Here is a 52,139-nt window from a genome sequence, read left to right as displayed (position 1 = left end):
ATCAAGCTGAAGCTAAACGGCTTGAGCCCCGTAAAATACAGGGCTCAGGCGGCGAGCTAAAACTGTCCAACTTTCGGGGGGCAGTCCACCAGCCGAAGTAAATAGGTAGCTGTCCATTGCCAATACCCCATAGGTCACGCCGCCTTCCACGACGCGTATTTCATAGTATTCACCTGCCGCACCGAGCGCGATGAACAGTGGCAGGTAATGCTCATCCGTAGGATGGGCGCGCTCAGCCGACGGCGCGTATTGCTTGTAGTCCAGCAGTTGGTCCAGGTCGCCCGAAGCCAGAGTCTTAGCAGTCTAGGCAGCGAAATCCTTGACGTACTGCGCACCATGAGGCATGGCACCGCGGAATTCGTACAGATTGTGAGTCAGGCTGCCCGAGGCCACGATCAGTACGTTCATGTCCCGCAGAGGTTTAAGCGCCTGGCCCAACTTACAGGCTTCGCGGGCATCAAGCGAAGCAGGCATTGAGACTTGCACCACTGGAATGTCTGCGTCAGGCGCCAGGTACAGCAATGGCACCCAAGCGCCGTGATCCAGTCCTCGACTGGCGTTCAGGCTGGACTTCCACCCTGAGGCATGGAGCATGTCCACGATCTTTTCCGCCAACGCCGGTGCACCTGGCGCTGGATATCGAATCTGGTACAGAGCGTCGGGAAAACCACCGAAATCATGAATGGTAGAAGGTGCGATGCTCCCGGTAACGCCAATCTCGCCGTGGGTCATCCAGTGTGGAGACAGGATGACGATGGCGTCGGGGCGCGGCAGTTCGCTACCGACCTCGGCAAGATGTTTACCAGCCAGACCGGGCTCGATTGCAAACATGGGAGCACCATGAGACACAAACAGCAGCGGGAAGGACGTGTTCAAGGGGCGTACTCCGTATTGAATTACTTCTTGAGCCAGGCGGGAGCAACCGAAGTCCCCAGGCCGGCACCGTAACCGAGATAGATATTGAAGCCTACCAGTGGCTCCAGATAACGCGCGTTGACTAACCCGCCCGCATCAATGGTGTTCCAGCCCATGCTGCGTGCGAGTGCTACCGCAGTCTGTTTGGCACGTTCACTATCGCTGGCGACGGATACGCTGCCTCGCTGGTTGTCGGCAAAAAGAGGGCCGTCGTCCAGCACCTGAGCGAACAGAGTGTTGAAGGCTTTGACAACCTGTGCGCCAGGCACTGCTTTGGCTATTTCTTCGGCGGCACTTGTCACATGACCAATGGTGAGCGACATGTAGTCAGCGCTCAGTGGGTTAGTGATGTCGATGACCACTTTGCCGCTTAAATCGCCCAGACTTTGGAGCGCAGAAGCTGCATCCGCAAATGCGGTTGCTACGATGACGGCGTCGCTGTCGCCCAATGCGTCGTTGGCGTCATAGGCGTTGACGTTGGTCAACGATGCGGCCACAGCCTTTGCCTTGTTCAGATCGCGACCAGTGATGCGGATAGCGTGACCAGCAGCACTGAGTTGTTTTGCGAATGCCGAGCCCATGTTGCCGGTACCGATTAATGTAATTTTCATAGCTACCTTAGGAGAGGTGGTTTGCCTTTTCGATGAGGTCAGTTTATAGCGTTGAATAATGAGATAACTATGGTTAATAGTTCCACTGAGCGAGACAATCATGGATCGCGCACTTGAGATGCTGGTGTTCTGCACCGTGGTCGACAAAGGGACCTTCGTTGGCGCGACGCACCCGCTGAACATGTCCAAGGCCGCCATTTCACACTATGTCAGCGGGCTCGAAGAAAGACTGGGTGCCCGATTGTTGCATCGCACCACGCGCCGACTTTCGCTGACGGATGAAGGACGGCAGTTCTACCATCAAGCAAAAGATGTATTGGCCATGATGGATGCGGCGGAAGAAGCCGTATCGTCTGCAGCGCCCGAGCCCGTCGGGGTGTTGCGAGTCAACGCACCGGTCAGCTTCGGCGTTTTGCACCTGGGCCCGATCTGGGCGGAATTCATGAAGGCCTATCCAAGGGGCGAACTGGATATCAGCCTCAATGACAGGCTGGTTGATCTGGTAGAAGGAGGGGTTTGATGCAGCAGTACGCATTGCTCGCATGGAAAGCTCCTCGTTGGTCGGGCGCCGTCTGGCTACGACGCGCATGTGCTTGTGTGCCTCGCCAGAGTATCTTCAACGACATCCTCCTTTAATGACCCTGACGGACCTCGGTACGCATCGTGTCGTCGCTGACACGAACTTCGCCAGTGGCAATGATTGGGAGTTTGACGGCCCGGCTGGACCTGAGAGCGTGCGCACGCGATCGGTCGTCCGGTGCAACAATGGCGACACATGTCATAGCATCATGTTGGCGGGGGGAGGTATTTCCTTGCAACCGAGCTTTATGGTGGCTAGGGATCTACGTGCTGGGCGGTTAGTGGAAGTTCTTCCCGAATATCGCTCTATCGAGCTTGGCGTCTACGTGGCTATCCATCGCGCAAGCATTTGCCTCCAAAGTTGCGAGCTCTGGTCAATTTTCCTCGCTGAGCGATTTGCGCATCCGGCATTGGATGTGTGACGTGGAGGCGTGAAAAAGCCCCGCCGATGAGGGAGAGAACCATCGGCGGGGCAGGAAGTCGTAGACGTTTCTGTCCAGGCAAATGCCCTCAAGCGTTGTTGAGAAAACGTCTGAGGTCGTTGGCGAACTTCTCGGGGTTCTTGAAAGCCAGAAAATGATCTCCGTGCTCGTCTTTCTTGTAGACGTGCAATACCGAGCCTGCGATCACCGAATTCATCCAGCGCTGGCTGTGCAGCCAGTCGCTGTATTCGCCAGTAAAGATCGCGGTGGGCACATCGACCTTGGTCCGGATCACATCGCGCCAGTCGTTGGTGGTGTGATCGAACAGCACCTGTGCGGTATAAGTCATGTCGTCCTTGATCACCGCCTGCGCGAGACTTAGGACGTTATGAAAATACGGCGATGACAGATCGACCGCTCTTTCAAGCACCCGAGTTGCGGAAATCAGCATGTTACTGGTGCCGCCGGTATATGAGGCGATCATGCGTTCCGGGGAAGTCGTGAAAGCTCCCGCCTCAAGGCGTTCCTCCTCGGTCCAGTCGGCGTGGCAGTAAATGGATGGCGCCTGGTCAATAATACTGAGGGTGCGAATGCGCTCGGTCCCGAACAAATCGATGTAGGCCCACATGACTGACGCCCCCATCGACCAACCGCAGTAGTCGGCCTGGTCCAGCCACAGATGCTCGGAAAACTCTTTCACGTCCATTGCATAGCGAGCAATACGGTTGCCAAAGCTTACCTTTTGCGACAAGCCCTGATTGCGTACGTCTAGCACGTAAACGTGGTAGTGCTTGCTTAACAACTGCATCAGGTGGAAGTACATCGCACCGTTGGCTGACCAGCCGGGAATAAATACTAACGGTCTGCCGCTCCCGGCCTCCCAGTAGCAGAGATCAACTGCGTCGCTTGTGGTAAAGCTGCCGATCTTGATGTCTGCGAAGTCTGATGCCCTGGAGGGCTGACCCGGAATGTCGTGGGGGAATTTAAAATCTTCGCTCAGTAAATCGCGAAGCGAAAGATGTTGTATTGGGTAATCCACAGAGTGCTCCTGGAGAAGGCTGAGATTGCGACATATGCCTTCCGGCATGTCAGACGATGTCGTCGACCACGCCGCCGTCGACCCGAAGCGAGGCGCCAGTGGTAGCGCTGGCTTGAGGAGAGCAGACGTAGACGACCATATTGGCGACTTCTTCGGTAGACGCAGCACGCTGGATAATTGAGCTGGGACGGTGCTCCATCACGAACTCTGCGGCCACTGATTCCAGTGACTTGCTACCACGCTGCACTTCGGCCTGCAGCATATCGGCCAGGCCGTCGGACAAAGTCGGCCCGGGCAGCACGCTGTTCACCGTGACGCCGCTGCCGGCGACCCGCTTTGCCAATCCTCGGGCCAGGCCCAGCTGCGCTGTTTTGGATACACCATAGTGGATCATGTCGGCAGGGATGTTGCGGGCCGATTCGGATGCAATGAACACCATCCGGCCCCACCCGTTATCTACCATGGCTGGCAATAACGCACGACTCAGGCGTACCCCGGACATCACGTTGGTTTGCCAGTATTGGTCCCACACCTCATCGTCGGTTTCAAAGAAGTCCTGAACGCCGTAGATGCCAGCGTTGTTGACCAGTACGTCGATCTTTCCCGCAGCGTCAGCCAAGGCAGCTGCGCCTTGTGCGGTGCCCAGATCGGCAGTGGCACCCATGACCAACGCCTCTGGTAATTCTGCTTTCAGACGTGCCACTGCGGCATCCACAGATTTGTCGCTGCGGCCGTTGATGATGACAGTGGCGCCGGATTCAGCCAGGCCTCTGGCTATGGCATAGCCAATACCGCCGGTGGAAGCGGTGACCAGTGCGCGTTTACCGTTTAGATCAATTTTCATGCTGATTCCTCAAGAGCAAGGATGAGAGGTTCGAGCCCTCTACCAAACTAGCCGACTCCTCCCAGCGTGGTCGCAGTCAAACGAACTCCAGCACGTATTGAACTGCCTTGCGTGGTTTCTGTGGCCAATTGGCCTCGCCGGCATAGCCGACGGTCACCATCATCACCGGAATTTCATCAGCTGACAGGCCGAAGGCGTCGGCGACCGCGCCTTGGTCAAAGCCAATCATGGGCGCCGACACCATACCGAGGTCAGTTGCAGCGAGCATCAGGGTCATAGCTGCTAGCGAACCGGAGCGAATGGCCTCGTCGCGTTGCAATGCGGGGTTTTTGCTGTACATGCCTTGGGCGGCACCTATCCACATGTCGAATACAGCCTCATCAAGGATACCGGCATCAACGGCGGGCTTGAGCGCGGCAGGCAGGGTGGCATGCGGCTTCAGGGTGCCGCACACGATAAAGGTGACCGCTGCGTCCACAACCTTCCGCTGACTGTAAGCCAGCGGCAACAGGCGCTCCTTGGCTTGCGCGCTACGCACAGCTACGAAGCGCCAGTTCTGCAGGTTGAAAGCCGACGGCGCGCGAGTCGCCAGATCGATAAGCTCGGCAATCTGCTGATCGGAAAGCTGGCGCGTGGGATCGTAGCTGTTGGCAGAAATCCGGTGTTTGATGGTTTCGACAATGGCAGACATCGTTATCTCTTTGAAAGCAGGTAAAGGGCTGACGGCGGCGCAGACCAGGATTGCATTCGGATCTGCGCAGGTCGCTGCTATCAGCGGCTGAAGCCGTCGAACGGCGTCATGTACACAGCACCGAACGGATCGAGACGCTTGCGAACTTCTGCGTCGGGCGTGCCGTATACCGTCAGGCTGGTGATGGTGCACAGCTGCAGGAAGCGCTCGCCGAAAGGTGCGAAGGTGGTATCGACGTGGCTGACTACAGCGTCGGCCCTGTAGCGCTCCAGAATATGCGCGGTGCTGTTGTCTTCATTGACGCTGTATTCGTAGATCAGGGTGCCGGGCTCCTTCTGGGTCTCAGGAACGATTTTGGCAATCAGGGCTTTGAATTCAGCGAATTCCTCAGGCTTTACCGAGAGGGTGAACAGGCAGGAAATATACGGATGCATAACAAGGTCTCTTACAAAGATGCTGATGCTGGATGTAGACGGGCAAGGCAATGCACCGCTCAAACGGCCGGTGCATTTATGTCATACAGACACGTCAGGACTTGTCAGGAGCACCGCCGAACAGCTTGCCGGCACCCGCCCAATCCGAGGGCGCGACATCTTCGAAAATGACGTAGATGTAATTGGCATCGGTACCCGTATTCTTGACGATGCTCTCGGTGATCTCTTCGGCAACCGCTTCCTTGGCGGCGTGCTCTTTACCTTCGAACCAGCTGACACGTACTACAGGCATGGGATTTTCCTCTTGAGTAAAATCAATGATGAAGTCGGCGGCCTTCCAGCCTTCGTTCTGACTTCACGCTCGCAGGCAAAAGGCAGATGTTCCAGCGAACAGACGTGGAGGCCAGGTCACTTTTAAGATAAATCCATGCTAATGTAGAAAGCGTTAGCGATAAACAGCCCATGACTCTCATCTGGGTAGATATATTGTCTGCAATGGTCGGTTCGTATGCTTCCTACAGACTCCCTCCAGGGTGTGCTCACCTTCGTCGCAGCTGCCAATGCACACAGTTTCACCGAGGCCGCCGAACGCCTTGGCATTTCCAAGTCAGCGGTTGGCAAATCCATTGCGCGTCTGGAGGAGCGTCTGGGCACTCAGCTTTTTCATCGCTCCACTCGACGTATCAGTCTGACCGCTGACGGCGAAGCGTATTTCTCTGCATGTTCTGCCGGCCTGGAAGAAATAATTACTGCTGAGCGGGGTTTGGGGCCGGGAGATCGCGAACCTTCAGGCCGGTTACGGGTTGATATGCCAGTGGCCTTCGGACGGCGAGTTGGGGCACCGTTGTTGTTTGAGATCGCAAAGAAATACCCAGCGCTGCAACTCAATATCACCTTTTCGGACCACTTGGTTGATCCCATCGAAGAAGGTATTGACCTACTGGTGCGCTTTGGCGAACCCAAGGATACCCATGGGCTGATTGCGCGCTTGCTTACACGTCAGCGCTGGGTCATCTGCGCGTCGCCAGGCTATCTGGCTCGGGCAGGAGAGCCACGAAGCCTCACAGAGTTGGCGACTCATCATTGCATCGTGGGCCATCGACGCGGTCAGCCCTTGAGCTGGCGCGTGAATCTAAACGGAGAAACTGTCCGCTACGCGCCACCCTCGACTCATCAGATCGGCGACGGTGAGGTCATGATCACCGGCGCTGTTGCCGGGATAGGGCTGTGCCAGATGCCGCGTAGCCTGCTGGAGGACGACATTGTTGCCGGCAGGCTGGTGGAAGTATTGCAGGACTTTGAGCCAGAGGCGGTGGATGTCCATGCCGTGTGGCCGAAGGTTTCACATTTGCGGCCCAAGGTCCGCTATGTGGTCGACGAACTGGTAAAGGTTTGCGAGGACTGGTCCTGACGACATGAATGCTTTCAACTATTCACGTTTCACGTTGACTTCCCGATGCCCGGAAGCAGTCCTGCCGCACGCGGCCCTTCTGTGCAGGTGGAGCATTTGCTGAATCATCAATGACACGCCATGGGAAATCACTGGCGAAGAGTAATCCATCGTAACTGTTACCTGCGCGTCGGTGGCAAGGGTACCAGTGAGCGAGGTGGTGGTTGATAAGGCCCTGGATGTACGTGTCAGGTTGCGCGAAAGCGCGCTATCAGGTGCGGGCCTAGTCGCTGAACAGTTCGAACATCAAATTGCGAAACCAGACGTTGGCCGGATCGCGGTTGAATCGCATGTGCCAGAACAGGTTGATAGCTATTTCGGGCAAGGGGAGCGGCAATGCCACCGTAGTCAGCCCGAACGGACCGGCGCAGCTAGTGGCAAAACGTTCGGGTACAGTGGCGATCAAATCGGTGTTTTGCAGTATATGGCCCACCGCAACAAAATGCGGCACTTCAAGGCGAATGTCGCGCACCAGCCCCGCACGCTGCATAAACGTGTCTATCTCTCCGTGCCCCGTATTCGCGGCCACAATGCGCACATGGCCGAATTTGCAGAAAAGCTCCTGAGTCATGGCGCTGCGCGTAATCGGGTGATCCTTTCGGCAAAGGCACACGTAGCGATGATGGAAAAGTCGGCGCTGATAAAATCCTGCCTGAAGGTCTGGCAACAAGCCTACTGCAAGGTCGACATCGCCATTGGCCATTCCCTCGGACAGCCCCGCATGGCTGCGTACGGTGCTGACCGAAACCCCGGGAGCGGCGGCCAATAACCGCCCGATCAGCCGCGGCATGAAGTAGATTTCCCCAATGTCAGTCATTGCCACCGTAATGCGTTTATGCGCGGTGGCAGGATCGAAGTGGTCATGCCGATTGAGGGCGCCATGCAGTGTCGCAATAGCATGGGATACCGGCTCTGCCAGTTGCACGGCATAGGGCGTCGGGTCCATCCCCAGGGAAGTCCTGACGAAGAGATCATCAGCGAGCACGCCGCGTAGACGCTTTAACGCATTACTCACTGCAGGCTGGGTCATGCCTAGATTTTCGGCGGCCTTGGACACGCTGCGATCGATGAGCAACTGATGAAAGACCACTAATAGATTGAGATCCAGTTCGCGTAGCCGCATGAGAGTTGCCTCGAAATTAATGGGAAAACGCGTCGGGGTCCTATTCACAGTGGTGATAGTGTGTATGGAGTTCGCGGCATTTATCAATGGGTTGTGAATAGTCATGATCGGGCTATTCCAGAAACAACACATAAGGTTTTGCCATGAGTAGTCCCGATCCGAAACTCCAGGTCAGTATCGTTGGCGGAGGTATCGCTGGCGTCGCGCTGGCACTGGAGTTGTGCTGCCATTCCCATCTTGATGTTCAACTCTTTGAAGCCGCACCGGCGTTTGGAGAAGTAGGCGCAGGTGTTTCCTTCGGTGCCAATGCCGTAAGAGCTATCGAAGGGCTTGGACTAGGTAAGCCATACAAGCTCATCGCAGATCGCACTGCGGCGCCATGGCAAGACATATGGTTCGAATGGCGTCGCGGAGAAGATGCAGGGTATCTGGGCGCCAGTGTAGCCGAAGGTGTGGGCCAATCATCTGTTCACCGCGCCGACTTCCTGGACGCGTTAGCTACGCGTCTGCCAACGGGCGTCGCGAACTTTGACAAGCGTGCTACGCGGGTTGAGGAGCAGGACGAGCGTGTCCGTGTCCACTTCGCAGATGGTACCGCCCATGAATGCGACTTGCTGATCGCGGCTGACGGTATCAAATCCAGTATTCGTGACTACGTGCTTGAGGGGCTTGCCCAGCCCTTGGCCGCCCCCCGGTTCAGTGGTACCTGCGCCTACCGCGGGATGATCGACAGTGAGCAACTTCGGGCTGCCTACCAGGCCGCTGACATCGACGAACACTTGATCAACGTCCCGCAAATGTACCTCGGCCTGGATGCACATATCCTGACCTTCCCGGTCAAACAGGGCAGATTGATCAACGTGGTCGCGTTCATCTCGGATCGTAGCGTTGCCAACCCTGTCTGGCCACAAGACATGCCCTGGGTGAAAAATACCTCTCAACAAGAGATGCTCGAATCCTTTGCCCATTGGGGCGATGCCGTGCGCGTGCTGCTCGAATGTATTCCGCAACCCACTCTTTGGGCGCTTCACGAACTCGATGAACTGCCCTGCTATGTGCATGGCCGCGTTGGGCTGATAGGTGATGCCGCGCACGCAATGCTTCCTCATCAGGGTGCCGGAGCGGGCCAGGGTCTGGAAGACGCCTGGCTTTTGGCGCAACTGCTGGCGGATCCCCGTGTGACACAGGCGAGTCCGACTGAGGTTCTGAAAGTGTACGACGAGATCCGCCGCCCACGGGCCTGTCGCGTGCAACGCACTTCCCGCGAAGCCGGCGAACTCTACGAATATCGGGACCAGGAGGCGAAAGACAACGAAGCGCTGCTCTCAACAACGCTGGCAAGCCGTTTCGATTGGCTTTGGAGCCACGATATGGCCGTCGACCTGGCCGACGCTCACGTCCGGCTGGGATGGACCGTAGCAGCGTGACCTGATGGAGCAGCAGCGCCGCGCTGCTGCGTGCAATCAATAATAAAAAGGTGAAATCATGCCCCTGACAATTGCCAACTCACCAGAAGTCCAAGACCTGCTGCGGGACGCCGCGGGCTACAACAATCAGCAGGGCAGTCCACGAACCAAACTAATCGTGCTACGCCTGTTGCAGGAGACTACAAAGCTTATCGAAGAACTGGACATCAGTGACGACGAGTTCTGGGCCTGCGTCGAGTACGTCAATCGGCTAGGCAAAAACAACGAAGCGGGGTTACTGGTTGCGGGGCTTGGCGTCGAGCATTTTCTGGATCTGCTTCACGATGCCAGGCAGGCTGCAGTCAGCAAGGCGGGCGGCACGCCGCGCACGATTGAGGGCCCTCTGGACGTAGCGGGCGCGCCCCTGCGAGAGGGCTATGACCGTATGGACGACGGGAGCGAAGACGGCATTGCCACTCCGATGTTTCTGGATGGCCGAATCCTTGACCTTGAAGGCCGACCGATTGCGGGGGCATTGGTGGATCTATGGCAAGCCGACAGCAAGGGCAACTACTCCCATTTCGACCCTAGTCAATCCGAGTTCAATCTTCGCCGCAGGATCATAACCGACTCTCATGGCCGTTACCGTGTTCGCAGCATCGTATCCTCAGGCTATGGCTGCAACCCCGCCGGTCCTACGCAGGAATGTTTGAACCCGCTGGGTCGCCATGGCCAGCGTCCCGCGCACATGCACTTTTTCGTATCTGCTGCTGGATACGAGCACCTGACCACCCAGATCAACCTCTCCAACGATCCTATCTGTGGGACGACTTCGCCTATGCAACCCGTGACGGTTTGATTGGCGAAGTGCGCTTTGTCGAAGATCCGACGTTGGCCCCAGAGGACGACGTAGTCGGCCGTTTTGCACTGATGACCTTCGACTTCCATCTTCGTCCAGCTGCTACGGGAAAGGCACAGCACCGCAGTAACCGCCCGCGCGCCTTGCAGGAAGTTTGACGAATCCCTCCCACGCCACGAAAACAATAAAAGAGGATCAATACATGTCCATCAATGAACTCGAGCCTGTTGAAGTCACTGTCGCTGTACTGCGGGAAGCAGGGGCAGCATTGAAGTTGGAGCGCGCAAATCTAGGTGTACCTCGCGCTGACGAAGTTCGGGTACGTATCGTAGCCACTGGGGTCTGCCATACCGATATGGTGGTACGCGATCAGCTATTTCCTACACCGTTACCTATCGTCCTTGGGCATGAAGGCGCGGGTGTGGTGAAAGCCGTTGGCGCGTCAGTCACCACCGTTGCTCCGGGTGACCATGTGGTGATGACGTACATGTCCTGCGGCCTGTGCCCGCCATGCGAAACCGGGCATCCGGCGCACTGTTCGCACATGCATCCCCTGAACTTCGGTGGCGGTCGCCTTGATGGCAGCACCTCGACCTGTAGCTGTGAGGACAATGCGCCGCTCCATGATCACTTTTTTGGCCAGTCCTCGTTTTCGACCTATGTTGTGGCCAACGAGCGCAACGTTGTCAAAGTTTCGAAGAATGCTCCGCTGGAATTGTTAGGTCCATTGGGGTGCGGTATCCAGACAGGTGCAGGTTCGGTGCTCAAGGCGATGAAGGTCGAAGCAGGAGCCAGCTTCGTGGCCTTCGGTGCTGGTGCAGTTGGCCTCGCGGCCGTGATGGCGGCCAAGGTTGCCGGAGCAACCACCATCATCGCCGTCGACGTTACCCCCAGTCGCCTGACACTGGCGCTCGAAGTCGGCGCAACTCATGTCATCAACAGCCGCGAAGAAGACCCTGTACAGCGTATTCGCGAGATCACTAATGGCGGGGCGAACTATAGCCTCGAGTGCTCGGGCCGCGCGGACGTCCTGCGCCAAGCTATCGATGCAGTCACCACGCTGGGTACCTGCGGCATAGTCGGCGCCACGAAGATGGGCACAGAAGTCGCCTTCAACATCAATGACGTCATGATCCCTGGCAAACGCATCATGGGTATCGTGCAAGGAGACGTCGTCGCCAATGCATTCATTCCTACCCTGGTCGACCTGCATCTGCAAGGGCGTTTTCCGTTCGACAAACTCTGCCGCTTCTACTCGTTCGAGCAGATTAACGACGCGATGGCGGACAGCGAGAGCGGTATGACTATCAAGCCTATCCTGCGCATGCCTGTCTAGGCCCGCCAGCTCTGATTTTCACGACTAACAAAAAGGTATCAAGCATGAATGTTCAACTGCTGATCGATAACGTCAAACAACCCGCATCGGAAGGCAAAACTTATCAGCGCCATGATTCGCTGAGTGGCAAAACCGTAACAACTGGCGCTGCCGCCTCAGTAGCGGACGCGCTCACAATTGCCCGTTCCTCGCAGCAGGCTTTCGAACAGTGGTCGAAGGTTGGCCCTACCGAACGCCGCCGTCTTTTACTCGCAGCCGCGGACATGCTCATAAGCAAAATGCCTGAATTTTGTAGCGTAATGGCTGAGGAAATTGGTGCCTCGCAACTTTGGGCACAGTTCAATGTAGGGGCTTCGGCCAACCTTTTGCGCGAGGCCGCAGCGCTGACGACTCAGATCAAGGGCGAAACAATCCCGACCGACAAGCCTGGCACGCTGTCGATGACGCTGCGTCAGCCTGTAGGAACGGTGCTTAGCATTGTCCCATGGAACGGTCCGGTCATCCTCGGCGCTCGCGCCATCGCGTATCCGCTTGCGTGCGGCAATACGGTGATTTTCAAAGGATCAGAGAACAGCCCGAGAACTCACGAACTGCTCGCTGAGTCGTTCATTGAGGCCGGTTTGCCGGCTGGCGTGCTGAACTTCCTGGTCACGGCCCCTGAAGACGCGGCTGCGGTCACCGAAGCGTTGATCGCCCATGATACGGTCCGACGGGTGAACTTTACCGGTTCGACCCACGTCGGCCGCATGATTGCTCAGACCAGCGCCAAACACCTCAAGCGTTGCCTGCTGGAGCTTGGCGGCAAAGCGCCTTTTGTGGTGCTTGACGACGCGGATCTGGAAGGGGCGGTCAATGCGGCGATATTCGGCGCGTTCCTTTACCAGGGTCAGATCTGCATGTCGACCGAGCGCTTTGTAGTGGATGAAAGCATCGCAGATACCTTTGTCGAGAAATTCGCAGACCGCGTGCGCAAGCTGGAACAAGGTAATCCCGTCGATACTCCTTCATGCGTCATCGGCCCTGTGATCGCGCAGGGATCTGTTCAGCGGATCAACCAACTGCTCGATGATGCCATCGGTAAGGGTGCCAAAATCGTTGCAGGTGGCTTGGGTGATCAAGCTTTGATGAGGCCGACACTGGTCGACCGGGTCACGTCCGCAATGTCAATCTACGACGAAGAAACCTTCGGCCCCGTGACCACTATCGTACGCGTCAGAGGTGCAGAGCACGCCCTCCAGATCGCTAACGATAATGCGTATGGACTTTCCTCTGCCATTTTCAGCCGTAACGTGAGTCGCGCTTTGGATCTCGCCAGCCGCCTGGACGCAGGGTGCGTGCACATCAACGGCGCTACTGTACAGAACGAGCCACAAGCGCCCTACGGCGGTATGAAAAACAGCGGCTACGGCCGTTTCGACGGTAGTGCTGTGATCGACGAATTCACCGAAGTGAAATGGGTGACGGTCGAACCTGCCGATCAGCAGTATCCCTTCTGATTGCGCGTTGGATCCGCAGACCTTCAACTTCTTATGGTTGCGACAATGAATAATAAAAACGTCCGTAAGCTGATCAGCTATCTCGTTAGAACATCGCTCACCCTGGTTGGGGTCGCCTCGGCGGCCTTCCTGCCAAGTGCGCACGCTACAGAAGGAGGGGGGGTCCTCCTACCCCATGTGCGCTGAAAACTACCTGACGGGCGCCATGCCGCCCGCGGGCCTCTATGGGCAAGTGTTTGCCGAAAGTTATCGCGCCGACCGGTTGCTCGATAACAGTGGTGACAAGGCAGTTGACGATTTTCGTCTAAGCGCAGATGTTATTGCTCCCCGCCTGATCTGGGTCACGGGCCAAAAGCTGTTTGACGGTGATCTTGCTTTTCACCTGAATGTGCCGTTGGTGGACCTCAAGGTCGAGATCAATGGGCAGCATCAACGCAAGTCCGGTATGGGGGATATCATTTTTGGACCGGCCCTGGGGTATCACTACAGCCAAAACTTTCATGCGATATATGCGATAGACATTTTTGCTCCAACCGGTGAGTACGATCGTGGTGACCTGGCTAACATCGGCCGCAACTACTGGGCAATCGAGCCGATCGCGGGGTTCTCGTATGTTGACCCTGCCGGATTGAATGCTGACTTGAAGATGATGTATGACTTCAACCAGCGAAACCGGGACACCGATTATCGTTCTGGCCAGGAAGCACACGCCGACTATTCACTAGGATGGGGGCTGGGGAACGGTTGGATAGTCGGTGTCGGGGGGTACGTGTATCGGCAGACCACCGACGACCGTCAAGATGGAGACTCGGTCAGTAACGCCCGAGGACGCGCTTTTGCTATCGGCCCATCGATCAAGTACACCGGCACTTCGGGTTGGTTTTTGAAGGCTAAATGGCAGAAAGAGAGCGACGTCCGCAACCGTCCGGAAGGGGAGGCGTATTGGCTCAAGTTGACTATTCCGCTCTAAGTTACGGGCCCTGACCGAGGAGCTCGAGCGCGGCTCAGGACTTTACTGCGCCGTTATCATAAATGCCGCCACGTGCCCCAAGGCTTTGCGATGAGAGCGCAATTTGATACCCTCCGTCCCAGACATGGCGTTTGCGGACGCTCTGCGTAAGCGTTAACGTCTACCAACGCACACATGGGATGCCTTCATCCCTCTGTCGTGCGTGGGTAAAATGTCAAATTCCTCCCCGACCGTTCGGGTCGAAACCACTGTATTCGGATCTTCCTTGCTGCTGGGTATCTTACTCATTGCAGCCAATCTGCGCGCCCCCATCACCTCTTTGGGGCCTGTCCTGTCTCAGGTGCAAGAATATTTCGGGGTGAGCTCGACTGCATCCGGGTTGCTCAATGCGCTTCCTCTTCTGATATTCGCAGGTGTGTCTCCTTTGACCCCCTGGCTGACTCGCCGGCTTGGGCTTGAGCGTGCGCTGCTGGGCGCTCTTGTCCTTATTGCCTTGGGTTGCCTGGTTCCTTCCGCAGGCTGGTACGCTGGTCTATGGCTGGGGACGTTGAGCATCGGGGCTGGCATCGCCGTAGCCAACGTGCTCGTTGTGCCGCTGGTCAAATGTGACTTCCCTGGTCACGCAGCGCTGTGTGTCGGCCTTTATGCAGCGACGATGGCATTGATGGCCGCTTTGGCAAGCGGGATCGCAGCGCCACTGTCGGGCTTTTCGAATTATGGGTGGATGGTATCACTGGGCGTTTGGACCTTAATGGCTCTCATCGCGGTTGTCTGCTGGTGGCCTCATGCCAAAGCCGCGCATCCGCAGACTGCTGCCGTGGCCTCTGTCCGGCGTAACAGCGTCTGGTCCAGCGGCATCGCCTGGCAGGTGTCCATTTTCATGGCACTACAGACCATGACCTTCTACACCCTCATTGACTGGTTTCCAGCCATGGCGGCGTCGGGGGGCGTAAACGCTTCCCAGGCAGGTGCCTACTTGTTTGTCTACCAAGCTATCGCCGTGCTAGCAAACCTGGGAACCTCGGCAGCCATCAAACGCTTGGACGATCAGCGCGTGCCGGGAGGTATCTGTTCATTAACCATCGTCGTTGGTATCTCCGGCTTACTTCTGGCGCCATCATTTTCATTGGTCTGGCTAGCGTTCGCTGGAGTGGGGCGGGTATGTCGATGGTGACTTGCCTCAGCCTGTTCGGTTTGCGTACGCGCGACCACCATCAGGCAAGCGCCCTGTCTGCCATGGCGCAGTGCGTGGGATACGGCCTCGGCGCCTGTGGACCTTTTCTGACAGGTTGGCTGCATGCACTAAGCGGCGGCTGGGAGCTCCCTTTAGTGACATTGGTTGCGGCTGCCTGCCTACAAGTCATTTTTGCTGTGTTGGCCGGACGTAACCGGTATGTAGGGGAATAGACGCGATCGGGGGCCACAGCGTGACGTCCGCCCTGAACCCCGCGACCCTGGTATCAGAAGAGCGACAGCTGACCCCCTCTGGTTATGAACTGCTCGTAAAATCGCCGCTTATGCGAGGGGAGCATTGACTGCATGCGAGGATTGGAATCAAGTCTCATCATCAAGGGGTTGTCGATATCGAATTCCGCCCATAGGGGCAACCCGGATTTATTGGGGTTGCCTGTTTTCACGAAGTTTTCCCAGTAACCTAACATCAGGTCTGAAACTCTCTTGTCTTTGTCGGAAAACACGCGAGCGGTTGGAACACTCAAATTGCCGAGTGCATAGGGCACTTCTGACGTATGAAATGCCCCCCACTGCTCGGTGCCTGGTTCGACGTGCGCGAACAGATACAGGTAGATCGGCTGACGACTCGATTGCGCTCGACCAGCGACCCAAAGCCAGGTGGACGCCAAGCCACGGTCACGGCGAATTTCCTTCGCGGTCGACCTCGGGTCGCTCGTTGCCTGAGTGCTGTATAAGGCATCGAGCTGATCCGTCATGCCGGCATACATCGCCCTTAATTCAGCGCGTAAGGCTGGCAGATCTTCAGGCGGAAGACTGAACGATGCGTCGGCGTTCATTCCAGCCAGAATCGGCGTGTCAGCGTACGAACCCACCGCATTGTTGTATGGGTCATGCGGGATCAGATCGCCGTCAATGACTGGCGCAAAACGAAGGAGGCCTGGGCCAAGGCTTTTTTCTGCCTTTCTTACCTGATCGGCCGGTAGCTCGCGCAACTCAGCGAGGGACGAAACCTTGGCGGCCTTGAGGAGTTGTTGCCCTATCGTTTCGGCTTCGGCCAATGACATCGGCGGTCGGCCCATACCCGGACCACTTTGTGGTATTACCTGGCAAACAGGTTTTTCGCTGCTGGGCTGGCGATCATATCGTGGATCGCCATGGAGCCCGCCGACTGGCCCGCAAGGGTAATCCTGTTCCCGTCTCCGCCAAGTGCAGCGGCGTTTTCTTTTACCCATTCCAGAGCAGCGATAACGTCGGCAAACCCGAAGTTACCGGAGCCTTGGCCTTGCTTGGTCAATTCCGGATGTGCAAGGAAACCGAAGACGCCAAGTCGGTAATTGATGTTAACGACGACGTCCCTAGATGCCATCGGCGCTCCATTGTAGATGGGCACAGAACCCGAGCCTGACGTAAATCCTCCACCAGGAATCCACACCATGATCGGCAGCGGCGTGCTGGAACGCTTGGAGGGGCGCCAAATATTGAGATAAAGACAGTCTTCGCTGACACCCTCAGGCACCATGTACTCGCTAGCATAGGGACCGAACCCACCGCTGATGTCTTGCCCGCAGCTTCTCGCGAATTGGGTGGCCGAACGCACGCCCTGCCAAGCTGGTACTGGCGACGGCATTCTCCATCTTTTCGATCCGACAGGAGCAGCCGCATAGGGAACACCCAGATAGCTGTCGACGCCGTCGGCGCTGGATCCGCTTAAGGTCCCTTAAGCGACGTGAATCGTAGTCCCATAGCTCGCGGCTCCGAACGACAGCATCCCTGCGGCCGCAATAAAGCAAGACAACTTTTTCCGGAGCATACATTTCCTTGAATAATGGTTGAAGGGCGACCCGCCCCTTCGTTGGCGATCCACCTCAAGCTACTGAAAGGACATTACTTGAACGCTGAACCAAGTGCTTCCAGGGGCGAACGTTGCCACCGCTGTCGGATCAGTGTGAACAGTCGTGTCGTAAGCTTGCTGACCTTATTGTGGTTAGCACGTCGCTAACATCGCTACATCGCAATGTGATCATGAAGATCGACCCCGCTAAGCTCGGCCATCCGCATCCGATAAGCCTCGACTGCAGGCGGATAGACTATGCCCCGCACGATTGACATGCTCCGCAACGTCGCAAAAAGATGAATATCGTCCTTCGAAAGCTCGCCGTTCACCGCATCCGGGGATTGAATCAAAGGCTCAAGCGCCAGCAGATGGCGGTTAAGGTTGGCGATATAGTCGGCGCTGGCATCCAGATGCTCTTCGAACCGTCCGATAATTCGCTCTTTGTTTCTGGTGAAGTACGCCCGCGCAGCCGGGGTAGAGAACTCTCCAAAGTCTGCGGCCGCCCAACGGGGGAGCGCCAGCGGAAAGAGTGAATCGGCGGCAGCATTGTTCCAGTGAGCCACTGACTGGTTACCAGGGCCGGACAACAACCTGGTGCCAGACATGCCATCAACATGCGCCACGATATCCATGCTCTCGGCCAGGTAGCCGTCAGCATCCTGAAGGATGGGCGCCATTTTTTTGCCAATCATACGAATAGGCGTAGCCTCGTCGTCGTTCAGGAGAATGACTAGATCGAACGCTATCTGCCTCAACCCGAAAATCATCCGGGCTTTGACGCAAAACGGGCAGTGATCGTACACATAGAGCTTAATCATGTTTGAGTTCCAGGTTGTAAACGAGATCGACAGCGGCTTACCGTGCACCAGTCTGAGTGCGGGCCGAAGCGTGTAAACCCGGGCCGCTACTATGCCATGTGCAGCATCACGCACCAGACTTGAATCCGCGTATTGCATGAAGAAAGATTGGCTGCATGCGACTCCCGTGCCATTGGAAGGCGCGCTGAGGGCGGGCGCCTATGGACAGCACGGTGTTGCCGTTTACTAGGACAGCCGTCCGCACAGGGGATTATCCGTAAGACGAAACAACACTCTAACGGCCGCATGATTGAAAGGGAATGTATACTCATGAGACATTGCCTTTCAGAATGAGAGGAGCTTTCCATGGATCTCAATGCGTTGCAGATGCTGGTTACGATCGTCCAGGCTGGGAGTATGACCGCAGGCGCTGAACGTTTGGGGGGGCCGCTACCTACTGTAAGTAGGAGAATCCGCGCGCTTGAGCAGACACTCGCAGTTGAATTGCTCGAGCGCTCGGCCAAGGGTGTAAAGCTCACCGAAGCTGGGACACGTCTTTTCGAGCATGCGAGCCGAGGCCTGGAGCTGTTGCAGGAAGGGCGCGACGCCTTGGAAAGCGATTAGGCCCATATCAAAGGGAAGTTGCGGCTTTCAGTTCCTCCATCGTTTTCGCCCTGGTGGCAGCTGATGTCGGATTTTCAAAAAGATCATCTCGATATCCGTGTTCACCTTCTCTCGACAGAGCGCCGGGTTCACCCTGTGGAGGATGGCGTAGACGTGGCGCTTCGTGTGGGCAGAGTGGAACACGAATCGTTGGTTGCAAGACACCTGCTTGACTATCGCCATATCTTGGTCGCAAGTCCGCGCCTGCTCGCGTCGCACGGGACGCCGAAGAACCCGTATCACCTAAACCGGTTCCCCTGTGCGACATGGACTTTGGGAACAAACATGACCGGGACGTGGCGATTTCCAGGCGTAATCTTGGAGCCCAACGTAGTGCTGTCAACGAATGACAGCATGCATCTGTTGCACAGTGCAGTGGCAGGGAATGTAGTCACCGAGTTGCCCCCTTTTATAGTCAAGGACGCCATCAAACAAGGGCTACTTGTGCCTCTGCTTCCGGACCATGTGCTGCCTGAGTTTTCCTTGAACCTTCTATATCCGGCGCATTGCCATCCTTCTGCCGTAGTGCGCACTTATGTTGAGTATTGTCGCCGGCGTCTGCCATGTCTGCTGGACGCATGTAGTATTTCCCCAGGCACGAGTCGGTGATGCTATTTGCTGAAACCGGAATATGCGTATGTCGAGAAACGGATTGAAGTAAATCGGCAACACGTCGGTAGAGATGAGGCTGTGCGCATAGCCAAACGGAGGGGGTTGAACTGGTCTGATGCATTGAACATTTCAATCGGGCGCTATGATGGAGTGCTGAATGGAGTCAGCCGCAGCAGCTTCAACGCGTGACGCGAGCGGGCTGCCAGTGCTTGCCATAAGCTCCGCTCTTCATTGCTTGCACGTGGTCTGGGCCAGAATGTGAGCGGTGGAAGAGAGTGCTGCGGCAACGCAGCGATACGGTGTCCTTGGGGTCCGTTTCTGCGCCTTGATGAACCCTGCTGATCGCAGCTCGCAGCCGATTCGTGTAATACCTAGTTCATCTGCTGGAAAGCAGTCGAAGACATTGCTGCAGGACAGGGGATACGTCTCCGGCCCGGTAGCTCACAACGATTGGCGAAGTGGCGCTGCTGTCCGATAGAGGCGTGTAGCCGATGTCGTCGCGATGGAGCCTTTGAACCGAGGCGGGCACCAGCGTGATGCCGATGCCTGCAGCGACCAGGCCTATGGCGGTCTGCATTTCGTTCACCGTCTGAGCCACGCGAATCCGCAGCCCCTGTGCAGCGAAGATTCCGAGCACGTGATCTGCGTAGCTGGGACGGGGTGTGCCGGGATAGAGAACAAAAGGCTCGGCCGCCAGTTGTTTAAGCGTGGCTGGCCCGGACAGTAACGGGTGGCCCGCCGGCAGGGCGGCCACCAGCGGATCCTGGCGGAGGATCTCCTGTGTGATGGTCGGGTCGTCGAGCAGCATTCTTCCGAAGCCGATATCGATGCGCCCACTTTTCAAGGCCTCCAGCTGCTGCAGGGTGATCAACTCTGACAAGCCTAGTTCCAGATCACCGAAGCCCCGTAGCTGACGGATGAGCTCAGGTAGGGCCCCGTACAGAGTCGAAGGTGCAAAACCGATCCCGAGCCAGCGTTTCTCGCCCTCCGCGACGCGTCGAGTGTCATCCCCGATACGCGTCAGCTGTTCAAGTAACTGGCTGGAGTGCTCGTGGAAAAACCGGCCGGCTTCAGTCAGCCTTAGCGGTCTGGATCGCTCCAGCAACGCTACGCCTAGCTCATCTTCAAGTTGCTGTATCTGCCGGCTCAGCGGCGGCTGAGCGATATTCAATTGCTCGGCGGCACGGGTGAAGTTCAGGGTCTGGGCCAGCACCCGGAAGTAGCGTAAATGCCGAAGTTCCACGATACCTCCAGGGTATGAAACGAGACTTAATCAATATTGGACGTTCCGCTTCACCAGCGTCAACCTCTGCTCAAGAACAAACACAACGCAGACGGAACGCTCATGACTGCTATCACCATCGTACGCTTCGATACCCAAATCGTAGACCTTCCTACTATCAGGCCGCATAAGCTGGCGATGCATACGATGCACGGCCAGACCTTGGTCATCCTCCGGATTCAATCCAGCGACGGCATCGTCGGCGTCGGTGAGGCGACTACTATCGGCGGCTTGGCGTACGCTGGTGAGAGCCCGGAAAGCATCAAGACCAACCTCGATAAATGGTTCGCCCCCCTGTTGATTGGGCAAGATGCCAGTAGCCTCAACGCTGCCATGCAACGCGTTGATCGTGCCATTCGAGGCAACACATTCGCGCGCTCAGCAGTTGAAACGGCACTGCTCGATGCACAGGGCAAACGCCTGGGTTTGCCTGTGGCGGAGGTGCTCGGCGGACGAGTGCGCGATGGCGTGGAAGTGGCTTGGACGCTGGCCAGCGGTGATACCGGCCTGGACATTGAAGAAGCTGAACGCATGTTGGATATGCGTCGCCATCGCCACTTCAAGCTGAAAATCGGTGCTGGAGAGCCAGCTCGTGACATTGCACATGTTGCCGCTATCAAGCGCGCGCTAGGCGATCGGGCCAGCGTGCGAGTCGATATAAACCAGGCGTGGAGCGAAGCTGTGGCCGTACGGGCATGTCGACGGCTGGCCGATGCTGGGGTTGAGCTCATCGAGCAGCCTTTGTCCCGCTACGATTATCCGGGCATGGTGCGTCTTAGTGCCCACAGTCCCATTCCGCTGATGGCCGATGAAGCGATCGAATCAGTCCAAGACAGCTTTGCCTTGGCACAGATGGGTGCCGCTTCGATATTCGCTTTGAAAATCGCCAAGACAGGTGGGCCTCTGGCTGTCTTGCGGACTGCCGCCATCGCCGAAGCAGCAGGTATCGGGCTGTATGGCGGCACGATGCTCGAAGGCAGTGTTGGAACGCTGGCTGCCGCTCACGCTTTTGCGACGCTGGACAAGCTTGAGTGGCATACCGAGCTCTTCGGTCCACTCTTGTTGACCGAAGATATCCTGGTCGAGCCCCCGGTTTATCGTGACTTTCAGTTGATGGTCCCACGTACGCCTGGGCTCGGCATCGAACTGGACGAACATCGTCTTTCGCGCTTTGCGCGCCGCTGATCTGCCATAAAGAGGACACCCACGACATGCTTTTCCACGTACGCATGACCGTCAAACTCCCTGCTGATATGTCAGCGGAGAGGGCCGCTCAACTCAAGGCCGACGAAAAAGAACTCGCTCAGCGTCTGCAACGCGAAGGTACCTGGCGCCATCTCTGGCGGCTTGCCGGGCTCTACGCCAACGTCAGCGTCTTTGACGTGCAGGACAACCAGGCGCTGCACGACACCTTGATGCAGCTGCCGCTGTATCCCTACATGGAAATCGAGGTCACGCCGATGTGCCGACATCCATCTTCGATCCATACCGACGACCGTTGAGTCCACCTAATTTGAAGCACTGACATCGACAATAACAATGAGTATTGATGAGGGCACAAGCCATGACCGTTCGTATCTCGCAAACCGCTGAAGTACAGCAATTCCTGGAGAAAGCATCCGGCTTCGATCAGCCAACCGGAAGCCAGCGAATGAAAACCGTCGTCCATCGTGTTTTGAATGACTCGGTCAAGATCATCGAGGATTTGCAGATCACTTCGGAGGAGTTCTGGAAGGCTGTCAATTACCTGAATGATCTCGGCAGTCGTCAGGAAGCGGGGCTGGTAGCTGCAGGTCTGGGTCTGGAGCACTATCTGGACATGCTGATGGACGCTGAAGATGCTCAGGCCGGCCATGTCGGCGGCACCCCACGGACCATTGAAGGCCCCCTCTACGTTGCAGGTGCTCCTCTCTCGGAACACTTCGCTCGCCTGGACGACGGCCAGGATCCCGGCACCGTGTTATACATGACCGGTCAGGTGCGCGGTACTGACGGAAAGCCCTTGGCCGATGCGGTTGTCGATGTCTGGCACGCCAATACTAAAGGGACCTACTCCTATTTCGATCCTTCCCAATCCGAATTCAACCTCCGCCGCCGGATCCTGACCGATGCTGAAGGACGCTACCGCTTCCAGAGTATCGTGCCCTCGGGCTACGGCTGCTCGCCGGACGGGCCCACCCAGCAACTGCTTAACCAGTTGGGACGTCACGGCCAGCGTCCCGCGCACGTTCACTTCTTCATCTCTGCACCTGGATATCGTCACCTGACAACTCAGATCAATCTGGCGGGGGACAAGTACCTGCACGATGACTTCGCTTACGCGACCCGTGATGAGTTGATCGCTGAGATTCGTTTCAGCGACGATGCAAATGGCCCGCGCGCAGATATCGAGTTCAATTTCGTCCTTCAACCTTCTGCAGCTCCAAAAGACGAAAGTCGTCCTGAGCGCGCAAGGGCGCTGGAAGTCTGATTTACCGTTTCACCTGAAGCCACTGAGCCTCAGCAGCGACTGCTGTCGGAGGCTCAGTGGCTTCAGCCCGGCCTTGAATAAAACAACAAGAGAGGCGCGAACATGACCGTGTTACTGAGTGAGCGCAGTCAAATTTTCGACCGTGCGGATGCGTACACCGTGTCGGATTACGTCAACCAACATGTGGGCAGCCATCGCATCCGCCTGCCACCCAAAGGTCGCCCTGAAGCGAGCATCAGCCATCGTACGTTCTCCAGCCTGGACCTATGCCGCATCAGTTACGGCGCGCCGGTACGGGTTACATCTGCTGCGCTGGAAACCATCTATCATCTGCAAATTCTGCTTCAGGGACACTGCCGATCTGCCGCCCGGGGGAAGGAGCAGACATTCCGCGCTGGCGAGATTCTGCTAATCAACCCGGATGATCCAGTTGACCTGACGTACTCGGCAGACTGCGAGAAATTTATCGTCAAGGTACCGGTGAGGCTGTTGGAAAACGCTTGCCTAGAACAGCACTGGACGCTGCCGGCGCAGGGTATACGCTTCGCTGTCGAGCGCCACGAAGTGGGTGCGATGAGTGGTTTCGTCCAGTTGTTGGGATTGGTTTGTCACGAGGCCGAGAATGCGGCCCAAGGTGAGATTCAGTCTCTTTATGAGCGGATAGTCGCCAATAAGCTGTTAGCTCAGCTGACAAGCAACGTATTGAGAGTGCTACCACGACCTGATGAGAGCAGTGGTTTCGATCGCGTGCGGGAGTTCATTGAGGAACATCTGGTAGAGGACATCAGCGTCGAGCAGCTTATGGCGGTCGCCCGGGTCAGCGAGCGGTCTCTATACACGCTGTTCGAGCGACAGGTCGGGCTGTCCCCTAGAGACTATATGCGCCAGCGAAAGCTGGAACGGGTGCATGCGCAGCTGCGAGCGGCCACTGCCCGAAGCGTTACCGAAGTCGCGCTGAACCACGGATTTATCCATCTGGGACGCTTCTCCGAATCCTATCGTAAGCGCTTTGGCGAGCTGCCTTCACAGACCTGGCGGCGTCACCATCAGCATGTTGCGCCAGGCGGATAGTGAATTGCAGCGAGCGGATATTGGTGCCATGGAGGAACACGTAGGGTGAGGGGCCTGATACAAGAGCAACCGAGGGCCTCCCCATGATCAGCAATCTCGACAGACTCGCCCTTCAACTCAGCGAGTCCGTGCAGGAAGATCCCGCTACCGGGGTCTTCCGCTGCCGCCGCGATATCTTCACTGACACGAAACTGTTCGCGCTGGAGATGAAGCATATTTATGAAAGTAGTTGGGTCTACCTCGCGCATGAAAGCCAGGTACCTGAGATCAACGACTACTTCACCACCTACATCGGCCGTCAGCCGGTTGTCATTACCCGCGACAAACACGGTGCGCTACACGGGCTGGTCAACGCCTGCGCACACCGTGGCGCCATGCTTTGTCGACGCAAACAGGGGAACAAAGGTTCGTTCACCTGCCCGTTCCATGGCTGGACATTCAGCAACGCCGGCAAACTGCTTAAAGTCAAAGATGCCAAGTCCGGTGCCTATCCCGATAGCTTCGATTGCGATGGCTCTCACGACCTCAAGCGTCTGGCCCGATTCGAAAACTATCGTGGCTTTCTCTTTGGCAGCCTCAGTGAGGGGGTTCCAGAGCTCAGCGATTACCTGGGCGAAACCCGGATCATCATCGATCAGATGGTCGATCAGGCGCCCGAGGGGCTGGAAGTGCTGCGTGGCAGTTCATCCTATATCTATGACGGCAACTGGAAACTGCAAATCGAGAACGGCGCCGATGGCTACCACGTCAGTTCGGTGCACTGGAATTACTCGGCAACCATGGGGCGGCGTAATTACGAGGCAGAAGGCACACGTACCGTCGACGCCAATGGTTGGTCGAAAAGCCTGGGCGGCGTCTACGCCTTCGAGCATGGCCACATCTTGCTCTGGACCCGGTTGCTCAACCCGGAAGTGCGTCCGGTGCACGCCCATCGCGCAGCGCTTGCCGAACGCCTTGGGCAAGAGCGTGCGGATTTCATCGTCGATCAGACTCGCAACCTCTGCCTCTATCCCAACGTTTACCTGATGGATCAGTTCTCGACCCAAATCCGCGTGGTGCGTCCCATCTCGGTCGACAAAACCGAAGTAACTATCTACTGCATGGCACCAAAGGGTGAAAGCGCCCAGGACCGCACAACCCGGATCCGTCAATACGAAGACTTCTTCAACGTCAGTGGGATGGGAACGCCGGATGATCTGGAAGAGTTCCGCGCTTGCCAGACCGGCTATCAGGGTGCCACGACCATGTGGAATGACCTCAGTCGCGGGGCTAAACAATGGGTCGAGGGGGCTGATGACAACGCTCGTGCCATGGGCATGAATCCCCAGCTCAGCGGTGTGAAAACCGAAGATGAAGGTCTGTTCGTTCGTCAGCATGCGTACTGGGCCGCGAGCCTGAAGCGCGCGATCGAGCTCGAACAGAAAGACCTGATCGCCACCGACCGGATTTCCCCTGACAAGAGTGAGCGCTCATGAGTATTTCCCGGGACTGCCTGCTTGCCTTTCTCTACCGTGAAGCGCGCCTGCTGGATGACCGGCAGTGGGACGAGTGGTTGGAGTGCTACTCGCCGAAAGCCGAGTTCTGGATGCCTGCGTGGGACGACCACGACACGCTAACGGACGATCCCCAGCGCGAAATTTCGCTGGTCTATTACCCCAGCCGTGACGGTCTGGAGGACCGCGTGTTTCGCATCAAGACCGAACGTTCCAGCGCCAGTACTCCTGAGCCGCGCACTGCACATTTCATTACCAACGTTGAAGTGCTCGCCCAAGACGCGGCACATGTGGAACTGCGTTTTAACTGGCAAACCCTCAGCCATCGCTACAAGACCACGGATATGTATTTTGGCACCTCGTTCTATCGCCTGGATGTCAGGGCGGCGCAACCACTGATTACGCGCAAGAAGGTGGTACTGAAAAACGACTACATCCATCAGGTCATCGATATCTATCACATCTGAGGTCAAACCCATGACGTATTCCATTGCCCTCAACTTTGAAGACGGAGTAACCCGTTTCATCGAATGCAAAGCGGGCGAGAAGGTGCTTGATGCTGCTTTTCGCCAGCGTATCAACCTGCCCATGGATTGCTCCGACGGTGTTTGCGGCACCTGCAAGTGTCGATGCGAGAGCGGTGCTTATGATCTTGGTGACGAGTACATCGAAGACGCTTTGAATGAGTCGGAAGTGCAGGAACGGCAGGTACTGACGTGCCAAATGGTGCCGGAGTCAGATTGCGTGATCGCCGTACCCGTCCCCTCCAGCGCCTGCAAGACCGGCACCAGTCAATTCACGGCCAGCGTCAGCCGGCTTACGCGCCATGCCGATGCCGCGCTGGAAGTCAGATTCGAACTGGACCAGCCGCCCGTTTTCCTGCCTGGGCAATATGTGAATATCGAAGTTCCGGGCAGCGGCCAGACGCGTTCGTATTCCTTCAGCAACCTGCCCGGCGAAAAGCACGCGAGCTTTTTGATCAAACACGTCCCCGGCGGGCTGATGAGCAGTTGGCTTGAGCGCGCCCAGACATCTGACAAAGTCGCCATGACCGGCCCCTTAGGGAGTTTTTATTTGCGAGAGGTCAGGCGGCCGTTATTGTTCCTGGCTGGCGGCACCGGCCTGGCGCCGTTCCTGTCGATGCTCGAAGTCCTTGTTGAGCGCAACGAAAAGCAAAAGGTGTCTCTGATCTACGGCGTGACCCGCGATCAGGATCTGGTAATGGTCGACGCTCTAAAAGCTTTCGCCGCACGGCTGTCCGGTTTCAGCTTCGTTACTTGCGTGGCGGATCCTGGAACCAGCCATCCCCGACAAGGCTACGTAACGCAACACATGGCAGCGGAAGTGCTCAATGGAGGCGACGTCGATGTTTACCTGTGCGGACCACCGCCGATGGTCGACGCGGTGCGCGAGTATTTCAGGGATCAGAGCGTCAGCCCGGCCAGCTTCCATTACGAGAAATTCACACCCAACGCAATCGTCACCGGCGACGCAGCCTGAGGGCACCGAAATGAACCCACGTTTCAATGACAAGGTTGCGCTGGTTACCGGCGCAGCCCAGGGCATCGGTCGGCGTGTTGCTGAGCGATTGCTGGAGGAGGGCGCCTTGCTTGTCGCCGTCGACCGCTCGGAGATCGTTCACGAAATGCAGCATGAGCGTGTGTTGACGTTGACCGCTGATCTTGAGCACCACGCGGAGTGCGCAAAGGTGATGGCCGCGACCAAAGAGCGTTTCGGACGCATAGATATCCTTATCAACAACGTCGGCGGGACCATCTGGGCCAAACCTTTCGAGCACTATGCCGAGGATGAGATCGAGGCTGAAATCCGCCGCTCTTTATTCCCCACGTTGTGGTGCTGCCACAGCGTATTGCCTTACATGCTCGAACAGCGCAGTGGTTCTATCGTCAACGTCTCCTCGATTGCCACACGCAGCGTAAACCGCGTGCCTTACGGCGCGGCCAAGGGTGGCGTCAATGCGCTCACCGCCTGCCTGGCTCTGGAGACCGCCGGCAGCGGAATTCGCGTCAACGCGACAGCGCCCGGCGGCACCGAAGCGCCGCCGCGACGGATCCCCCGCAATAGCCAACCGCAAAGCGAGCAGGAAAGTGTCTGGTATCAGCAGATCATCGAACAGACGATCGACAGCAGTTTGATGAAACGCTACGGCACCATAGATGAGCAGGCGGGCGCGATTCTTTTTCTGGCGTCAGATGAAGCTTCCTACATCACCGGCGTGACGCTGCCGGTGGGAGGTGGCGACCTAGGCTGACTCAACGGTAGTACCTGCGTATCTCACACACAACAAAAATAATGAGAGTAAATGCCATGCGGACCATCGACGTACATTCGATTATCGACGGCGCCCGTTTCGGGCCCTTCCACTGGCTAATCATGGGCTTGTGCGCCTTGATGTTGATCTTTGATGGCTATGACCTGTTCATCTACGGTGTGGTCTTGCCAGTCATCATGAAGGAGTGGGGGCTGACACCTCTACAGGCTGGCGCGCTGGGCAGTTATGCGTTGTTCGGCATGATGTTTGGCGCCCTGATATTCGGCAGTCTCGCCGATAGAATCGGCCGCAAAAAAGGCATCGCTATCTGTTTCGCTTTGTTCAGCGTGGCGACAGTTATCAATGGGTTTACCACTACGCCCAGCGAGTTCGGCGTTTGCCGTTTTATCGCCGGGCTTGGCTGCGGCGGACTAATGCCTAACGCGGTCGCATTGATGAACGAGTACGCCCCCAAACAAATGCGTAGCACCTTGGTCGCATTGATGTTCAGCGGCTATTCGCTCGGAGGTATGCTATCGGCCGGGGTTGGTATTTACATGCTGCCGCGCTTTGGCTGGCCGTCCATGTTTTTCGTCGCGACCCTTCCACTGCTGCTGCCGCTGATCCTTCACTACCTTCCGGAATCCGTCGGCTTTCTGATCAAACAAGGCCGTACCGAGCAGGCGCGGATGCTAATCAAGCGTCTGGCGCCTGAGACCGTGATCACTTCGCAAGACATCCTGTAGGTCGATGATGCCAAGGGCAAGAGCAAGGGTGCTTCAGTATTGGAGCTGTTCAGAGGAGGGCTAGGCGTAAGAACGCTATCAATCTGGGTAGCATTTTTTTGCTGTCTGCTGATGGTGTATGCGCTGAGCTCATGGCTACCCAAGCTCATGGCCGGCGCCGGTTACAGCTTGGGCTCAAGCCTTTCATTCTTGCTGGCCCTGAATTTCGGGGGCATGGCAGGCGCTATTTTGGGAGGCTGCCTTGGGGATCGTTTGAATCTGGTGAAAGTCATGATCGGATTCTTTCTTGCCGCCGCGTTATCTATCAGCTTGCTGGGTATCAAAAGCCCGATGCCCGTGCTTTACCTGCTCATATTCATCGCTGGCGCAACCACGATCGGTACCCAGATCCTCCTGTATGCCGGGACCGCGCAGCTATACGGCTTGAACATTCGCTCCACAGGCCTGGGATGGGCGTCAGGTATCGGCCGCAACGGCGCGATCGTTGGTCCGTTGCTGGGCGGTGCGCTGATGGGGATCGAGTTGCCGTTGCAACTGAACTTCCTGGCGTTCGCCATTCCTGGTGCGATCGCCGCTCTGGCGATGACTATGTTCGCCTTCAACGAATGTAGGACAGCACCAGACGCAATCCCTACGCCGCCAGCCCAGGCCTGATGTAAGCATCAAGCCCGGGCGTTCTAGTGCCGGGCTGATAGCTGTCGATAACAATAAATAAGAGCGACGACATGAATCAGCAGACCATACAGCGTCTATGGCTTTCAGTCCCGGGCGTTCCATTTGCCGCTTCAAGGATAGATAAGGGCTTTGTCGAGGAATCCACCGCCACCCAGCAGGCGCGTAACTATTATTTCAGTCGCGACTACTCCGAGATCAAAGGCACTAATCCGCAATCCAGAGCAGAGGAATGGGGACAGAGTTTTATTCTAACGTTATACAGCAGGGCCAGTAGGCTTTGGCGTTGATGCGCTCGGGATGGCGGGCTTGAAGCTCGACAGCAGCCCCGACCGGGTTAATACCGGTTTGTTGCCGATCAACAGCGATGGTCGTGCGGCCGATGATTACAGCCGTCTCGGGATAACTCTTAAAGCAAAGGTTTCAAAAACCGAACTCAAGGTTGGAGAGTTGCAGCCCAATCTTCCGGTGCTGACCTTCAGCGACATTCGTTTGCTGCCGCCGAGCTATCAGGGCGTGAGCGTAAGTTCCAGTGAGATAAGTGGCATTAACATGCAGGCAGGTCACCTGACCACGACCAGCCTGCGCAACGAAGCCGGGGACGAAAAAATGGTTGCCATGCTTGGGCATGTGCCGCAACGACAGGCCGACAGCGATGCTTTTGACTACCTTGGCGGCGAGTACAGCTTTAACAGGAAACAGACCAGCATCAACCTTTAGCACAGCCGGCTGACCGACATCTATTCGCAGACCTTCATTGGTCTCAAGCACAGTCAGCCACTTGGCGACTGGGTTCTAGGTGCCAGCCTCGGTTACTTCGACTCCAGCGAGAACGGGAGTGAAAAGCTGGGGAGGATTGATAACCAGACATTCTTCTCACTGCTGTCGGCCAAGCGTGGAGGTCACACCTTGTACGCAGGCTACCAGGCAATTTACGGCGATAGTGCATTTCCAAGCGTATTCGCCAATATTACCCCGCTGGGTAACGAAGTGCCGACTTACGAGTTTGCATACACCGACGAGCGTTCCTGGCAGCCCGCTATGACTATGACTTTGCAGCGATGGGCATTGCTGGTCTCACAACGACGGTCCGTTATATCGCGGGCAACAATGTCACTACGGGTGCCGGTTACGAAGGTCGAGAACCCGAACGGGACCTGGACATTGGCTATGCATTTCGAAGCGGAACCTTGAGCGGACTGGGTGTACGGCTGCGAAACGTCATGGCGCGGTCGAACTATCGCAGCGACATCGATGAAAACAGGCTGATTCTGACCTACACCTGGTGGCTCCTGTGAGCCGGCCGGCTGGCCAATACCCGTCATGGCAGGTGCCTATGATCTGATACGTGGCATTAGCTTCTGCGACCATTTATTTACCTGGAGTTTTTGATCGACCCGGGGCCAGAGCAGGTGCCTGCATCACCTGTTCTGGCCATTAGCCCTAGTCGAAGCTGTCCCTACCGTTCGGAGTGCTCTTTGTCCATCGTTTCATTGAGCAGCACTATGCTCGGCTGCGTAGACAGTGTGATGCCCAGTTCCCGCCGGCGACCCAGAATAGTAAACAGCAGGTCGCTTCTCGCTCCCCCCACAGAGCGTGGACTGTTAACGTAACCGCTGACGCTGATGATCAAACCTGAGTTGGTCAGGTCCTTGAACGAAACCGATGGAGGTGAAATGTCGAGGATGGCCTCGTGCTCGCTGAAGGCCTGAATCAGTAGTTCGCGTATCTTCAGTACATCTGTGTCCAGTGGAAGGGTCAATGTAACTCCGACGACCCCCAGCGCATTGCCATGGTGTGCCCGCAATGACCTTGAACAAGGTACGCGGATCGGGTTTGAAGGCAGCGCATCTCGCCGCCCAGGCTATCCGTTGCGGCGATGCGGACATCATCATAGCGGGCGGGCGGGCGGGAAAGCATGAGCCTGGCAGGGTATGTACTACCTGGGGCGCGTAACGCGTTCAATGACTATCACATGGGCGTAACGGCTGAAAACATGGTCGAGAAATATGGCTTTAGCCGAGAAGATCAGGACGCCTTCGCCGCCGCCTCCCAACACAAGGCTACTGAAGCAATCGAATCGCGGCGGTTTCGCAGCGAGATTGTCCCCGTCAGTGTGCCACAGCGTAAAGGCGACCCAGTGCAATTCATCGACGATAAGCAACCGCGTCCCGGCACTACGGTCGAGGCGCTAGCCAAACTCAAGCCTGCCTTCAAAAAGGAGGGCACTGTTACTGCAGGAAATGCCTCGTCCCTCAACGATGGCGCCGCGGCCGTCATGCTTATGAGCGCTGAGAGAACCGCTGCCCTGAGAGTCCCGGTGCTGCAGGCATAGCTGGCTACGCAAATGCCGGGGTAGACCCGGCTATGATGGGCATCGGGCCAGTAGCTGCGACGCGACGGTGCCTGGGCAAAGCGGGATGGGCGCTCCGCGATGTGGACTTGTTCGAGGCCAATGAAGCATTTGCCGCCCGAGCTTTAGCGGTCTCTGTAGAGCTAGGCTGGGACATGCAGAAGGTTAATGTAAATGGCGGTGCAATTGCTCTGGGCCACCCGATCGGTGCCTCTGGCTGTCGTGTACTGGTCACGCTCCTGCATGAAATGATCCGCCGGGACGTGAAAAAAGGCCTTGCAACGCTTTGTATTGGCGGCGGCCAAGGGGTGGCTTTAGCCATCGACCGGCCATAAGTCGGGGCTGCTTCTCTCTGGATTGCCAGGTTCGTGGTCATGGCTGATACGAAAGAGCTCAGCCCTGGCGGCGCTGACATGGCGCAACCGTCCTGATCCATAGGCTCTTGTTATGGGGCAGTGCGTAGTCAGTCACGCATGACTGGCCATTTGTACGTGATGCCTTGTGGGTATCGACATCCATACAAAATGTATTTCGACCTGTCGTGCAATTTTCTTATAGTTTCCAGGCGTACCAATAGTCCCAATACACGCTGAGGGTGCCGCCTTGGATGCCGCAATACCCCCCCGCGCGCTGATTGACCAGCGCCCGCTTGTCGCACTGCGAGTGCGTGTGCTTGCACTTTGCTTTTTTGTCGCACTATTCGATGGTTTCGACACCCCGGCCATCGCTTATACCGGCCCTGCTATGCTCGCGAATTTCTCTCTGGCCCCCACGGCGTTGGTTCCAAAAATGACAGCCGGGGTGATCGGTATGGCACTAGGCGCGATGCTCTTGGGCACGCTGGCAGACCGTTTCGGTCGTCGGCCGGTGGTAGTTGGAGCAGTCGTGTGGTTCAGTCTGACCATTCTGGTCACCGCTTGGACCTGCGACCTTAATCCATCCTCGTCCTACGTTTCATTGCCGGACTGGGCATGGGCGGAGCAACGCCGGTAATGCTTGCTCTTGTGAGCGAGTACGTACCTACTTGCCATCGAGGCGCCGCGCCGTCACCGGCATCCTGCTAGTCTTGCCCGCAGGGGCGATGCTTGGCGGCCTTCTTGCTTCGCGCGCGTTACCTCTTATCGGTTGGGAAGGAACTCTCATCGTCGGTGGGCTGACACCTGCAATGCTGGTTTAAGTCTTGCTGTTCGGATTACCCGAGTCGACGCAGTACCTGATCACTCGCAAGGGCGCCTCCCAAGCGGCCGACCAAGTTGGACGTCTTCTCGGCATTGAACGAGATTGCGCCGCCGCGCTTGTGGTTGACGAGCCTGTCGAGCGCGGCGCTGTCGGCGTGTTATTGGCGCCTACATTACGTCGAATCACCCTAGCGATCTGGGCGACGTACCTGTTCAATTGGGTAGCGTGGTTCATGTTGTTATCCTGGTTGCCGCCCGTGCTTAAACAACTGCGCCTGAGCGCTATCCAGGCCCCAATTGCTACGGTAACAGTGAACGCTGCCTTCATCGTTTTCGCCTTACCGCTGTCGATCCTCTTGCCCCGTGTGAGCCTGCGCCGGGTATTGTTGTGGCTACTGGCTGTCGGCATGGTGGCACGCCTTGGGCTGAGTTACGCGGGGAGTCACTGGCAACTGGTCTTTGTCTGCGTCGCTCTGGCTGGCGTGGGCGTAGGAGGGCAGCAGCTGGCGCTGAATTATCTGGTCGTTTCGGCGTACTCCACGGCACTGAGAGCAACTGCTACCGGCTGGGCGATCGGCATGGGCCGCGTGGGTGCCATCATGGGTTCACCTAGCAGTAGTCGTTGATCTGTTCGCCCGCAAAGTCGTGGGCTGGGGGTTTATCTGACCAACGATGCCAACTTGGTTAGCAAGGCGCTGAGAGATTCTCTGAGCGCCAGCGTATGGCCTCAGCGCTCTTTCATCGGCAGGCGCTTTACCGAATACGCCCGTTTCTCATCTTCTGAGTTGTAGTAGACGTTCTGCGTAGTACTGAGGCTGTTATGGCGCAGATCCACCTGGAGATCCTTCATGTCCCGATGCGGCGCATCGAAGGTCGCCGAGGTGTGCCGCAACCAGTGCAGTGAGGCGGCGCGCAAGCGGCCGACGTCTTCATCCGGCCAGCCTTCGTCCTGCATGCGTGCCAGTGCCCGATCGAACACTTCTTGAAGCAGCACACGAATATGCCGATCAGAGAGCCCGGCGCGGCCACGCTGAGTTGCGATCAGCGGCGTGGTTTCGCGGAAACCGGGCAGGGGAGCCAGTCCCTGATGCAGCCGCCAGCGCTTCAGATAATTCTCGACATAATCGTCGCGCACGCTGATCTTGCCGGCCTTGTTGCCTTTGCCCACCACGTGATACCACCAGTTGCCCGCGCTGTCCTTTCGCAAATCGCCCATTGTCGGTTGCCAGTTATCACGCCCGACAAGGTCGGAAACCCGTAAATACATAGCGAATATCGTTGCCACAATGAACAGCGTGCGTTCATATCGAGGGTCCTCAGCAGCCAGATTCTCTGCAGTCTCCAGCACAAAGTCCCACTGCAATGAGGTTAGAATCCGAGTGTCTTGGTCATCGGTGTTGCGCTGTTTGTACTTGCTCTTCTGCTTGACTGCCCGAAACGGATTTTGCTCACAGAATCCTTCGTCGATCGAATGCTGGAAGAAACTGCCGCACACCGCAAAGATCTGCGCGATGGAGCCTTGGGCAAGCTTGTAGGCGTCAGGCAGAGCGGGGCGGTTCCGCTCCTTGGCGCGCTTGCGTTCTTCCTTGGAGACTGTCTGATTGAACGGCCGCCAATCGGGGTTTACCACGTACGTATCGGTCGCGGTTTTCTTGCGCGCACCGACGCGGTTGAAGCGGGATTTGACCACTGGCCCGACCCAGACGGGATCCGGCGCCAGGCAGAATTCCATGAAGCTTTCAGCATGTGTGCGTCGCATTTCCAGCAAAGGGATTCGCGCCTTGAGCAGCGTCCACAGCAGCAGGCGCTCGACGTGGGTACGATAAGAGTTGAACGTAGCCTCGTTGCCCGCGTAAGACTTCAGGAAACTGCGAACGGAGCGGTAGCCGTCGAGCGCCTGGATGTGCTCTGGAAACTGCCCGAGATACTGGGTGACGGCAGAACTTTCTTCTTTTAGAGAACTGAAATTGAGCTCGCCAAATCGCGCATAGGTTTCAAACAGCGGATGTGGCATGGAAGGCACAAGCATAAAATTAGTTTGAGCAGGCAGATGAAAGGACTGACATGATCCTAGCAAACACCGGGCTATGCAATATCCGGGTCTGGGGATTATCGGATATTGCACAGATCAAATCGCCCTCCTAGAGATCCTGCACATTGATCGGCTCTACTTTGCCGGCCAAGCACGCCGACGCTTTCATCCGACTGACCATTCCCCACTTTGCATCACGTATTTCCCGGTGGGGGATACCCCGCGGCGGCGGTGGATGAGCATCCCGGAGAGCCGGTCATCGCCCACTTAGACTGCGATCTGGTTGATCTGTGGGTTGGACGATGTATGGATTACCACACGTTAGTGACACCATCGGCAAACTTGGAATGCGCCAGCATCGCAACCTCGAGACTACTGGCCAGATTGAGCTTGGGGGCGACAGGGGGCGTTTGCACGTAGCGGCGATGCGATTGAGATTTCGATAGGCGCCACCGCGGCACGCTGTAGTAAACCGCGGTGGATTAAGCCGCACAGATGCATATTGGCTGCAGAGATCAGAGTAATTAGTCCACGAATTAATGACCAAATGGGCAAATCACCGTCAAACCGTTTGCCTTTGGTATCGGCTGGCAGCTTCAGGAAACGCCAGGAAAACCTTGTTAAACAGGAAGTTCCTGCTATGCAGGGTAAGAGTCATGGTCACTATTCGGTGGCCTTGGCAGAGCGCCATGATCGTTATTCAATGGAATTCTCCTCAAATTAGGCGCTTTTTCCGGTGATAAACGACCGTGGCGCTAACCTGAGCCCGAACGGTTTGCTTCAGAAACGAGGTTTCACAGATTCAGACGTGGAATGTAAGCCAGAGGAATCAACGGGTTTACGTTGAAAATGGTGAAGCGCCATGGTTATTAATCGCTGGAGTTCACCGGGGCTTGGATCGTTAATCGGTGGAAAAGCCCTGCATTAGGGAATTCACCGACATCCGAGCACAGGATTCCGGCGATTAACGCCCAAATCTGGAATACGCATTTTTGCACAAGCTGTATTTGTCTAGCAGAATCAACGGCTTATTACCTGACGGCAGCTGTCCATTAATAAATGACCGGCGACAGTGTCGGCAGGAGCCTTTTCCTGCTGAAATACGCTGGGCATTGGTCCAGATTACGTAATACTTTGTTACGCATAATGTATATTATGTTAAATCATGCGTATTCCTATGTCTGTCATGTTGTCATCTGCACCCTAAAACCGGACTTTGCCACGAATTACCGGAGTTCTCCGAAATCAACGGCCTGTGCTCCCTGCCTCCAGAGCCTTCGAGCTTGCCATCGGCTTCGGCCACTGTCCCTCAGACTTGAAAACCAGAATCTCTTTCACGACTTCAGTCCTCCCTACAAGCCCATCTCATATCTTCAGGATGATGCTTTGCTCAAAGCCTAAGAGCTTACCGTTTATTCCATCACATCAGTCTATGTCTCATACGATCTCCTGCTCGACCGTTCGACATCCAGATCTGAACTATCTTTACGACGTAATGCATCTATTTTGGTGAGCATCAGAGTTAATCGTTGGTGGGATTTCCGAGACTACGCCCTGGTCGATTAAGGATTCAAGAGAAATCCAGGTCTTTTTGGAGTCTGTCCGCAGGCCTACAAGTTCTGGATGTGTCATCCAGAAACTCGTAACGGACGCAGTGCATGGGAAAAAAAGCGCCCGCCTGACTACCGAGTTACCTGCGCATTTCCAGCTTGTAAAACGAGTTTTCGATCAGACGACGTTTACGATCCGATTGCACGGCATCGCTGATTTCGTTCTTCATTCGGACATAGAACCGACAAGTCTTGGATTGAGACAGATCGTAAATTGGCCTGACTGCCTGCAGAAACTCGTCGTACCCATACGACTGCATGCTCAGCACCCCGTTCATCCCCGGCAAAGCCATGGCGTCCTGCTGGCGAGTCGCAGGCCAGTCAGGCGTGACCCGCACTGAATTCTCGCTCAGTTCCACGTAGAACAGCATCTGAATCTTCCCTGTGACCGGGTCTGCCCAGCACGGCGGAAAGTCCATACCACCCCGGGCATCCAGCTTGTGCTGCAGGTAACTCACTTGGCCTTGCAGGTCGCTATTGGCTTTCTTCAATGCCAACGGATTGGCGTCGGACTTTGCCAGCTCGCCATAAGCAGCGGCATCATTAACCAGTTTGTCGATTGTGGCGTCGGTTAACTCGCCCTCGCTCACCTTGAGCGCCTTGGCTAATTGCGCCCTTGTCTGTCGCATTTCCCGAACCTTGTCTATGACTTGAGAGCCGGTGAGCTTCTCGCCATTCTCGTCCTGTTTGGATTGTAGAGCCTTTTGTAGTTCAGCCATTGTCAGCAAGGCCTGGACAACGATAGTCTTGGCCTCATCATTTTTTTTATTTTTCGGCACCTCGGCGAGCGCTTTTTCGATCTCGGTAAGGGCCGTTACCTCCTTGTCTTTCTCTTCCAGCAAAACCTTGAGCCGGCCGGTTTCAGCTTGGGCTTCTGCGGCCAACACCATCTTGGAAATCACTTCATCGGGCTTCTTTTGCCCAATGGCCTTAAGCTTCGCTTTCAAAGCGCTGGTGACCTGATTCAACACCTCGGTTTTACTCTGGGCGCCCTGCTCGATCGCAGCAGCAGCTTTGAGTTCGTTGTTCTCTTTCACTGTTCTCACCACCATCATCCCAAGTAGCAGCATCAAGATGAAGATGATCATAAACGCGAGCTCTGTCAGAGACAGCTGGAAAACCTGATCGTTTTTAGTGCTCATGAGAATCCCTGTTACCGCTTGAACCACGCGCTTTTGGTGGATGAAGGCTCGCTGGTAACAGGTGATGAGGCTGAGAGGTCATTAGATTCTTGCTGGAGGTCAATTGGGCTTGCACCAGTGTCCAGCGGGGTGCCACTGACGGGAGAGTGAGAACTTGTCGCTCTCAGCAACTGGCTGTGACTGACCAAAGTTTTCCCCATCTCATCAAGCGTCTGCACTACCTTGGCGTGATTGGTACCCTGAGCTTCATTGCTGTGCTGCAATGCCGATGTGATCGATGAGGTGTGTTCTGCTGCGGTAGTGATGGCCGCTTCAAGGCTGTCGAGATTGCGTTTAACGGCTTGCCCTTGAGCGGTGGTCTGTTGATCAACACGTTCAATACCAGAGAGGACTTTGACCGTCTGCTCTCTAGCTACCGATAGCTGGTCAGCGACTTGCTCAACTGAGCTGTCGACCCGTTTGAACACACTGGCGAGCTCTGCCAGTGCAACAGTTTGCTTTACCATGCCTTCGACGCTGGATTCGCGGTGCTGAACAAGCGCTGAGGTCAATTGTGTCCGCTGATCCTGAATGACGGATAGAACCCCTGAGTTCTGCTCACGGATGGCCTCTAGCAATTCACCTTGCTGAGCGAAGACCTGCTGGGAAACGTCCAGAGTCTGGGTCATCGACTCGGTTTTCTTGTTCACTTTCGTGATGCTGCGCTCGACTAGCTTCGCAGCTTCCAGCACCTCACCGGAAATGCTGCTGACTCCAGATGTCAGTGCTTCTGTCGAACCGTTCAGAGCCTCGATCGCGGCACCTAGCTTTCGGGTAAACAGATCCTCGGGGAAATCGACTGCCTCAAGGCGCGAGATAACCATCTCTCGGAAATTGTCGACGCTGGCGTCAATCTTGGATACCGAGGCGACCGACGCGGCAGTGTATTCGCCCACTGCTGCCTTAAGTTCCTCAGTATTCGTCTTGGTGTCTTGAATGATAGCGGCCATCGCCTCTGTGTGTTGCGCCGACACACTCAGGAAAAACTCGTCCATGCGTTTCGCATTTTGTTCGGTGAGGCTCTGTATCTCCAAGGAGACCGCCCTGACTGTTTCTCTTGCAGCGTTTGCCACCTCACCACGGAAATGTTCAAGATCATCAAACGCTTTGTTATAGGATTCTGCTAGGCGTTGTGAGGCGTCAACTACCTGATCCTCCATGGTGCGTATGGCATCTTCCATTGAAGGTCTGAAGCTCACTAGGCAGATCCTGACGAAAAGCCCCATCACCGTACTCACCATGGCTGCGCCGAAACGCACGGCAATGGAGTAGAGGTCATCGCCAATATTTGGAAGATCGAACAAGTTGAAGATGATCGATGCGATCGTGAAGATAAAGCCGAGGTAGTAGCACGAGTCCGCGAATTTTTCTGCCGAGATGACGGGTTCTCTGTATTTCAATCCGACTGCTATGTAGATCGCCATTAAGAACAGTGGAATCGCCAAACCCCAAAGGTAGACGCTGTGCAGAAAGAAGCCAATTGTGGCCGCTCCGACCTTTAGAGCACAGATGGCGATGAACAGCGGCAAAACTTTGATCGTCATGCGCTGCATGTCAACCCTCCATTGGATCAGTGCGTGTAACGTTGGCGCCAGAGTTAATGAAATACGACTCCCAAAATCCGGCTTGAGAACGTTTTTGGATCTCCGGGCGATTCAGCAGAAAATTGAGCTCGACATCCACATTGTTAAGTTGAGCTTTGGTGGTTTGACCATAGGGCGTTTGCTTAAAGGTCTGAAAATCTGGAACTGCCTTGTACATGCTGAATTGCGGTACGTTAGGGATCATGTCTGAGAAGACAATCAGCTTTCGCTCGCCTTTGATCTGCTGGTGCTCGAAGCCATTAATCGCGACCAGCTGAAGCATTTCGAAAATAGGAGAACGCTGTGAGCTTTCCTTCAGCAGCAGCGAATCTGCGACTGCGACCAAAGGCTCGACAAACTCTTGCTGATAGCGTTTCTTTATGCGGGCGAGGTTCGCAGTCATGCCTGATTTGTCCTCCCCTATCCCCGGATTGCATTTTTCAAACACGGGTTTCGCGTGTGCTATGAAATCTGAGCCCAGGACAAACACCGAGACCATGTAGCCCTCTGGCACTCCTCGCGTGGCCAAACTGCGCATTCGCTGGAGAAGCGCCTCCTTCTGCACAAACCTGTAAGGATCAGTGTTGTCGATGAGAACGATGTAGTGACCAAGCGCGCCCGTCGTTGGACACAGAGTTTCACGATCCGGGGCTTTGTCCCTGTTGCGAAAAAGCATCGTGAGACCTGTAATCAATAGCACCACGACCAGAACTACAATGATCAGCCATTTTATCTCGCGATTCTTCTTCTGTTGGGCGGCTCGGCTAAGTCTGGCCATGATGACTCCTTACTGGCTGATCTGATCGCGAAAAGGAACGAGTTGATCGAATTTTTGGGTGAATGAGGACTCGATTTCGTGCCGAATGCCTGCCGCTTTGGCGAGCAGCTTCGCATGACTATCAGTTTGATTAGCCAAGGCCGCCTCCTGTATATCGGTTCTGAAATCTGGGAGGACGAGCTCTTGCAATGGCACCTGGTCTTTGAAATAAACTGGAGAAGGCGTGTTTTGTCGGTACATCTCGTTTTCTGAACGAAATAGCCCAATCAGCGAAGACATGATGTTTTCGGCCTTGTTGAGGACGGCCCGAAGGCGGTGCTCCGTCACCCTCTTCTCTTCCAGTTGCTGATGATACTCAACGATATCCTTTTTGGACTTCTCAATATCGTCATCTAGTTGCGCAAGCCTCTTTTCTTGAAGACCTGCCAAAGCTTCTTTTACGAACTCAATTTCGGATTCGTAAGCGTTAATCTCTTGATCTGCGTGACGCTGGGCATCGGTGTAACCTGGGTAGAAATCTTTCCATAAAAAACCATCCATGCAGCTCATAGCTGCAAAAACAAGACTCAGCCCAAACAACATCAATGAGATGATGTCTGCAAATTCAAATGGGGAACTGAACAGGGTTTGCATAGCGATCTTGGCGGCTTCGGATGAACTGATGTCGGCTCGTACTGCCAGCGCATCACGAAAATGCGACGTGACCATCGCAATGAAGACCGCGCCCGTAATCAAGGGAAGGATCGAAATCCAGCCCCACAGCTTGCGTGACCACTTGCGGTGATTGAGGTGAGGTAGTCCGAATCGACCCCAGGAAAAACCCCAGAAGATATTGGCTGCTGCAAGTCCGCCCGCGTACAGAAAACCGTCAATGAATCCCCCGTCGAAGCTGGCAGCAAAAAGCTCAGCGTTGATCGACGCCTCAATGATCAGCATGATGACCAAGGCAAATGAGAGCACGACCGTCCATGTCGATGAGTTGACCTTGGCGCTGCGTACCAGATTGTTCTCTGCCTTAAAGTGCTCAAGCTCATTGCGCGCCTGCTCAGCCTTCAATCGGGTTGACTTGAGCAGTTGAGCATTGTCCGAAAGGATAGAGTTGGCCAAGCGCTCAAACTCCCTGTCGGCTTCCATTGCTCGATTCACGACGGGGGTGATATCAAGGTCTGCCAGCTTGTTATGAATAGTCTTAAGCCTGTGCGTCGCCCAGGATAAGGCGTCTCTGCGAGCATTTTCCAACCGCCCTTTGATAGCCTCTTCTGTGCCAGAAAGCTTCGTGTCATCACTGGCTGGCAACCCCAGCATGCCTTGCCTCTTGGCATGATGTTCTACCTTGAGCTCTGCTTTGAGTTCATCAAGCTCCAAGGGATACAGGAATGGGTTGTCGCTCTTGTCGACCTTCCGGGAGACACTGAACCACCGAATGATTGCTTTGAGCACGATTTGACCCATCCTACGATGTAAGCTGAATGACTAGTTTTCGGGGTTCGATGAGCCTGAGGACGGCTCGATAGAGGCCGTTGATTCACGATGTGGCGGAAACCGCCTTGACTTGCTGAAGCAGAGACGTCAAATGACTGGGGGAGATGAGCAAGCGCTTCATGAGGCAATACGATCCTTCGTTCAACTGCGGTCGGCAATAGTAATGGCATAATGACTACCAGAAGGTGCATTTGCAAGGCTCTAGTCCCCTCTCTTCCGACGGAATGTATTATTGAGCTGGATCGTGCAGAGGATCATCAGAGGGTCCTTGTAGTGGTCTAATGATTCCGGACACTCATTTAGGCGATAATGCTCGCCAGAACGAGGTATCAGATGACCAAACAACGCCGTACCTTTTCCCCTGAATTCAAGCGCGAGGCTGCTGACCTCGTTCTCAAGCAGGATTACAGCTTCATTGAGGCCAGCCGCTCGCTTGGTATCGGCGAGTCGGCTTTGCGCCGATGGGTCGATCAAGTGCAGCAAGAACGCACGGGCGTCATCCCGCAGAGCAAAGCGCTGACCCCGGAGCAGCAGAAAATCCAAGAGCTGGAAGCCCGAATTGCTCGCCTTGAGCGGGAAAAATCGATCTTAAAAAAAGCTACCGCGCTCTTGATGTCGGAAGAACACGAGCGCCTGCGCTGATCGATCAGCTCGGTATCCATGAGCCCATCAGGTTGCTGTGCGAGGTGTTCGAGACACCTCGCTCGTGCTACTACAACCATTGCCTGCGGCGTCGGGCTCCAGACGCCGAGCGGGTTCGTTTACTCAGCCGCGTCAATGAATTGTTCGGGCAAAGTCGAAGCGCTGCCGGCAGCTGCATCATCGTGTCGATGATGCAAGAAGATGGCGAGCAAATCGGTCGGTTCAAGGTGCGTGGCCTGATGCGGGAACTGGGATTGATCAGCAAGCAACCGGGCTCGCATGCTTATAAAAAAGCAACAGTGGAGCGGCCTGACATTCCGAACATTTTGAATCAAGAGTTTAATGTACTCGCGCCCAATCAGGTCTGGTGTGGCGACATCACCTACATCTGGGCACAAGGAAAATGGCATTACCTGCCGGTGGTTATGGATCTTAATGCGCGTCGGGTGGTGTGCTGTTTCACTCAGATCAGGGCTCCCAATATGGGAGCCGACAGTTTCGCCAGCGGCTTTGGCGATACCGCATGCGCCAGAGCATGAGTCGCCGGGATAATTGCTACGACAACTCGCCGATGGAACCTGTATTCCGCAGTTTGAAAACTGAGTGGATACCGCCCGTACGCTACATGACGGTCCAAGAGGCTCAGCGGGATATCAGCCATTATCTTATGCATCGTTATAACTGGATTCGGCTACACCAGTTCAATGATGGGCTGGCGCCCGCTCAGTACGAGAAAAACCTTAACGTCGTGTCCGGGATCAGTTGACCACTACAAAGCGGGAACAAATACAAAAGGTCAGGCCGAAGCATTTGAACGGGTAGAGCTTGGGATAAAGACGGCCCCAGATTTCCTACAGCCTCCATTTCATGAACCCCGATGCCTCGACCTCCCTCTGTGCTTGCTGACGCGGCATCGACGAATCCTCCACGGCCAACATTTGATTATGAGAGGTTTCATAAATGAAGCGCCTCAACCATCGCGGCAAGCAGCAGGCAGATGCTAACCACAGCGGTAAGCCGTAATCGCATAGGAAGGTACCAGCCGGGCAAGCTTATAACCCGCAAGAGCAGTCTGTCCTGCCAAAAGTGGACAACAAAGCCGATGACCAGCAGCAAGCAACCCAATGGCATTGGCAGTAACGTGGCAATCCAGGCAATAAGTGCAGGGATGACACTCCAGATGAACCGGCCGCTGCGCTGCTCGGCTTTCATGTCTTGGGCGGTCATGGCGAAGCCCCAGTGCAAGGCGCCGACGAAGCTCAGTATGACGGCTCCATAGTTGACAAGGGCAATCGCAAACAGCGGCCGATAGTCGCTAGAGAACGGGATCAGCAGCGCCAGAGAAATAAACGGCAAAAGGCCGCCATAACCCAGCAGGCTGACGTGCTTTGGCAGAGAGGTTGAAGGCAACGCGTTCATTTGTATTTGTATTCCTTACAGTGAGCGACACTCAAGACTGTAGGCCCAAAAGCCCCGATTGAGCGAGACATTGATAGCAGGTGGGCCCCGCCTTATTACCCGGTCTTCAGGGTAACCCCATATCGTGATTGAGCCGAGAGCAGTGAGCCGTTGGGAAAATTGAACGAGATCCTGCATCGGCCCCCTGCCCGGCTGAGGCCTTCCGAAAGCGCGCAGCCTATTGCTATGTTAAATAATGTTATATAAAAATTAACTTAACATTATCTGATCGTTGGCAGATTATCTCTCCAACACCCATGACGCCCTGACAAAAATACAAAGCAGGACGGGAGCGAAGATCCCCGTATCGACACCCGTCCACGTTGCGCCATGATTGTCTCGCCCTGAGGATTAGCCAAGTGATCACTCCTGCAAGCATCGAAGCGCAGGACCTCCTAAAACAAAAATAATAGGACACAATCATGCATAGATTCATTTCACGTCCCGCGATTGGGTTGTTGTTTTCTCTAGCCTTATTCGGTCCCGCCATCAGTGCCGCGCCGTTACCCGCCGCGACCGAGGGCGACTGGGTTGCACCGCAGTTCACCTTCCATACCGGTGAAAAACTCGCCAACCTCAAACTGCACTACATCACCCTTGGCAATCCCAGGAATCCCGCCATCCTCTTTCTGCACGGCACCTATCGGCCAGGCAGCGATATGCTGAGCAAGGACTTTGGCGGTGAGCTGTTTGGCCCTGGTCAGCCGCTGGATGCCAGCAAGTACTACATCATTTCCACCGATGGCATTGGCGTAGGCCAGTCCAGCAAACCATCGGACGGCTTGCGTACCCGGTTTCCGGCGTACAACTACAACGACATGGTTCAAGCCCAGTATCGGTTGGTCACCGAAGGTCTGGGTATCAAGCACCTGAGGCTGATCATCGGTAACTCCATGGGCGGCATGCAAACCTGGATGTGGGGCCAGAACTGGCCGCAGATGATGGACGCACTGGTGCCCATGGCTTCCCAACCCACCGAAATGTCATCCCGCAACTGGATGATGCGCCGCTTGCTGGTGGAGTCGATCAAGCAAGACCCGGCCTGGAACAACGGTAACTACAGCGCGCAACCGCCCTCCCTGCGCTTGGCCAACGCGATGTTCAGCATCGCTACCAGTGGCGGTACTCTGGCGTATCAGGCGGCTGCCCCGGCCCGCGCTCAGGCCGATAAGCTGGTGGATGAACGCCTCAGCGCTGCACAAACCGGCGACGCCAATGACTTCATCTACCAATGGCAATCTTCTGCCGACTTCAACGCAGGCCCCGGTCTGAAGAAAATCCAGGCGCCGGTGCTGGCCATCAATTCGGCAGACGATGAGCGCATCCCACCGGAAACAGGCCTGATGGAGGCGTCGATGAAAGAACTCAAGCACGCACGGCTATTACTTATCCCCGCCAGCGCCGACACCCGCGGTCACGGCACCACGAGCATGGCGAAGTTCTATAGCAAGGAACTCGAGCAGTTTATGCGCGAGACTGAAAAGGCAAAATAAATCTACCTCCTCACCCCGGCCAAACGTTTTCAACAAGACGGCTTCAGCTCAAAAGTCCGCCACCTTGCCCCAGGCGGACGTTTGAAAGCGGTCCGGGTGATAAGGACGCGGATCAACAATGGGGCTCACACCGCTGACAATATCGGCGATAAGATGACCTGCGCCGGGGCCAATACCAAAGCCATGCCCGCTGAACCCGGCCGCGATCACCAACCCCGGCAGGCTGGCCATTTCGCCGATACCGGGAACGCCGTCTGGCGTACTGTCCACGTAACCGGCCCACGACGCCTTGATCGACGTACCCTGCAGTGCCGGCACCAATTCCACCGCGCGCTTGTAAGTTAGCGCAACCGCGGAGGCGTCAGCGCTTGGGTCGAGAATGCGCATTCTCTCCATCGGCGTGGGCTGGTCCAGGCGCCAGCGCTTCAAGCTTTCGTGGCCTGCTTGCCAGCCTTCCAGCCCCCCAGGCGCAAGGTTGCGCCAGCGGCGCTGAAACATTGGCAGGAATTGTGTAGAGAACCTCAGCAACTGCGGCGTGATATCGACTCGCCCCCGGCCACTGATCGCCAGCGTGTAACTGCCATCAAAGCGGCGGGTCATGGACGCGCCGGTGGTATGCAGCGCACTGGGAATTTCCTGGCTCGGGGCGGTGACCGAAAGTACGGTCTGACGAATCGTCGCTTGCGGGAAGCGAATACCATACTGGCGGCAGAACGACGACGCCCAGGCGCCTGCGGCAAGCACCGCGAGCCGGGTGCGGATGGTGCCCTTTTCGGTGACCACTGCCGACAAGCGGCCGCCCTCGGTCTCGACGCCCCGCACGGCGCAGTCCTGATGAACGCTACTGCCCAGTGCCATGATCGCGCGCGCGACTGCGGGGGCTGCGCGAGAAGGGTCGGCAATGCCATCTGTGGGCGCAAACACCCCGCCTTTCCAAGGCTTGCCCGTCGCCCTGCCCCGTTCGGCGGCCTGCTCGGCGGTGAGCATCTGGGTCTGAACGTTGACAGTGCGCGCAAACTCGCCCCAGCGCGCCCACCCTTCCAGCTCCTGGTCGTTGTTACTCAGGTAGAGCAAACCGCACCGTGTAAAACCGGTCTGTTCACCGGATTGCGCGGCGAATTGCTCCCACAGTTCTAGGCTTTTGGTGGCCATCGGCAGTTCACGCGCATCGCGATTCTGCTGACGGCACCATCCCCAGTTACGGCTTGACTGCTCGGCGCCTATGCGGCCCTTTTCAACCAGCGTGACCTTCATGCCGCGCCTGGCAAGGTAATAGGCGGTAAACGCGCCAATGATACCGCCGCCGATCACAACCACATCGGCCTGCGCCGGCAGATCTGCAGAGGTATGCACGGGAGTTAAAGGTGCTGGCATGTTCTGGTTATCCGCCTGAGTTCAGAAGAGTGACCTGTTGCTAGAGCCCGACCAGTCCGGCCAGCCCTCCGATAAAGCGCAGACCACCGTGGTCTGACGGGCATCTGGCCATCAAGGGTTTATTACACCACCATAAGGCCGTCAATAAGCGCTTAAACGCAGGGCTACATGGTAGAAACCACCGTTTAAACGGCACGCCTCGGCAGACTTTATCGAGGCGCCGGGTATGCCCCACGGGGCGAGCTGGAGGATCGACCCTTTCTCGCCCTGCCCGTCACATCAAAAAAACGGACCTTTTCAACGCGAAGGCGTCCAACCTGGGTATCGCTACCACCGATCAGCCTCATAAGCCCTCGACCCAGGACAACCCATGACCTTCTTCATTTTCCTTCTAGCCTGCTGCGCCGCCGGAGCAACCGGCATCATCTTCAAGCCAGGAGCATGGTACGAATCTCTTAAGAAGCCGAGTTTCACCCCACCTGACTGGGCGTTTCCGGTGGCGTGGACGACGATTTATCTGCTTCTCGCCTGGGCCGGCTATCGCTTGACGCTGATCCCCGGCAGCGAGATCGTGCTGGCCCTGTGGGCGGCTCAAATTGCCCTGAATACGTTGTGGACGCCGGTATTTTTTGGTGCGAACCGCCTGGTTGCTGCGATGGTGATTCTGGTTCTGCTGTGGATCGTGGTTGCCGCGATGATCGTAATGGCCTTGCAACTGGACATCATCACCGGGCTGATCCTGTTCCCTTACCTGGTCTGGCTCTCGGTAGCAGCGGCGCTGAACTTCTCCATTCTGCGCCACAACAGATAAGTACCGGGCACTTACTGTCTTGTGCTTCGCCGGAGAGCTTGAGCGGAATACTGGTTAACCGAACCCTGTGCGCCAGGGACGGCCAACATCAGCAACTAATCTGTTCCGCTCAACTCACAAGGCGCTACAGAGCGTAGCGCCGACAATGCTCAAGGTAGCCTTGCTCGTGGCTACCGACCAGTTGAACGACGCTCGACCATAGCCAGGAGGGAGCGTCCAGGGTCTCGGACCGATTGCTTTGCAGATCCCTGATCCACGCCGCACGTGTGGCCAGGTCCATCTGTCTGGCATGGGCGTTACCAACCACTTTTGCGAGATATGCTGCGGCCTGCATGGCCTCTTGCTCAGTGAGCTCATCCAGTTCCAGCTTCATGTCCTGAGGAAGCAGCTCACGAATGAAGAACGAGTGATCCAGCATGCGCACGGCAACCATTCGGCTACCCAGGCCGGGCGACAGGTTGCGGGCGCCCTCCACAACCCGTTTGCCGTTGTCTCTGGGCATGCGAGCCCTCGCCGTACGTGGGGCCGCTGCTGCGACGGCTTCCTTGACGTCGAGTAGGCAGAACTCTTCATCCTCTTCATCGCCAACCACCATCAGCACTGCGTAGCGAAGCAGCCCCAGAGAGCTGCATCCTTTTACCCAATAGGCGGAGTCAAGCAAGCGCACACGGTCATCCTGGGACCTGCCTTTGAGCGAGGTCACCAGCGCATGAATCTCCGGCGTCTCACAAAGCGCCTTGATCGCATCGCGTTCCGCACGCGACAGTTGCCAGAAATGCTTGCCCAGCGGAATGGTCGGTTGCGTACCTTCGAAGCGTTCCTTGGCCAGATGCTTCCACGTGCGTTGCACCGCGCTACGCATTCCGGCTTTCACTTGCGCAGGACGATCGGGCTCTTCATCGTCGTCGCCCATAAACGCTTCTTCGTAGCCCTGCATCATCTCTTCCAGCATTCTTGCAGTGGTGACACCGGGTAGATCCGAGCCACGAGCAGCCGTCGCTAACGACAATCCCAGCCTCACCAGATCATGGGCAGGATTGCCGATGACGGCTTGATCGAGGTCGCGGATATGCATGTCGATGCGCCCTCTCGAGTCCCCCGTGGGCCCCAGATTGCCGGCATGACAGTCTCCGCAGATCCAGACCGGCGGACCGCTGGGCAGACGTCTGCCTGACTGACTGTGAAGCCACTCATAGAACTGGGCGGTATTGCCTCGCACGAACGCGTGCGCAGACCGCGCCATCTTTAAATTGCGCAAGTTGGTGAGGGATTTGAGACGGGTGTCGGGGCGAGGCGTTTTCATTGGAAAACCTTGAAGAGGGTTATTCCATTGACTCGGTATGTGACACGAATGTTTCAAGATATTTCGCATCTGGTCGCTATTCGTGTTCAACGTCGAGACCAGACTCAAATCACTCTCAAGCGCTTCGGCCCCGCAAACTCGCGAGGTCAACCCGTAAACAAGAGAAAAGCAAAGGAAAGCAGCGTGTATTCTCGGCCCAAATGGTCCAGACGACCAGACCGGGAATACACCTGCACAAGCCCGTTAAAGCTTGAACTGCGCAACCATGGTGTTGAACGAAGTCGCCAGCCGTGACAGCTCCTGACTGGATGCGCTCGTTTGATTGGCGCCTGCCGCCGACTGGGCACTCAGCTCCTGAATGTTGACCAGGTTGCGATCCACTTCGCGTGCGACCTGGGCCTGCTCTTCGGAAGCCGAGGCAATCACCATGTTGCGCTCGTTGATCATCCCCACGCCGCTGGTGATTTTTTCCAGCGCACTGCCGGCGCGCTGCGCGAGTTCCTGGGTGTTGGTGGCCGTTGCCAGGCTTTTGCTCATGGCCGCGACCGCACCGTCGGCGCCGGACTGCACGGTACCGATCATGCCTTCGATTTCCACCGTTGAAGCCTGAGTGCGGTGTGCAAGCGCGCGCACTTCGTCGGCTACTACGGCAAACCCTCTGCCTTGTTCGCCGGCGCGTGCTGCCTCGATGGCGGCGTTCAGCGCCAGCAGGTTGGTCTGTTCGGCGATGCTGCGGATGACCTCGAGCACTTTGCTGATATCCCGGACGTGGCCGGCGAGTGTTGTCACAGACCCTGTCGACTCGGTAATTTCGCTGACCATCGTGCCGATGCCCTTAACGGTGTCATTTACCTGGCCACGACCGTTAGCGGCGTCGGTTGCCAGTGTTTTGGACTCCTCCGACGTAGATACCGCATTGCGGGCTACCTCTTCCACGGCAGCAGTCATTTCGTTCACCGCCGTTGCAGCCTGCTGAATCTCGTCATTTTGCCGAGTAAGGCCGCGGGTGCTTTCTTCAGTGACTGCGCCAAGCTCTTCGGCAGCGGAGGCAAGCTGATCGGACGCGCTGGAAATCTCCTGAATCGTTCGTTTCAAATTGCCCTGCATCGTGCCGATCGCATTGAGCAGATGCCCCGCTTCATCGCCTCGGGTGCTGGAAACGCTCTGGGTCAGGTCACCCGATGCAATACGTTGTGCAACTTCGATAGCGCTTCTCAGTGGTCCGGTAATCATGCGAGTGATCACAATACCCAACATGATCGCCACCACAAACGCGATGACAATACCCGCGGTCAGCATGAATACCGAGGTGCTTTGCAACCTGTCAGCGGCCTCTGCCCCCTCTTTGATCTGGCGCTTGTTGGAGTCGATCATGATCTGTAGATAGCCGCGAGCCTTGTTGAACTCTCCTTCCGCCAGTGCGTTGAGGCGATTGCGCGCGTCTTCCAGTTTGCCTGCCTGCTGCAGGTCAAAGATGTTCTGGGAAGCAGACATGTAGGCCGGCATCAAGGCGTCGTACTGGTCACCCGCTGCGCGTTCATCGTCCTCCAACGGAGTCGCGCGGTAGATGGCATAGACTTTCTGCGCACGCTCCAGCTCGCCGTTGATGCTTTGGCGCATTTTCTCAGCCGTGGCCTTATCCTTGGCATCAAGCAAACGGTAAAGCCCGCGGTTATGAGTGGTCAGGGCGGTCATCGTCTCGTTGGTGTTGGCCACTGAAACCAGGTTATTCGAGAATGTCAGCTCAAGGGCATCGGAAAGCCGGTTGATACCGAGCATCCCCAAACCACCCACAGCCAATGTGATCATGGCGCAAACGATGAACGCGGCCATGAGTTTTTTAGCGAAACTGGTGCGATTTATCATGTTCATTGATTATCCATCATCTTTAAGTAAGGGGTCACTTCTGTCCGAGAGCCCTACTGCACTAGAGGCAAGTAGTTACACGTGGATTTTGCGCACGTTTGCTATAAGCGGTTCGTTGCACTACAGAAATGGTCAGCCATTTCTGCGCCAGAGTGGAACCTGCCGATAACAACAAGTAACGGTGCCGCTGTGTAGTGGCTATCTGCCGTCAAGTCGTGAGCTTTACAGGCCGCAAGGCTGGGGAGTGCTGTTCATGGCACTCTAACCTTTCGCGATCCCTGACTTTATCGGCATGGATTGGATTTTATGAACAGGCCTAGGGTGGAACGGACTAAAAAAGTGGTGATTAGATGAACGCGGGCACTGCTGCGCTGGGTGCGTTCAGTGGAATCCAGAGAGGAAACGTATCGAAATGCGAAGTACTCTCTCTGGTGCTTATCCCTGTCCGGGCGCATGCCGCCATGGCGGATTACACTGTTTTATCAAGGTCTGCGGAACAAACGTTTAAGCCTCTCATGACCATCATCGACATAAGTAAAGATAACGGGCACTACCAACAGGCTTAGTACGGTCGAGGCCAATAGTCCGCCGATGACGACCACCGCCATCGGCTGGCGGAAACCTGATTCGCCACCCCATCCCAATGCGGTCGGCAACATGCCCGCGCCCATTGCAATGGTGGTCATTAGAATTGGTCGGGCGCGTTTGTGGCAGGCGTCGATCAACGCGTCATAGCGGCTCACGGTCGGTGCACGGCGGGCCATGATTGCGTACTCCACCAGCAGGATCGAGTTCTTGGTCACGATCCCCATCAGCATCAGCAAACCGATGACCGACGCCATGGAAAAACTCATCCCGCCGATCAACAGTGCCAACAGTGCGCCGCCCAACGATAGAGGCAGCGCCGAGAGGATTGTCAGCGGCTGCATGAAGTCATGGAACAACAGCACCAGTACCGCGTAGATACAGAACACGCCGACGGCCATCGCCAGACTGAAGTTGCCAAACAACTCGCTCATCAACTGCAACTCGCCCTGCTCCACCAGTTTTACTTGCGCTGGCAGGTTCTGCATGACCGGCAACTGCCTGGCCTGCTCCATCACTTCGCCCAGGTTGCTGCCATTGAGTTCGATGGACAGCGTGATATTGCGCAAGCGATCGATACGATCAATCTGCGCGGGGCCGCTGCCCATGCTGAGCTCGCCCAGCGACGCCAGTGCTATCTGGCCATCACGCCCGGTGACCCTTAACTGACCGAGGCTTTGCAGATCGGTACGCACTTGCGGCTGCATGCGCACCCGCACATTGACCTGGCGCTGGGACAGATTGATCTTGCCCAGGGACGAACTGTATTCGCCATAGGTGGCCATGCGCAGAGTGTCGGCGATGTCCTGGCTACTGATGCCCTGCTCTGCCGCGCGGACAACATCCGGGCGCATCTGGATTTCCGGCCGTTGTACCGCAGCACTTGAGGTGACGTTGCCGATGCCTTTTATCTGGCGTAACTGCGGTTCAAGCGCGGCGGCAGTCCGCTCCAGCAAATCGCCATCATCGCTGGCAAGGACGATGTCCAGCCGTTCGCCGCTGGCGTCACCGCCGACCGTCACCCGCACACCAGGCAAGCTGCGCAGACTTTCACGCATGCTCGCTTCCACCTGGGATTGTTTCAGTGCGCGCTGGTCACGCGGCAGCAAATCGACGGTCAGTTTCGCAT

The 52,139-nt window shown here is 56.3% G+C and carries 38 protein-coding genes and 11 pseudogenes (1 of these 49 only partly in view); 26 read left to right on the top strand and 23 right to left on the bottom strand.

All coding sequences use genetic code 11. The features are described from left to right. Window positions 1–12: 12 nt before the first annotated feature. Together KBY08_RS22435 and KBY08_RS22430 are read right to left on the bottom strand one after the other, a co-directional pair. Window positions 13–876, bottom strand: a pseudogene (locus KBY08_RS22435) (DODA-type extradiol aromatic ring-opening family dioxygenase). A 20-nt stretch (window positions 877–896) separates the two neighbouring features. Next, complete coding sequence (locus KBY08_RS22430; protein ID WP_024642388.1) at window positions 897–1,526, bottom strand: NADPH-dependent F420 reductase; 630 nt, start codon at window positions 1,524–1,526, stop codon at window positions 897–899. A 100-nt stretch (window positions 1,527–1,626) separates the two neighbouring features. Here KBY08_RS22430 and KBY08_RS22425 point away from each other — a divergent pair. Continuing rightward, window positions 1,627–2,527, top strand: a pseudogene (locus KBY08_RS22425) (LysR family transcriptional regulator). Between the two features lie 88 nt (window positions 2,528–2,615). Here KBY08_RS22425 and KBY08_RS22420 read toward each other — a convergent pair. From KBY08_RS22420 to KBY08_RS22400, 5 genes are all read right to left on the bottom strand, one after another. Beyond that, window positions 2,616–3,566: an alpha/beta fold hydrolase gene (locus KBY08_RS22420; protein ID WP_024642371.1), complete on the bottom strand. Its 951-nt coding sequence runs from the start codon at window positions 3,564–3,566 to the stop codon at window positions 2,616–2,618. Window positions 3,567–3,615: 49 nt separating this feature from the next. Further along, complete coding sequence (locus KBY08_RS22415) at window positions 3,616–4,410, bottom strand: SDR family NAD(P)-dependent oxidoreductase (RefSeq protein ID WP_024660247.1); 795 nt, start codon at window positions 4,408–4,410, stop codon at window positions 3,616–3,618. 76 nt (window positions 4,411–4,486) lie between these two features. Further along, window positions 4,487–5,101: a nitroreductase family protein gene (locus KBY08_RS22410; protein ID WP_024642369.1), complete on the bottom strand. Its 615-nt coding sequence runs from the start codon at window positions 5,099–5,101 to the stop codon at window positions 4,487–4,489. An 80-nt stretch (window positions 5,102–5,181) separates the two neighbouring features. After that, complete coding sequence (locus KBY08_RS22405; protein WP_046236254.1) at window positions 5,182–5,535, bottom strand: putative quinol monooxygenase; 354 nt, start codon at window positions 5,533–5,535, stop codon at window positions 5,182–5,184. A gap of 94 nt (window positions 5,536–5,629) precedes the next feature. Then, window positions 5,630–5,827, bottom strand: coding sequence for a tautomerase family protein (locus KBY08_RS22400; RefSeq protein ID WP_024642973.1), 198 nt, complete (start codon window positions 5,825–5,827; stop codon window positions 5,630–5,632). 216 nt (window positions 5,828–6,043) lie between these two features. On the opposite strand from KBY08_RS22400, the gene KBY08_RS22395 reads away from it, so the two are divergent. Next, the gene (locus KBY08_RS22395; RefSeq protein ID WP_024642972.1) at window positions 6,044–6,946 is read left to right on the top strand and encodes a LysR family transcriptional regulator; all 903 of its coding nucleotides are present in this window, start codon (window positions 6,044–6,046) and stop codon (window positions 6,944–6,946) included. A 262-nt stretch (window positions 6,947–7,208) separates the two neighbouring features. Here KBY08_RS22395 and KBY08_RS22390 read toward each other — a convergent pair whose 3' ends face one another. Then, the gene (locus KBY08_RS22390) at window positions 7,209–8,108 is read right to left on the bottom strand and encodes a LysR family transcriptional regulator (protein WP_024642971.1); all 900 of its coding nucleotides are present in this window, start codon (window positions 8,106–8,108) and stop codon (window positions 7,209–7,211) included. A gap of 143 nt (window positions 8,109–8,251) precedes the next feature. Between KBY08_RS22390 and salA the strand changes: the two genes are divergently transcribed. From salA to KBY08_RS22360, 6 genes and pseudogenes are all read left to right on the top strand, one after another. Further along, entirely contained in the window at window positions 8,252–9,535 is a 1,284-nt protein-coding gene (gene salA, locus KBY08_RS22385) for a salicylate 1-monooxygenase (protein ID WP_024659597.1), read from the top strand. Between the two features lie 58 nt (window positions 9,536–9,593). Continuing rightward, window positions 9,594–10,531 (top strand): annotated as a pseudogene (gene catA, locus KBY08_RS22380) (catechol 1,2-dioxygenase). Between the two features lie 44 nt (window positions 10,532–10,575). After that, window positions 10,576–11,709, top strand: coding sequence for an NAD(P)-dependent alcohol dehydrogenase (locus KBY08_RS22375; protein WP_104684212.1), 1,134 nt, complete (start codon window positions 10,576–10,578; stop codon window positions 11,707–11,709). A 44-nt stretch (window positions 11,710–11,753) separates the two neighbouring features. Beyond that, entirely contained in the window at window positions 11,754–13,205 is a 1,452-nt protein-coding gene (locus tag KBY08_RS22370) for an aldehyde dehydrogenase (RefSeq protein WP_024642968.1), read from the top strand. 175 nt (window positions 13,206–13,380) lie between these two features. Further along, window positions 13,381–14,175 carry a transporter gene (locus KBY08_RS22365; protein WP_032607983.1) on the top strand — a complete coding sequence of 265 codons (795 nt, stop codon included), beginning with the start codon at window positions 13,381–13,383 and terminating at the stop codon, window positions 14,173–14,175. Between the two features lie 265 nt (window positions 14,176–14,440). Next, on the top strand, window positions 14,441–15,349 hold the full coding sequence (locus KBY08_RS22360; RefSeq protein ID WP_225651262.1) for an MFS transporter: 909 nt from the start codon (window positions 14,441–14,443) through the stop codon (window positions 15,347–15,349). Between the two features lie 286 nt (window positions 15,350–15,635). On the opposite strand, the pseudogene KBY08_RS22355 reads toward KBY08_RS22360, so the two are convergent. Both KBY08_RS22355 and grxB read right to left on the bottom strand, forming a co-directional pair. Then, a pseudogene (locus KBY08_RS22355) lies at window positions 15,636–17,044 on the bottom strand (carboxylesterase/lipase family protein). 329 nt (window positions 17,045–17,373) lie between these two features. Further along, complete coding sequence (gene grxB / locus KBY08_RS22350; RefSeq protein ID WP_225650041.1) at window positions 17,374–18,021, bottom strand: glutaredoxin 2; 648 nt, start codon at window positions 18,019–18,021, stop codon at window positions 17,374–17,376. A gap of 345 nt (window positions 18,022–18,366) precedes the next feature. Here grxB and KBY08_RS26575 point away from each other — a divergent pair, with 345 nt between their 5' ends. Then, the gene (locus KBY08_RS26575; protein WP_024642963.1) at window positions 18,367–18,624 is read left to right on the top strand and encodes a LysR family transcriptional regulator; all 258 of its coding nucleotides are present in this window, start codon (window positions 18,367–18,369) and stop codon (window positions 18,622–18,624) included. Between the two features lie 18 nt (window positions 18,625–18,642). Further along, a complete protein-coding gene (locus KBY08_RS22345; protein ID WP_306345887.1) occupies window positions 18,643–19,272 on the top strand; it encodes a substrate binding domain-containing protein in 630 nt (209 codons plus the stop codon). A 379-nt stretch (window positions 19,273–19,651) separates the two neighbouring features. Here KBY08_RS22345 and KBY08_RS22340 read toward each other — a convergent pair whose 3' ends face one another. Continuing rightward, the gene (locus KBY08_RS22340; RefSeq protein WP_024642961.1) at window positions 19,652–20,518 is read right to left on the bottom strand and encodes a LysR family transcriptional regulator; all 867 of its coding nucleotides are present in this window, start codon (window positions 20,516–20,518) and stop codon (window positions 19,652–19,654) included. Window positions 20,519–20,620: 102 nt separating this feature from the next. On the opposite strand from KBY08_RS22340, the gene KBY08_RS22335 reads away from it, so the two are divergent. The 10 genes and pseudogenes from KBY08_RS22335 to KBY08_RS22290 all read left to right on the top strand — a co-directional run bounded on the left by KBY08_RS22335 (window position 20,621) and on the right by KBY08_RS22290 (window position 30,579). Then, a complete protein-coding gene (locus KBY08_RS22335) occupies window positions 20,621–21,742 on the top strand; it encodes a muconate cycloisomerase family protein (RefSeq protein WP_060400589.1) in 1,122 nt (373 codons plus the stop codon). Window positions 21,743–21,768: 26 nt separating this feature from the next. Continuing rightward, complete coding sequence (gene catC / locus KBY08_RS22330; RefSeq protein ID WP_024642959.1) at window positions 21,769–22,059, top strand: muconolactone Delta-isomerase; 291 nt, start codon at window positions 21,769–21,771, stop codon at window positions 22,057–22,059. Window positions 22,060–22,121: 62 nt separating this feature from the next. After that, complete coding sequence (catA, locus tag KBY08_RS22325; protein ID WP_024642958.1) at window positions 22,122–23,027, top strand: catechol 1,2-dioxygenase; 906 nt, start codon at window positions 22,122–22,124, stop codon at window positions 23,025–23,027. A gap of 102 nt (window positions 23,028–23,129) precedes the next feature. After that, on the top strand, window positions 23,130–24,098 hold the full coding sequence (locus tag KBY08_RS22320; RefSeq protein WP_024642957.1) for an AraC family transcriptional regulator: 969 nt from the start codon (window positions 23,130–23,132) through the stop codon (window positions 24,096–24,098). Window positions 24,099–24,181: 83 nt separating this feature from the next. Further along, window positions 24,182–25,573, top strand: a complete 1,392-nt coding sequence (locus tag KBY08_RS22315) for a Rieske 2Fe-2S domain-containing protein (protein WP_024642956.1) — start codon at window positions 24,182–24,184, stop codon at window positions 25,571–25,573. Next, window positions 25,570–26,058, top strand: a complete 489-nt coding sequence (gene benB, locus KBY08_RS22310) for a benzoate 1,2-dioxygenase small subunit (RefSeq protein ID WP_024642955.1) — start codon at window positions 25,570–25,572, stop codon at window positions 26,056–26,058. The genes KBY08_RS22315 and benB overlap by 4 nt, the downstream gene beginning before the upstream one ends. A 10-nt stretch (window positions 26,059–26,068) precedes the next feature. After that, window positions 26,069–27,091 (top strand): benzoate 1,2-dioxygenase electron transfer component BenC, encoded by a 1,023-nt coding sequence (gene benC / locus KBY08_RS22305; RefSeq protein ID WP_024642954.1) that lies wholly within the window; start codon window positions 26,069–26,071, stop codon window positions 27,089–27,091. Between the two features lie 10 nt (window positions 27,092–27,101). Continuing rightward, window positions 27,102–27,863 (top strand): 1,6-dihydroxycyclohexa-2,4-diene-1-carboxylate dehydrogenase, encoded by a 762-nt coding sequence (locus KBY08_RS22300; RefSeq protein WP_024642953.1) that lies wholly within the window; start codon window positions 27,102–27,104, stop codon window positions 27,861–27,863. A 56-nt stretch (window positions 27,864–27,919) separates the two neighbouring features. After that, a pseudogene (locus KBY08_RS22295) lies at window positions 27,920–29,263 on the top strand (MFS transporter). Between the two features lie 71 nt (window positions 29,264–29,334). Continuing rightward, window positions 29,335–30,579 (top strand): annotated as a pseudogene (locus KBY08_RS22290) (OprD family porin). Between the two features lie 161 nt (window positions 30,580–30,740). Here KBY08_RS22290 and KBY08_RS22285 read toward each other — a convergent pair. Continuing rightward, window positions 30,741–31,073 (bottom strand): annotated as a pseudogene (locus KBY08_RS22285) (DUF3772 domain-containing protein); the annotation flags it as partial. Window positions 31,074–31,075: 2 nt separating this feature from the next. Between KBY08_RS22285 and KBY08_RS22280 the strand changes: the two are divergent. The 3 genes and pseudogenes from KBY08_RS22280 to KBY08_RS26955 all read left to right on the top strand — a co-directional run. Continuing rightward, window positions 31,076–31,969: pseudogene (locus KBY08_RS22280) on the top strand (acetyl-CoA C-acyltransferase); the annotation flags it as partial. A gap of 268 nt (window positions 31,970–32,237) precedes the next feature. After that, window positions 32,238–32,627, top strand: coding sequence for an MFS transporter (locus KBY08_RS22275; protein ID WP_050586788.1), 390 nt, complete (start codon window positions 32,238–32,240; stop codon window positions 32,625–32,627). Between the two features lie 418 nt (window positions 32,628–33,045). Continuing rightward, window positions 33,046–33,438 (top strand): MFS transporter, encoded by a 393-nt coding sequence (locus tag KBY08_RS26955; protein WP_370737600.1) that lies wholly within the window; start codon window positions 33,046–33,048, stop codon window positions 33,436–33,438. A gap of 101 nt (window positions 33,439–33,539) precedes the next feature. On the opposite strand, the gene KBY08_RS22265 is transcribed toward KBY08_RS26955, so the two are convergent. The 5 genes from KBY08_RS22265 to KBY08_RS22245 form a co-directional block, all read right to left on the bottom strand. Continuing rightward, window positions 33,540–34,835 (bottom strand): tyrosine-type recombinase/integrase, encoded by a 1,296-nt coding sequence (locus tag KBY08_RS22265; protein WP_024642949.1) that lies wholly within the window; start codon window positions 34,833–34,835, stop codon window positions 33,540–33,542. A 1,699-nt stretch (window positions 34,836–36,534) separates the two neighbouring features. Beyond that, window positions 36,535–37,596 (bottom strand): hypothetical protein, encoded by a 1,062-nt coding sequence (locus tag KBY08_RS22260; RefSeq protein WP_003401145.1) that lies wholly within the window; start codon window positions 37,594–37,596, stop codon window positions 36,535–36,537. A gap of 11 nt (window positions 37,597–37,607) precedes the next feature. Continuing rightward, window positions 37,608–39,188 carry a hypothetical protein gene (locus KBY08_RS22255; protein WP_060405745.1) on the bottom strand — a complete coding sequence of 527 codons (1,581 nt, stop codon included), beginning with the start codon at window positions 39,186–39,188 and terminating at the stop codon, window positions 37,608–37,610. Window position 39,189: 1 nt separating this feature from the next. Further along, the gene (locus KBY08_RS22250) at window positions 39,190–39,996 is read right to left on the bottom strand and encodes a hypothetical protein (protein ID WP_003401148.1); all 807 of its coding nucleotides are present in this window, start codon (window positions 39,994–39,996) and stop codon (window positions 39,190–39,192) included. Between the two features lie 9 nt (window positions 39,997–40,005). After that, complete coding sequence (locus KBY08_RS22245; protein ID WP_129449176.1) at window positions 40,006–41,436, bottom strand: hypothetical protein; 1,431 nt, start codon at window positions 41,434–41,436, stop codon at window positions 40,006–40,008. A 375-nt stretch (window positions 41,437–41,811) separates the two neighbouring features. Here KBY08_RS22245 and KBY08_RS22240 point away from each other — a divergent pair. Continuing rightward, a pseudogene (locus KBY08_RS22240) lies at window positions 41,812–42,886 on the top strand (IS3 family transposase). Between the two features lie 188 nt (window positions 42,887–43,074). On the opposite strand, the gene KBY08_RS22235 reads toward KBY08_RS22240, so the two are convergent. Then, a complete protein-coding gene (locus KBY08_RS22235; protein WP_060405742.1) occupies window positions 43,075–43,539 on the bottom strand; it encodes a DUF3429 domain-containing protein in 465 nt (154 codons plus the stop codon). 461 nt (window positions 43,540–44,000) lie between these two features. Between KBY08_RS22235 and KBY08_RS22230 the strand changes: the two genes are divergently transcribed. Beyond that, complete coding sequence (locus tag KBY08_RS22230; RefSeq protein WP_111522715.1) at window positions 44,001–45,071, top strand: alpha/beta fold hydrolase; 1,071 nt, start codon at window positions 44,001–44,003, stop codon at window positions 45,069–45,071. Window positions 45,072–45,119: 48 nt separating this feature from the next. Here the strand turns inward: KBY08_RS22230 and KBY08_RS22225 are convergent, their stop codons facing one another. Continuing rightward, on the bottom strand, window positions 45,120–46,445 hold the full coding sequence (locus KBY08_RS22225; RefSeq protein ID WP_024651652.1) for an NAD(P)/FAD-dependent oxidoreductase: 1,326 nt from the start codon (window positions 46,443–46,445) through the stop codon (window positions 45,120–45,122). A 370-nt stretch (window positions 46,446–46,815) separates the two neighbouring features. Between KBY08_RS22225 and tspO the strand changes: the two genes are divergently transcribed. Then, entirely contained in the window at window positions 46,816–47,256 is a 441-nt protein-coding gene (gene tspO, locus KBY08_RS22220; RefSeq protein WP_024642940.1) for a tryptophan-rich sensory protein TspO, read from the top strand. Window positions 47,257–47,380: 124 nt separating this feature from the next. On the opposite strand, the gene KBY08_RS22215 is transcribed toward tspO, so the two are convergent. The 4 genes and pseudogenes from KBY08_RS22215 to KBY08_RS22205 all read right to left on the bottom strand — a co-directional run. After that, the gene (locus KBY08_RS22215; protein WP_225651261.1) at window positions 47,381–48,559 is read right to left on the bottom strand and encodes a DUF2252 domain-containing protein; all 1,179 of its coding nucleotides are present in this window, start codon (window positions 48,557–48,559) and stop codon (window positions 47,381–47,383) included. A 243-nt stretch (window positions 48,560–48,802) separates the two neighbouring features. Next, window positions 48,803–49,381 (bottom strand): annotated as a pseudogene (locus KBY08_RS26950) (methyl-accepting chemotaxis protein); the annotation flags it as partial. A gap of 279 nt (window positions 49,382–49,660) precedes the next feature. Continuing rightward, window positions 49,661–50,425 (bottom strand): annotated as a pseudogene (locus KBY08_RS26945) (MCP four helix bundle domain-containing protein); the annotation flags it as partial. 482 nt (window positions 50,426–50,907) lie between these two features. Further along, window positions 50,908–52,139, bottom strand: partial view of an efflux RND transporter permease subunit gene (locus tag KBY08_RS22205; protein WP_032655790.1) — the end only. It continues 1,798 nt past the right edge of the window; the window shows 1,232 of its 3,030 coding nt (coding positions 1,799–3,030); its start codon lies off the right edge, out of view — the gene reads right to left on this strand; its stop codon occupies window positions 50,908–50,910.

It is taken from the genome of Pseudomonas sp. P135 (genome assembly GCF_020312125.1).
Classification (GTDB): domain Bacteria; phylum Pseudomonadota; class Gammaproteobacteria; order Pseudomonadales; family Pseudomonadaceae; genus Aquipseudomonas; species Aquipseudomonas fragariae.
Note: the sequence above shows the minus strand (reverse complement) of the source record. Positions and strands in the feature narration are given on the sequence as shown.

Excerpts from the sequence above, each read along its gene's own strand:
- KBY08_RS22430 (WP_024642388.1), bottom strand. The coding sequence starts at position 1,526 with ATGAAAATTACATTAATCGGTACCGGCAACATGGGCTCGGCATTCGCA.
- KBY08_RS22415 (WP_024660247.1), bottom strand. The coding sequence starts at position 4,410 with ATGAAAATTGATCTAAACGGTAAACGCGCACTGGTCACCGCTTCCACC.
- KBY08_RS22410 (WP_024642369.1), bottom strand. The coding sequence starts at position 5,101 with ATGTCTGCCATTGTCGAAACCATCAAACACCGGATTTCTGCCAACAGC.
- KBY08_RS22405 (WP_046236254.1), bottom strand. The coding sequence starts at position 5,535 with ATGCATCCGTATATTTCCTGCCTGTTCACCCTCTCGGTAAAGCCTGAG.
- KBY08_RS22400 (WP_024642973.1), bottom strand. The coding sequence starts at position 5,827 with ATGCCTGTAGTACGTGTCAGCTGGTTCGAAGGTAAAGAGCACGCCGCC.
- KBY08_RS22395 (WP_024642972.1), top strand. The coding sequence starts at position 6,044 with ATGCTTCCTACAGACTCCCTCCAGGGTGTGCTCACCTTCGTCGCAGCT.
- KBY08_RS22390 (WP_024642971.1), bottom strand. The coding sequence starts at position 8,108 with ATGCGGCTACGCGAACTGGATCTCAATCTATTAGTGGTCTTTCATCAG.
- salA (WP_024659597.1), top strand. The coding sequence starts at position 8,252 with ATGAGTAGTCCCGATCCGAAACTCCAGGTCAGTATCGTTGGCGGAGGT.
- KBY08_RS22375 (WP_104684212.1), top strand. The coding sequence starts at position 10,576 with ATGTCCATCAATGAACTCGAGCCTGTTGAAGTCACTGTCGCTGTACTG.
- KBY08_RS22370 (WP_024642968.1), top strand. The coding sequence starts at position 11,754 with ATGAATGTTCAACTGCTGATCGATAACGTCAAACAACCCGCATCGGAA.
- KBY08_RS22365 (WP_032607983.1), top strand. The coding sequence starts at position 13,381 with ATGTGCGCTGAAAACTACCTGACGGGCGCCATGCCGCCCGCGGGCCTC.
- grxB (WP_225650041.1), bottom strand. The coding sequence starts at position 18,021 with ATGATTAAGCTCTATGTGTACGATCACTGCCCGTTTTGCGTCAAAGCC.
- KBY08_RS26575 (WP_024642963.1), top strand. The coding sequence starts at position 18,367 with ATGGATCTCAATGCGTTGCAGATGCTGGTTACGATCGTCCAGGCTGGG.
- KBY08_RS22335 (WP_060400589.1), top strand. The coding sequence starts at position 20,621 with ATGACTGCTATCACCATCGTACGCTTCGATACCCAAATCGTAGACCTT.
- catC (WP_024642959.1), top strand. The coding sequence starts at position 21,769 with ATGCTTTTCCACGTACGCATGACCGTCAAACTCCCTGCTGATATGTCA.
- catA (WP_024642958.1), top strand. The coding sequence starts at position 22,122 with ATGACCGTTCGTATCTCGCAAACCGCTGAAGTACAGCAATTCCTGGAG.
- KBY08_RS22320 (WP_024642957.1), top strand. The coding sequence starts at position 23,130 with ATGACCGTGTTACTGAGTGAGCGCAGTCAAATTTTCGACCGTGCGGAT.
- KBY08_RS22315 (WP_024642956.1), top strand. The coding sequence starts at position 24,182 with ATGATCAGCAATCTCGACAGACTCGCCCTTCAACTCAGCGAGTCCGTG.
- benB (WP_024642955.1), top strand. The coding sequence starts at position 25,570 with ATGAGTATTTCCCGGGACTGCCTGCTTGCCTTTCTCTACCGTGAAGCG.
- benC (WP_024642954.1), top strand. The coding sequence starts at position 26,069 with ATGACGTATTCCATTGCCCTCAACTTTGAAGACGGAGTAACCCGTTTC.
- KBY08_RS22300 (WP_024642953.1), top strand. The coding sequence starts at position 27,102 with ATGAACCCACGTTTCAATGACAAGGTTGCGCTGGTTACCGGCGCAGCC.
- KBY08_RS26955 (WP_370737600.1), top strand. The coding sequence starts at position 33,046 with ATGTTGTTATCCTGGTTGCCGCCCGTGCTTAAACAACTGCGCCTGAGC.
- KBY08_RS22260 (WP_003401145.1), bottom strand. The coding sequence starts at position 37,596 with ATGAGCACTAAAAACGATCAGGTTTTCCAGCTGTCTCTGACAGAGCTC.
- KBY08_RS22255 (WP_060405745.1), bottom strand. The coding sequence starts at position 39,188 with ATGCAGCGCATGACGATCAAAGTTTTGCCGCTGTTCATCGCCATCTGT.
- KBY08_RS22250 (WP_003401148.1), bottom strand. The coding sequence starts at position 39,996 with ATGGCCAGACTTAGCCGAGCCGCCCAACAGAAGAAGAATCGCGAGATA.
- KBY08_RS22235 (WP_060405742.1), bottom strand. The coding sequence starts at position 43,539 with ATGAACGCGTTGCCTTCAACCTCTCTGCCAAAGCACGTCAGCCTGCTG.
- KBY08_RS22230 (WP_111522715.1), top strand. The coding sequence starts at position 44,001 with ATGCATAGATTCATTTCACGTCCCGCGATTGGGTTGTTGTTTTCTCTA.
- KBY08_RS22225 (WP_024651652.1), bottom strand. The coding sequence starts at position 46,445 with ATGCCAGCACCTTTAACTCCCGTGCATACCTCTGCAGATCTGCCGGCG.
- tspO (WP_024642940.1), top strand. The coding sequence starts at position 46,816 with ATGACCTTCTTCATTTTCCTTCTAGCCTGCTGCGCCGCCGGAGCAACC.
- KBY08_RS22215 (WP_225651261.1), bottom strand. The coding sequence starts at position 48,559 with ATGAAAACGCCTCGCCCCGACACCCGTCTCAAATCCCTCACCAACTTG.